Genomic DNA, 55,944 nt, shown 5'->3' with positions numbered 1-55,944 from the left:
CGGCGCGGTCGATATCGTCGATGTCGACGGCGTCGAGCGGATCGAAGGCTACTCCGCCCTCCAGGACGACTCCGGCGGGCTTGTCGTCAGCTTCGGCCTCGACAAGGCGCAGGCGTTCGCCGAGATTCAACGTGAAACGCTGCGCGACACATTCCTGATCCTCTTGAGTACCGCGCTGGTGTTAGCACTGGTGTCGTTGGGGGCCCGGCAGTTCATCCATCGCCCGCTTGGGCAGCTGGTCGATGCCGCGAACCAATGGCGGCTCGGTGAATTTTCCCGCCGCGTAGACATCAGCGGAAATGCAGAAATCGCGCGGGTGGCCGACGCGTTCAACACCATGGCGGACGCGTTGGAGCACCGTGAGCAGGAATTGTCCAAGGCAAAGGAGATAGCCGAGGAGGCGGCCGCCCGGATCACTACGATCTTTGAAAGCACAAACGACAGCGTAGTCATCATCGATCGGGACTGGCGCGTCAGCTATATCAACGGGCCGGCCTGGGCACAGGTCGCCGAGGGCCGCGATATCATCGGCATGACTCTGTTCGAGGCGTTTCGAGCCGACCGTGACAGGGAAATCTTGCACCAAATTCGGGAGACAGTGCCGGAGGATCATCCGGCATTCGCCGAAGTGTACTGCCCGCGCCGGAATATCTGGTACGCAATCAATGCGTTTCCTTCCAGCCAGGGCATCGCAATTTTTCTCCGCGATATCACCGAACACAAGCATGCCCTGGAGGCGCGCCGCCTGGCCGAGGAGCAGTTGCACCAGAGCCACAAGATGGAGTCCGTAGGTCAGCTTACTGGCGGAGTTGCGCACGACTTCAACAACCTGCTCACGGTGGTCTCCGGGAATCTCGAACTCGTCGAGACGGCCACGGATGTCGGCAAAGTTCGCAAGTTCGCCGCGGCCGCGCGGCGTGCCATTGACCGGGGGACAGAACTGACAGCGCAGCTTCTGGCGTTTTCACGGCGGCAAACATTGAACCCAAAGGTGGTCAACGCCAACCAGCTCATTTCCGCGTTTCAGGGGCTCGTTCGGCAGGCCGTCGGGGCGGCATGCGAGGTCAAGCTGCGGACCGATGATCAATTATGGATGTGCCAGGTTGATCCGTCGCTGCTGGAAACCGCTCTCCTCAACCTGGTACTGAACGCACGCGATGCCATGCCGGATGGCGGTGTGCTCCAGATCGAAACGCGGAACATTGTGGCGGAAGAGGGCGCCACTGCGGGGTGTTTGGCGGGGGCCTACGTCAGGCTGTCCGTCACAGACACCGGGTGCGGGATGTCTCCTGAAGTGCTGGATCGGGTGTTTGAGCCCTTCTTCACGACCAAGGAGGTCGGCAAGGGGACCGGGCTTGGCCTCAGCATGGTCTATGGCTTTGTCCGACAGTCCGGAGGGCACATTACCATTGAAAGTGCACTTGGAGCGGGAACCACGATTGCTCTGTATCTGCCTAAGGCCACGCAGAAACTTGAACCGGAGGAAGAAACCCGACAGGCTCAGCCTATGGCAACCGGCTCGGAGCGAATCCTGTTGGTCGATGACAACGACGATATTCTGGAAGTCACGTCGGAAATGCTGACCGTACATGGCTATCAGGTTTCTTGTGCCCGGAGCGGCGCGGAGGCGCTTCGGATCCTTCAGAGTGACCAGGAATTTGAACTTTTGTTCAGCGATATCGTGATGCAAAAAGGTATGAGCGGAGTTGAGCTTGCTCGCGAAGCGAGGCGACTGCGGAAAGGCATCAAGATACTGCTCACGTCGGGTTACGCGAGAGATGTGTTGCAACGACATGATGCGGTGGATGAGTTTTCGATCATACGCAAACCTTTCCGCTCTGTAGACCTGGCGCGGAGCCTCCAGGAAGTCCTGCGCTGTGCAGGGTCCTCGTCAGCCGACCGATGAAGCTGGGGCAACTGTACTTGCTGCATTTTCGTTCGACCTTGAAAGCAAATTGCCGGAGTTTCATCGTATCAATTTCAGCCCGTCATCAGGCAATGGGCTGGAAAGCCTGAGCCTCGGTATCATGAAGTCGCCACAGGAAGCGTGAAAACGTAGCCTACGCCGCGTTCGGCACGGATGATCGAGGGGCTACCCCCGCTGTCCTCGAGCTTGCGGCGCAAGCGCATGACTTGCATGTCGATGCTGCGGTCGAATACGTCTTCGTGGACGCGCGTCGCTTGCAGCAGGTATTCGCGGGACAGCGGCCGTTGTGGTGCATCGAGGAATGCTGTCAATAGCGCATATTGCCCCTTGGTAAGGGCGACCGGTTCGCCTCGCGGATTGGTGAGGCGGCGCGTCCGCCGCTCGAGGCGCCATCCCCCAAAGCGAAGGCTGCCTCTCTCGCTCTCGCGCCGCCGTTTGGTCGGTTCCGCGTCTCGGCGTCGCAAGATGGTGCGGATGCGGGCCAACAATTCCCTCAAGCTAAATGGCTTGGTGATGTAGTCGTCAGCTCCGAGCTCCAACCCGACGATACGGTCGATCTCGTCGGGCCGGTGCCCGGTCGTGATGATGACGGGTATATCGGATCGCGCGCGGAGTTCACGAAGCAGATCGAGGCCATCTTCTCGCCCGAGCCGCAAATCGAGCACGATCAGGTCGGGTTGGTTGCGCGCAAGCAGCGGTGCCACGTCGCACAGCCGGGATGCGCAGATCACGCGGACGTCATTTTCCTCCAGATAATTCGCTACCAGGAGGCGGAGGGCGTCATCGTCCTCGACGAGGAGGCATGTGAACGTCGGGTGCTCTTTGCGGGGTGTGTCTGTTAGTCCAGGCGGTCCATCTGCCGCGCCGGCGAAAAGAGCGGTTGTTCTATCGATACATTCGTCCATTCTATTTCTCCGACGCTCCCGGATCGCTTTGGGATGCGCCATATCGAATACGCGTTTTGCGACGCTAGTTCGCGGATCAAGTAAGTGGCCGCGCCACCACAAAAGTTGGTTGCAGCGCTGATGCGAAAAGGCCGGTCCGTGAAATCAATTCGTATTGATTTGCCAAATGGGCGCTTTAAGGGGGCCGACTACGACCTTTCCGTTGGCAGTGCATACGATTACATCGGTGCGCTGGTTGATTTCCGACTGCATGAACGCTTCGCCGGAAATGGAGGCGGGGCCTGGAAGTGACCTCCTTTCGTTGGGGCGCGGCAGCACCGCGCCCCAACGACTCTCACTCAGCGAGGATCGGCGTCGGTGCTGGTCGAAGCGCAAGGTGCCGTTCAATTTCGGCGCGGCGCGGTTCAAGTGACTCTGGCAAACAGAGAGATTGACCGAGATCTTCCCTATCCTCGTCTACGGTAAAGTCGCTGGGCGTCGAGACGGCACAGATATGGCCGTCGGGATCACGAAAATGGAAGAGCTTCGAATAGATTGCGTCCTGAATGCCGGAAACCTCGACGCCGGCGCGCTTCAGGCGTATGCGTTGATCGGCAAGCGCCGGTTCGTTTTCGACCTCCAACGTGAAATGATGGGAAAGACCGGTTCCGAGCCGTCCCGGAGCATAGTTGGGCAGGCCGAAGAATGTGATCACCGAGCCGGGAGAAAGGTCTTGATCGCAGGCATAGTAGTAATGCGTTCCACCCTTCTCGTCGAGGTAGTCGGTCCTCTTGATCAGATGCAGTCCAACTGTTTCGACGAAAAACTTCTCCGTGCGCTCTGCGTTGCTGGAAATTGACGTGATATGGTGGAAGCCACGCAACGCGTAATCATCGCCGATAACGGGCATCGGCGCCGGCCAGGTTTCTGACGCGATGGACAATTCGCTCCGGCCGCCGACCAGATTTTCCGCAGGCTGATGCTTGAATTCCGATCCCAGAACAACTTCGTCATGACCGAAGCCGGGTTCCGACGTTGCGATTTCGATGATCGCGCCGTCCGGGTCGGGAAAATAGATCGCATGGAAGTAGTGTCGGTTATATGGGCCAGTGACATGAATGCCAAAGTCCGTAAGCCGCCGTTTCCACTTCAAAAGTCCGTTTCGATTAGGGACGTGAAGGGCAAGATGATGGTTGGTGCCGGCGCCCCAGCGCCCCTTGGGATCACCTGCGCGCGGGTTTGAAACAGCATCTGCCACGAGGGAGGGATCGGTAAATCCTTCCTTCGGCATCATGTAGAAGATCGGATTCCATTCGAGATAGGCTATGGTTTGCGATCGTGGCTCCTCCGCGAGGCTGTTGAAGCCGAAGGTGATCACTGGCAATCGTCCATCGAGATGGCTGACAGTGCGCTTGACAACGCGAAGACCGAGTATGAGCGTATAAAAATGCTCGACTCTTTGGAGATCCGAGCAGACGAAGGTCTGGCTGTTGACGCCGTTGATGATCATCTGATTCATGATTTTAGCTTCTCCTGTTGTTCTGCGCTAAGCCGGCTCTCCCAGCGAGGCGGACTTCCGATGTGGGCGATGATGGCAGCGGACAGCGCTCTTACTTTCCGTGCCAGAAAACGGTTCTGCGGATAAACGATGCAAAGGTCGTCTGGCACCAACTGCCAATCGAGATCGACGATCTGGACCTCTCGCGCCTCGATCGCCTTGTGAACGATGAAGAGGGGCAGCGCTGCAATCGCAACGCCGTCCTTCACAGCCGCGAGCTGGATATCACCGCTATTGACCCTCATGCGGCTCTTTGGCGTCACGCTCTTGATCTCGTCGCCCCGGCGGAAGATCCATTCCGACTGAGCTGTGAGATTGGCATAGCTGACGGCGTAGTGGTTCTCGAGACTCTCGATCGAGTGGGGTTTTCCGTTCTCGGCAATGTAGCGCGGCGAGCAGACCACGACCCGATTGCTCAGCCCGAACCGGCGCACAATCAGCGCGGAATTCTTCAGCCTTCCAATTCGGACCGCCATGTCGAAGGAGTCGCCGACCAGATCATGCATGCGGTCGTCGAATTCGATCTGGAGATCGATCAAGGGATGGGTCTGTAAGAACGTCGAAAACACGTCCGTCAGATGTAGTACAGCAAAACTCATCGGGGCGGCGATGCGGATCGTGCCGGAGAACTCGTCCTGCCGATCGCTCACCTCTTCGGCTGCGAGCTGGAAATCCTCGGCGATTTTCTGGCAACGCTCAAAAAAATATTTACCGCTCTCGGTGAGGGCCTGCTGCCGCGTCGACCGGCTCAGCAGCCGGACATTCAGGGCTGCCTCCAGCGCGCTGAGGCGTTGACTGACGACAGACTTGGAGATGCCAAGACGCCGACCGGCTTCTCTCATGCTTCCCGCTTCGACGATTGCGATAAACGTCGTGATGACATCGATACGAAGGTTGGCGGGTTTCATGCCGTTCCGTGTGAGTTCTTGAGCAACTACACCTCCCTTTGATTCATCCCAACACGAGCCCCTTTTAGTCGAGCTGTTACTTCCGCGTGACCTCTTCGCCGACCGTCCACTTCGAGAAGTAGACATTGATGCGGAAGGCGGTGTGCTCCTTGAGGATGTCCATCATGCCTTCGGTGATGACCAGCCGCTTTCCGTCGGGTTGCCTCCACGGCGGAGACGAAGCCGGAATCGAGCCAGGCATTGATCGACGTGCGACCCTGGATCGGATCATTGGAGAAGACATCCTTGGCGACCTCGGGCACGAAGGGGCCGGCAGAGGCGTTCGCGGTTGCGGTCGTCAGCAAGGTCGGAAACTTGAAGAGCTTCGCAGCCCTGGCGATGATCTGCAGATTGCTTCTGAGTTTCAGGCGGCTCTCAACGCCCATGAACATCTGCGGCTGGAAATCAATAACGAGCGCTGCGTCCTCGGGTGAGACATGCTGGAGTAAACTAGTCGGCATTGTCTTTCCTTTGAGTCGTGAGCACTTCGCTGCGGAAGAGTCATAAGCCTAAGGAAGGGCGGACAGTCCAAGTAGTGCCCTGCAGACATACGCTGTATCCGACAAAACCGGACAATTGTCGCTGTATCGCCGGTGCAGCCGGCCTTCTCCGCGGCGAGATCGGGGACCGACCGGGCGCGCGAATTGTGAGCATATGGCGGCAAGACACTACAAGGCTGGCGCTGACGCTACAATCCGTAACATCTGTAACGAATTGGACCGCACTTGAAATGGCTTTGGTACGGCTTGGCAGCCAAGCTTCACGCCTGTTGTTGGGGAAGTCTTCACGAACAACCGTCAGGACGGCCGGTATGCTGGAAAAGACTCGGGATATTGATGGTGCCCTCCGTAGGCTCAGTGGCCAGATCGAAGGTCGGATCTCAACACAAGGCGATGAAGACTATAAGGCCGCCTGCGCCATCTGGGCGAAGCCGGTCGGACGCCAGCCTCGTGCCATCGTCCATTGTCGGGCGCCGCAGGACATCCAGTTTGCCGTTGCGGCCGCGCGTTCTGCAGACCTTCCGCTGTCCGTGCGAGGCGGCGGCCATGATTGGGCCGGTCGCGCGTTGTGCGATGGACTCGTGCTTGACCTTGGTGGTATGCGGGATGTGGTCGTTGAGGCCGACATTGCCTGGGTCTCCGGCGGGAGCCGTGCCTCCGATCTGCTCGCGGCGACCGATCCACTCGGGCTCGCCGCAGTGACAGGCTCGTGCAGTACGGTCGGCATGGCTGGGCTTACACTGGGGGGCGGCTACGGTCCGCTGAACGGACGTTTTGGGCTCGCGCTCGACAATCTGATAGCGGCCGACGTCGTCCTGTCGGACGGCCGGCTGGTGATCGCGGAGCGCGGGCGCAACGAAGATCTGTTCTGGGCATTGCGCGGCGGCGGCGGCAATTTTGGCGTGGTCACGGCTATGCGGATTCGACTGCACGAACTGCCCTATGTCGTGTCCGGTGCGCTGGTCTATCCGTTCGCGGAAGCCCGGGACGTACTTCGACGCTGCGCCGACACGGCGCGGTTCGCGCCGGACGAACTGACGGTGCAGGTCGTCGCGGGGGCGGGGCCTGATGGCACGCCGGTCATCATGATTGTGCCGACCTGGAGTGGTTCGTCCGACGAGGCCGACACCCATCTAGCGCCATTCCTTGAGCTTGGGACGGCGCTCTCCAATACTGTGGGAACGGTTCGCTACGGCGCTTCCGTGTCGCTGTTTGATCCGGCCATCGCGAATGGGCAGCGTGTGTTTATGGAAACGTGCCTGCTCCCCGTGCTCGACGAGGCTGGCATCGACATGCTTTTGAAAGCAATGGCGAATGCGCCATCGGCCGGCTGTTCCATGATCACCCATGAGTTCAAGGGAGCAGCCTCGCAGGTCCCATTGGAAACGACTGCGTTTGGCTTGCGTCGGGACCATGTGTCCATCGAAATCCTTGCGTCATTTGACGACGGATCGCGGACGGAAGAACGGCGGCATCGACAATGGGTACGTGAGGCCCGCGAGGCGTTTACGAATATCGCGCTTCCTGGCGGATACCCAAACATGCTGGGCGAGGGTGAGGTCGAGCGCGCTGCAGCGAGCTTTGGCCAGAACGCTGATCGACTGCTCAGGGCCAAGCGTCTTTATGACCCGGACAATGTGTTCCGGTCCGCGATCCCGCTGCCGATCGTTGCCGAAGCTCGGGCGCGCGAAGCATGACCACGCTCGCGACCGCATTGCTCGAGGGCCTGAAGAAGCACGGCGCGCGAGATTTTCGGCATCCCGGGCGATTTCTCCGCGTTCAACGATCTCGACGACGGGCATTTCGCCAAGATCGCGCCGGTGCTCGGCGGCACCGGCGAGCGGGTGACGACGCGGCGCGAGCTCGCGGCCGCGTTGGAGCGGGCGGGTACAGAACCACGGCCGCTTCGCGCTGATCGAGGTGATGCTGCCCCGCGGGAGGACGTCGGACACGCTGGCGCGGTTCGTCGCCGGCTTCAAGGCGGCGCGGGCGCCGGCGGACGCACACGGTGAATCCTGATCTGCCTGTCATTGTTGCAGGGCGGGTAGGGTAGGCAAAGGCGGCCCATGCCTCGCGCGCGGCACGGTGCGGGCAAGATCGCCGGGGGCAGACCGGGGCTAATTCAAGTTTCAGCCGGATCAAGCAGCATTTCCTGTCCCAACGCAGCAACCGGGATTGCTGCTACGGCAAGTTTGAGAGATCAAATATGTTGGCAGACGTCAGCCATATCATTGTCGTCGATGATGATGCCGCTTTGCGGCAGATGGTGATCGGATATCTGGAAGAACACAGTGTGCCGAGCAGGGCCGCATCCAGCCGGGCCGAGCTGCACCTTCATCTTGAGCGAACGCAGCCTGGTCTGATCATTCTCGACCTTCGTCTAGGTCAGGACGATGGATTGGATATGCTGCGGGAAATTCGCGCACATTCCGATGTGCCTGTCATCATCACGACCGGGCACCGGCTCGACGAGAGCGACCGCATCGTTGGGCTCGAGCTCGGCGCCGACGACTACATCATCAAGCCATTCAGCTTGAGAGAGCTCCTGGCGCGAGTCCGCGCCGTGTTGCGACGTCAGGAGATGGGGCGGGCCGCGCGTGCCCGTGAACCAGAACGCGGCGGCTATCGCTTCAACGGCTGGAAACTCGAACGTCGCGGCCGCAGTCTGATAGACGTCAACAACTCGCAGGTCCCCCTGAGCAAGGGCGAATACGCCTTGTTGCTGGCTTTTCTTGAAGCGCCGCTACGCCCGCTGACGCGCGAGCACCTGCTTCAGGCGACCCGCGTCCACGAAGATATCTTTGACCGGAGCGTCGACGTTCAAGTGCTGCGATTGCGGCGGAAGCTGGAGACCGACCCGAGTGCGCCGCGCATCATCCAGGCCGAGCGCGGCGTTGGTTACGTCTTCACCATTCCCGTCGAGCCGTTCTAGGATACGACATTGCAAGTGGATGCTACGCGCGAACGCGGACGGGCTCCCGAAGGATCCTGCGCGTGACGGAGGGAGACAGCAGTGATGGTGAAGACGTAGCGCCAGCAGCTGCAGTTGTAAGCGTTCCTTGCAGTGGGCGTAACGGCCGCGTGACAGGGAAGCTTCCGCATATCTCCGGCAATATTGCGCAGGAGAAAATCCGAGGGGGGCGTCCATAAAAAGCGGACGATGTGTTGCTATTTATCCGCCTTTTGGACGAGTCGTCCACTCACTAGCTTTCGCTGCGCGCGAGCAGCTTGTTTGAGGCTTGGGCGCTCCGCCGCTACGAAAATGTCCACTCTAAGGGTTTTGACATGCACAAGAACGCCTTTACCCCCGAGAATGCCGCGATGGTGCTGATCGACCACCAGGTTGGTACGATGTCGTGGACGCACTCTCTCGATATCAATATCGTCAGGAAAAACGCGCTCAGGCTCGCACAAATCGCGAAGGCCCTGGAAATGCCAGTGGTGTTGACCTCGAGCATGGAGGATCAGGTCAATTTCACCGGCCCGCTCATCTCGGAGCTCGAACAAATCCTGCCTCAGGCGTTTGCTGCAAGGATCAGGCGGCCGGGCATCGTCAACGCGATGCACCACGAAGGCTTCAACAAGGCTGTCAAGGCAACCGGTCGCAAGAAGCTTTTCGTGGCCGGTATCACCACCGAAATTTGTATCACTTTTCCAGTGCTGCAAATGCTGGAGGAGGGCTATGAGGTTCAGGTAGCGGCTGACGCCTCGGCTTCGTTTTCACAGCTCGGTCATGATCTGGCACTGCAGCGCATGCACAAGGCGGGCGCGGCTATCGTAACCGTTCCACAGATCGTCTCCGAGCTGGCGCTCGATTGGACCAGCCCGAACGGCAAGAAGCTGGTTTCGATCATCGAATATTCGTGAGGCAGCGCGAACGCGCTCGCTCGAGATCGTCTTATGCCTCGAACATCCGTCGATTTACGCCGTTGGTCGTACGCTAATTCGAGCACGGCGTCGAAATCATCCTCCCGAGCTCGTCAGCTCTCGTGGTGTATCGCTGATTTGAAAAGACATTCTGCAAAATCTCGCGCGCTGTAGAACGGGACCAATGCTGGCAATCGAAAAATGAATTTTGCCACCATCGAATTGCATGCTGGAATCTGCGGAAGGTGGCTCCGTCTCAGGTGAGACGGAGCAAGCCAGTAACATAGCCTTCGATGCGATTGCTCGTCCCGACGAGAACGTTGACGAGCATACCGAGAAGGATGAAGGCTGCATCGGGCGAGTTGGCGGGCCTGTACACGGTTTGCTCTCGTTTCCGTGGCGTGTGCACCGATAATCCGAAGATGTGATTTTCACTTCCAATTTATGCATATATGGCCCTAGAAGAGGCTGGCAGCGGAAGCCTCGTCAAACCGGATTTCTCAATCGGTCCAATTGCACATAGGACCGACACGATGCGAAATATCTCAGTAAAATGAATGGCTTAGATCGAAAATTTTCTACGGCGCCCATGATGGACTGGACTGACCGGCATTGCCGGGTGTTCCACCGTCACCTCACGCGGCGGGCGCTGCTCTATACCGAGATGCTGACCACCGGCGCTATCATTCATGGCGATTGGGAACGGCTGCTTGGGTTCGACGCGGTCGAGCATCCGGTGGCGCTTCAGCTTGGCGGGTCGGATCCACGCGAGCTCGCGCAGGCGGCGCGGATCGGCGAGGAATTCGGCTATGACGAGATCAATCTCAATGTCGGTTGTCCGTCGGACCGCGTGAAGGATGGCCGCTTCGGTGCGTGCCTGATGGCGGAGCCGGAGCTCGTGGCGCGCTGCGTCGCGGCGATGAAGGGCGCGGTTGCCGTGCCCGTCACCGTGAAGTGCCGCATCGGCATCGACGAGCAGGATCCGGAAGTCGCGCTCGATACGCTCGCGCGCGCCGTGGTCGCCGCGGGCTGCGATGCGCTGATCGTGCACGCGCGAAAGGCCTGGCTCAACGGCCTGTCGCCGAAAGAGAACCGCGACATCCCGCCGCTCGACTACGATCGCGTCTATCGCCTCAAGCGCGCGATGCCCGATGTGCCCGTCATCATCAATGGCGGCGTCGTGAGCATCGACGAAGCCAAAGCGCATCTCGAACACGTCGACGGCGTGATGCTCGGCCGTGCCGCCTATCAGGAGCCGTGGCGGCTACTCTCGGTCGATCAGGACATCTTCGGCCAGGCGCCGCCGCACGCGACCATGCAAGAGGCGTTCGAGGCGATGATGCCCTATATCGAGGCGCAGCTTGCGCGCGGCACGCGGCTGCATTCGATGACACGGCATTTCGTCGGCGCATTCCACGCCGTGCCCGGCGCACGTGCCTTCCGCCGCCATCTTGCCGAGCAGGGCGTCAAACCGGGCGCCGGGGTCGGGGTGTTGGGTGATGCGATCGCGCGCGTCGGTGCGCGTGCGCTGCCGGAAGTGGCCGCCTAGCCGCAGTCAGATGAAGAGCCGGATCGCGAAATCCGGCTCTTGGTCGATCCGCCTCAGCGGAACAGGTCGAAATGATAGTTCACGCGGACGCGGAAGGTGTGGAATTTCGGCGCGTTCCAGTCCGGCGGATCGTCGTGCGTCACAGCCGATCTAGTCGACCGCCGTGCGCGGGCGACGATGGCTGCTCTGCATCTCCGGATAGCCGGTGAGCATCAGCTTGTCGGCGCGCACGCCCCAGCTCTCCAGGCGGTCGAGAAAACTCATGCCGAGCAGGTTGGTCTTCATCTGCCCGCGCTGCACGACGAGGGCCGGCACCGATTTCTCGACGAGGTGGCCGACGGAGAGACGGTCGAGGGTGAGGCGCGCGGCTTTGGTGTGGCCGCCGGCGGTTTCGAGGTCGACGTTGTATTCGAGCATTTCGAGCGGCAGTCCGATCGCCTTCGCGGTTTCCCAGGTCAGCACCACCGAGGTCGCGCCGGTATCGATCACCATGGGCGCGGCGACGCCGTTGATCTTCGCGCGCAAAGCGAATTCGCCGCCCTGGCCGCGCTGGATCTGGACGGCGGGGGCGGGCGTTGCAGGCGGACCGCGGAAGATGTGCGAGACCTTGTTGCTGGCGCGCACGAGCTGGTCGGGATCGCCATAGGCGACGACGGCGCCGGCCGTGCCGGCGAGCATGATGAGGACGAGCAGGAAACGGATCATTGCGCGCCTCCGCAGAAATCCGTCAGGCGCGCTTCGGCGTTCCCGCGATCGGCTGCAAGCCAGCGTCCGCCATGCGCGCCGGCAGCAGTGCCATGACCGACAGCCGTTCCGCGCTCTCCATGGCGTGCCAGCGCGCGATCTCGGGCAAGGTGCGGCCGCAGCCGAAGCACAGCCTGGTCTTGGGATCGATCATGCAGACGGCGACGCACGGCGTTTCTTTGCTCATGTGGACATAGTGAGGGATCGTCGGGCATCTCTGCAAGCATCTCGTTAAGAACCGGTACCTGCGCTCATGATCGGCTTGTGGCGCGGCCGGCGCTTCTCGTCGGGCATCACGGAACCCTCGGGCTGCAGCGGCGGGGAATCGTCCGACATCGGCGCCAGCGCGCTCATCACGCGCTCCGGCGGGAAGGTGACGATCACCTCTGTGCCGATGCGCAGCTTCGATTTCAGCGTGAACGTGCCGCCATGCAGGTCGATCAGGTTCTTCGCGATCGGCAGGCCGAGGCCCGCGCCCTGTTCGGCCGATTTGATCGAGTTGGAGCCCTGGCCGAACGAGGCGAGCACGACCGGAATCTCGTCCTCAGGGATTCCGGAACCTGAATCCCTCACCGAGAGATATTGTCCGCCCGAGGCGGTCCATCCGGCCTTCAGCCAGATCTCGCCGCCTTGGGGGGTGAACTTGATCGAGTTGGAGAGCAGATTGAGCACGACCTGACGGATCGCGCGCTCGTCGGCCCAGAGCCGCGGCATCGCCTGCTCGAACACTTCGTGGATGGTGATGCCGCGGCTGGAGGCGCGCAGCTTCATCAGATGATGGCAGTCGGCGACGATGCCGACCAGCGACACCGCTTCCTCGTTGAGCTCGTAGCGGCCGGCCTCGATCCGCGACAGGTCGAGGATCTCGTTGATGAGGTTGAGCAGGTGCACGCCGGAATTATGGATGTCCGCCGAGTACTCCTTGTAGACCGGCACCGCATGCGCGCCAAAAATCTCGCTCTTCATCACCTCGGAGAAGCCGAGGATCGCGTTCAGCGGCGTGCGCAGCTCGTGGCTCATCTGCGCGAGAAAGCGCGATTTGGCGACGTTGGCGGATTCGGCGCGGTGGCGTGCTTCGTCCGAGATGGCCTTGGCCTGTTCGAGCTCGCCGATCAGCGCATCCTTCTCGGCGCGGGCCTCGAGCGTGGCGAAGGTCGAGGAGTGCAGGCGATGCGCGAGCAGCACGAAATAGCCTTCGGCGGCGATCGCGAGCGCGGCCAGGATGTAATTGTCGAGCGAGCCGGTTATCGCAAAGCTCAGCGCCATCGCGACCGCGACCGGCGCGGTGGCGGCAAGGGCTGCGATCGGCAGATTGGCGGCGAGCATGCTCGATACCGCGATCACCAGCAGCATCAGGAACATCATCAACGTTTCCGTGACCATGTCGAGCACGGGATGGATCAGGATCGCCATCCAGCACAGGCCATAGAGCAGATCGAGCACGACGAAGCGCGTCCGCCAGGCCCGCGTTGCCGCGGGCGAGGAGGGCTCGGTCAGGAAGCGCTTGCAGCTGCGGATCATCGCGGCGTGAATGCAGATCATGCCGGCGGTCCAGGCCGCAGCCGGGATCGGCTGCATCCACAGGCCGAACAGCACGCCGGTCGCGACCACCAGCAGCATCACGACATAGGAGGCGGACAGCCGTGTCTGCGCATATTGGCGCAGCATCTCGGCGTCGAAGGCCGGGCGGGTTCCGCTGGTCGACGTTAACTTGTCGCGCGCCTCGCGCACCCGCTGCGCCGCAGCCCGTCGGCTGCTCGCCGATGGAGCGCTTGCCGGCTCGGCCGGAAGCTGAACGACTTCTGGCTTTTCAGCGGGGTTACTCATCGAACAACAACAATTCCTGCCCGCACGAGGCGGGCCTTCTGCATTCTCTATCTCTGGCAAGAAATCCTTAAGAGGTGACTTAAGGAGCTAAAGAATTACGTTAACCGCGCGTTAATTTTCGGCTGGGCAGGGCTGCTCAGTGCAGTGCCGCATATTGTGCGACGTAGACCAGTGCGCCCGCCAGATAGCCCGCGAGCGCGGGGACGCCGATGCGGCGGGCGTACCAGAGGAACTCGATCCGCTCGAGCCCCATGGCGGCGACGCCCGCGGCCGAGCCGATGATCAGGATCGAGCCGCCGGTGCCGGCGCAATAGGCGATGAACTCCCAGAGGAAGCTGTCGGTCGGGTAGTGGCCGAGGTCGTACATGCCCATGGTCGCGGCGACCAGCGGCACGTTGTCGATGACGGCGCTGAGCAGGCCCAGCACGACGACGATGATGTCCTGGCGGCCGATCACGGCGTCGAGCCATTTGGCCACCACCGACAGGAGGCCGGCATGATCGAGACTGGCAACCGCAAGCAAGATGCCGACGAAGAAGACGATCGAACCCATGTCGATCTGCGTCAGCGCATGCGCCAGCGAGAGGGGCTGGCGGACGTGCTCGTCCTTGTCGCGATGGACGATCTCGCCGACCAGCCAGACGATGCCGAGCCCGAGGAGCACGCCCATGAACGGTGGCAGATGGGTGATCGTCTTGAAGGCGGGCACCGCGATCAGCACGCCGAGCCCGAGCCAGAACATCAAATTGCGCTCAAATCGCCGAACGGCCAACAGCTCGTTGTCCTTCGGCGGCGGCGCGATGGTCTTGCCCCTCAGCGCAAGACTGATGAAGGCCAGTGGCACGAGCAAGTTGACCAGCGAAGGCAGGAACACCGCACCCATGATCTTGAGCGGTGAGATCTGTCCGCCGATCCACAACATGGTGGTGGTGACGTCACCGATCACGGTCCACGCGCCGCCGGCATTGGCGGCGATGACGATGACGGAGGCGAACAGCAGGCGATCCTCGCGCCGCGCGATCAGCCGCTGGATCAGCGAGATCATGACGATGGTGGTCGTCAGATTGTCCAGGATCGCGCTGAGGAAGAACGCGACGAAGCCGACCAGCCATATCAGGCGGATCTGGCTGGTCGTGCTGATGCGGGAAGTGATGACCTCGAAACCGTCATGGGCGTCGACGACCTCGACGATGGTCATCGCGCCAATCAGGAAGAACACGATCTGTGCGGTGGAGGCGACGGATTCGTCGAGCTCGCGGCCGACCATGGCGTGGTCGGCCGTTGCGATCGCGTAGACGGTCCAGAGCAAGCCCGCGGCTAGCAGCGCGGACGCGCTCTTGTTGACCCCGATCGGATGCTCGAGCGCGATCGCCGCGTAAGCAGCGACGAAAATGACGGCGATCGCGATCAGCAAGGTGAGTTCAGTCCGTCAGGTATCAGCGTGTGAGGCGCGCGAGCAGGCTCGACGTATCCCAGCGCTTGCCGCCCATCTTCTCGACCTCGGAGTAGAACTGGTCGACCAGCGCGGTGACAGGCAGGTTGGCGCCGTTACGGCGGGCTTCGGCCAGCGAGATCGAGAGGTCCTTGCGCATCCACTCGACGGCGAAGCCGAAATCGTACTTGCCGTCGTTCATGGTCTTGTAGCGGTTCTCCATCTGCCAGGACTGCGCCGCGCCCTTGGAGATGGTTTCGATCACGGCGGCGACGTCGAGGCCCGACTTCTGGGCGAAGTGGATGCCCTCGGAGAGGCCCTGCACGAGGCCTGCGATGCAGATCTGGTTGACCATCTTGGTGAGCTGGCCGCTTCCGGCGGGCCCGAGCAGCTTGCACATGCGGGCATAGGAGGCTGTGATGATCGGCTCGGCGCTGGCATAGGCGCCCTCGGCGCCGCCGCACATCACCGTCAGCACGCCGTTCTCGGCGCCGGCCTGGCCGCCGGAGACGGGGGCGTCGATGAACTTGAAGCCGGCCTTGGTCGCGGCCGCATCGAGCTCGCGCGCGACTTCGGCGGAGGCGGTGGTGTGGTCGACGAAGGTTGCGCCCTTCTTCATGCCGGCGAACGCGCCGTCAGCGCCGATCGTGACCGCGCGCAAATCGTTGTCGTTGCCGACGCAGCACATCACGAAATCCTGGCCCTCGGCCGCGGCCTTCGGGGTCGCCGCGGTCTTGCCGCCGAACTTGTCCGCCCACTCCTTCGCCTTGGCGGCGGTGCGGTTGTAGACGGTGACCTCATGGCCCCCTTTTTTCACGAGGTGTCCGGCCATGGGGAAGCCCATCACGCCGAGACCGAGGAAAGCGACTTTAGCCATGTGTGTGTCCGTAGCTTGAGTTTTACGGTTGCAGCCGGGCGAGGGGCGCCAGCCGGGGTCCTGAGGTTCCGCCCGGGGGCGGCCGGGCGCACCATAAACCCTTGCGGCGAGAGGGCAACGGCTTCGTTTGGCGGCCCCCTGTGCTAGGATGGCGGACCTCAAGGACTTCAAAACAAGGGAGCGAAGGCATGGCATCTGGTTTGGGTGGTGTGAGCGTCGGCGTCCTCGATCATTTCAATATCCGGACCCGGAATCTGGCCGAGACGGTCCGCTTCTACGAGGACGTGCTGGGCCTGGAAAAAGGCGCCCGGCCGAACTTCGCCTTCCCGGGGGCCTGGATGTACAGCGAGGGCAAGCCGGTGGTGCACCTCGTCGATATTTCGCCGACCAGCGAGCCACAAAAGCCGGATTCCGGCGTTGTCCACCATGTCGCCTTCGTCAGCCGCGGCTTCGAAGGCATGAAGCAGCGGCTGGCGTCCAAGGGCATGAAATTCGACTCCCGCCAGGTGCCCGGCGGCAACCTCTGGCAGATCTTCGTCCACGACCCCAACGGGGTCATGATCGAGCTGAATTACGAGGCGGCGAAGGAGCAGGGGGCCGCGCCCGTCGAGATGGCTGACGATATCGGCAAGCAGTAGCCTTTTGGCCGTTTCCGCTCTAATGGGGCATCTTGAACTTCTGGGAGATGCGCTTTGAGCGTGACGCAGCAACAGGTCCTCGACAGCCTCGCCAAGATCAAGTCGCCCCGCGGGGTCGCGCTCACCAATGCCAATGTGCTGAGCGCGATCAGCGCCTCCGACGGCAAGGTGTTCTTCTCGATCAACGTCGATGCCGCCGAGGCGCGGGCCTGGGAATCGATCCGGGCCGAGGCCGAAGCCGCGGTGCGTACCATTCCCGGCGTCACCACCGCGATGGTGGCGCTGACCGCCGAGCGTAAGCCGGGCTCCGCGCCGCCGCCGCCCCCGCAGCCGAGCCGCGGCACGCCGGGCGTGCAGCCGGTCCACGCCCACAAGCCGCCGTCGCAGGGCGGCGCGCAATCGCCGATGTCGCGGCAGTCCGAGATCCCGGGCGTCGCGGCGGTGATCGCGGTCGCCTCGGGCAAGGGCGGCGTCGGCAAGTCGACCACCGCGCTCAATCTGGCGCTGGGCCTGCGCGATCTCGGCCTCAAGGTCGGGCTGCTCGATGCCGACATCTACGGCCCGTCGGTGCCGCGCCTGACCGGGCTGCACGAGAAGCCGCAGCTGGACGGCGAGCGAAAAATGATTCCGCTCCGCCGCTTCGGCCTCGCCATCATGTCGATCGGCTTTCTGGTGGAGGAAGAGACCGCGATGATCTGGCGCGGTCCGATGGTGATGTCGGCAGTGACGCAGATGCTGCGCGACGTCGCATGGGGCACGCTCGACGTGCTCGTCGTCGACATGCCGCCGGGCACCGGCGATGCCCAGCTCACGCTGGCGCAGAACGTGCCGCTGAAGGGCGCCGTGATCGTCTCGACCCCGCAGGACCTGTCGCTGATCGACGCCCGCCGGGGGCTTGCGATGTTCAAGAAGGTCAACGTGCCCGTGCTCGGCATCGTCGAGAACATGAGCTATTTCCAGTGCCCGCATTGCGGCACGAAATCCGACATCTTCGGCCATGGCGGGGCGCGGCACGAGGCCGAGAAGCTCGGAGTACCGTTCCTGGGCGAGATCCCCCTGCACATGGCGATTCGCGCCACCTCGGATGCCGGCAACCCCGTCGTTGACAGCGAGCCGGACGGACCCCATGCGGCGATCTATCGCGCCATTGCGGGACGGGTCCGGGACCAGCTCAAGGGCGTCATCGCAGCCGCCTGAGGCCCTCGGGCCAAGCGACCGGGGACATGCGACTTTCGTAGAGCCCCGTCATGCCAATGTCGCGTTCCGAAACCGGGCCGTCCGTGTTAAAGGCCCACGGCAGTCAAGCCCCTTCGGTTAGACGCGGCCCAGAACGCGTCGCCGGAATGAACGGCGGCAAAGAGGAAGTTAGGGGAAACGCCCCAGCAAGGAGAGACCTGAAGATGAAGCGTCGTGATTTCCTGAAAGTGTCGGCAGCAGGCGCGGCGGCGACCGCCGCGGTAGCCTCGCCGGCGATCGCGCAGTCCTCACCCGAGGTCAAGTGGCGCATGACGTCGAGCTTCCCGAAGTCGCTCGACACCATCTACGGCGGCGGCGAGCAGGTGGCGAAGTACGTTGCCGAGATGACCGACAACAAGTTCCAGATCCAGGTATTCGCCGCCGGCGAAATCGTCCCGGGTCTGCAGGCGCTCGACGCGACCTCGAACGGTACCGTCGAGATGTGCCACACCGTTTCCTACTACTACGTCGGCAAGGACCCGACCTGGGCGATCTACGCCTCGGTACCGTTCGGCCTCAACGCGCGCATGCAGAACTCCTGGTGGTATCAGGGCGGCGGTGAGCAGCTCGGCAACGAGTTCTTCAAGAAGTCGAACGTGATCGGCTTCGCCTGCGGCAACACCGGCACCCAGATGGGCGGCTGGTTCCGCAAGGAGATCAAGACCGTTGCGGACCTCTCGGGCCTGAAATTCCGAATCGGCGGCATTGCCGGCCAGGTGCTGCAGAAGGTCGGCGTGGTGCCGCAACAGCTCGCCGGCGGCGACATCTATCCGGCGCTGGAAAAGGGCACCATCGACGCTGCCGAATGGGTCGGCCCGTACGATGACGAGAAGCTCGGCTTCGCCAAGGTTGCGAAGTACTACTACTATCCAGGCTTCTGGGAAGGCGGTCCGATGGTCCACGCCTTTGCCAACCTCGACAAGTGGAATTCGCTGCCGAAGAACTACCAGGCGATCCTCACCAACGCGACGGCCAACGCCAACAGCTGGATGGCCGCGCGTTACGACATGCAGAACCCGGCGGCGCTGAAGCGCTTGGTCGCCGGTGGTACGCAGCTGCGTCCCTTCACTAACGAAGTGCTCGAGGCCTGCCTCAAGGCGACCAACGAGCTGTGGGCCGAGACCTCGGCCAAGAACGCCGACTTCAAGAAGTCGATTGACGCCATGCAGGCCTACCGCTCCGACGGATATCTGTGGTGGCAGGTCGCCGAATACACCTACGACAGCTTCATGATCCGCTCGCGCACCCGCGGCTGATCTTCGAGCACGTCGCAAGACGACAGAGCCCGGCCTCGTTCGCGAGGCCGGGTTTTTCGTTGCCGGCCTGGGTACTCAAACAAAAAATGTGAAAACAACCCCATGCACAGTAGAAGCGAGGCGAGGGCAAGGTGCGCGCTGGATGCCGCCAACAGCTTGATGCATCAGGGCAAATCTGCGGAACGACGCAATCATCGCGCAACCGGTGCTGTTGCTGCGATTTGCCCGACGCGGGCGCCCTCCGGAAATGACATCGGCGTTTGGCGCGCATCTGCTTCCGCACCGTCATTGCGAGCGCAGCGAAGCAATCCAGAGTCCCTCCGCGGAAAGAACCTGGATTGCTTCGCTGCGCTCGCAATGACGAGGATGGAATTGGGCTCACGCGGCGCTTCACGTTGCGCTGGCCCAACCGATCAGCAGAGCCGTTTGACTCGTCGGGCAAAACAGTGGCATAAAGGCAATGTCGAAAAATCCGAAATCGCGCGAGCGGCCTGTGTGAGGACGTCGATGAGCTTCGATCCAGATGGGGTTCAAAGCGCGCTGCGCAAGGCATGGTCATTATCCACGTCCAGCCAGTGGACGGTGGACAATCCGGCCGCGGGACAATGCAACGTCACCTCGCTGCTGATCCACGAGCTCTTCGGCGGCGATTTGCTGAAGACGCCATTGCCGGCCGGCGATCATTTCTACAACCGGATTGAAGGCCGGCGCTACGATTTCACGGCGAGCCAGTTCGACCAGCCGATCGCTTACGTGGACGTGCCGACGGATCGCGCCGATGCGGAGCAGGGGGCAACGAGCGAGCAACAGGCTGCACTGAGAGACGTGTTTGCGAGGCGCCGCATTAGTAGACCGTAGGATGGGTAGAGCGCAGCGAAACCCATCATCTCGCACCAGGATGACCAAGCGCGCAATTCCGATTGAGCAGATCGCGATGGGTTTCGCTGCGCTCTACCCATCCTACATGCTCCACCGCGCGCCGGTCAGTGCTGCCCCGCTTTCCAGTCGCGCTTGATTTTCTTGGCCAGCGACCATTTGTGAACTTCGGTCGGGCCGTCGTAGATCCGGAATGCGCGGATCTCGCGGAAGGCCTGCTCGACGATCGTCTCCGTCGAGACCCCGGTGCCGCCCATCACCTGGACGCAGCGATCGGCGACGCGCATCAGCGCTTCCGACACGGCAACCTTTGCCATGGAGCTTTCGGTCGTGCCGAGGGAGCCGGAGTCGAGCACGCTCGCGCACCAGTCGATCATCAATTCCGATTGCTGGAGATCGATCAGGTTCTCCGCGAGCATGAAGCCGACGCCTTCGTGATCGACCAGCGGCTTTCCGAACGCCTGGCGGCGGCAGGCGTAATCGGTGGCAATTTCGTTGGCGCGGATCGCGAGGCCCAGCCAGCGCATGCAGTGCGACAGGCGCGCGGGGCTCAGGCGAATCTGGGCATATTTGAAACCCTCGCCGGACGCGCCGAGCATCTGGTCGGCAGGCACGCGGAGATTTTCGATCTCGATCTCGGCATGTCCGCCGGGCATCGAACTGTCGATCGTATCAAGCACGCGCAGCGTGCGAATTGCGGGATTGGGCAGGTCGACGAGGAACATGCACGCGCCGTCGTCCGACTTCGCCATGACGATCCCGACTTTTGCGCCTTCGGCCCCGGTGATGAACTTCTTTCGCCCGTTGATGATCCAGTGATTGCCGTCCAGGCGGCACGTCGTCTGCATCATCGACGGATCGGACCCGGCTCCACCCGCATCCGCAGGTTCGGTCATGAAGAATGCCGAGCGGGCTTTGCCCGACACGAGCGGCTCGAGGAAGCGCGCCTTCTGCTCGATGCTTCCGACCTTGCCCAGCAGATACATGTTGCCTTCATCCGGCGCCATGGTGTTGCACGCCAGCGGCCCGAGCGGCGAGAGGCCGGACTTGATCAGAGCCTTTGCGGTCTCGCGTTGCGTGAGATGAGATCCGTCGGGGAGAATATGCGGCGTCAGGACGCCGGCTTTGCGCGCCTTGGCGCGCAGCTCCTGCACGAGCTCGTCGCTCGGGCCGTGCGGACCTGTCCGCGGATCTTTCTCGTAGGGAATGACCTCTGCGCGTATAAACGCCTCGATCTTCGCGGCAAGGCTGTCGTCTGGATGGGACATACTTACGAAAACTCCGGTCGACCCCGCCGCGGCGGAATGCTGGCTTTCGATCACCTATAGACGGGCGGGCCGGATTTGAGCAACACCCGCTCTGGCGCATCTGCCTCGGCCAACAGCGGCCCACATGCGTGTACCGTGACGTGGAAATCAAAAATCAAGCCGGCCGTAGAGTTCGTCGAATGGTAGGCACACATGCTCACGATAGGCGGACTTCGACTGCAGCCGCTCATACCAGCGCTCAACGTTCGGCAGGTTCGAGCGCGGAAGGTCAAGATTGAAGTAGCGGTAAAGATGGGTCCCTATAGGAATATCGGCGAGTGACAGGTGGTCTCCCAGCAGGAAAGACCTGCCTTTCAACTGATGGTCGACGTGCTTCAGATAACGGCTGGTTTGTTCCCGAGCTTTGTCCACCGCAGCCAGATTGCGCTGCGCTTCGGGCGTCCTGTACCAGCCCCAAAATACGCCAACCAGGAATGCCGGCTGCAACGCAGTTTGCGACCAGTCCATCCATTGATCCGCCTTCGCACGCTCAGCCGGACTCGTCGGCCAGAACAACGTTCCGGAAGCGTATTGGGCCGCAAGATACCTCAAGATGGCGTGCGACTCCCAGACGATGATGCCGGAGTCATCAATCACGGGAATGCGGCCATGTGGATTCATGGCCAGGAATTCAGGCGCGTCGAGGCCCCCGAACGAGCCTCCCAGTTCGACATGCTTGTGCGTGATGCCCAGCTCGCCGACCAGCCACATGACTTTCTGCAAGTTGAATGACGATTTACGACCGTAAACGGTGAGCATGGGGTAGACCTCAATGGAGATTTTCACTTTCCGCCGAGAGAGCGGACGTAAGAAGAAACTCGCGTCAATCAGGCAATGGCTGCGCCTTGATGAGTCCGCGTCTTGGTCGAAAATATCCCTGATCTGCCATCAGCCGTTTCGCGTAATGAAAACTGCAGAGGGCTCCACCTCGATGAGGAACTCGTCCTTGGCGAGGTTTGCCACGCCAATCCAGGTTGTACACGGCGGATTATCACCGAACACCGCTTTGAGAGCGGCGCTGATGGCTTTGCCCTCGTGCATGTGACTCTGCTTGATGTAGAGCCGCAGCGCACCGACCTGATCGAGTTTCGCACCGACCGACGCCAGTGCAATGCTGAGGTTTTCGAGGCTCTTGCTGAGTTGACGACCGATGTCGCCGGTGCCAATGACGTTCTGATCCGCGTCCCAAGCAACCTGGCCGGACACATGCACGACGTCGCCGAACGGTGTGGGGACGGTAGCAACTTGCGCGAAACCGTAGCGCGAGCTGTCGAAGATTCCGACAGGAACATGCACCGATCGGCTCATGAAGGCTCCCTTGGCCAGAGCGCCAGTTTGCGGCGCCACCACCATTAGAGCAGAAGGCCAGCGAGGGGAAAATCGGCTTGTGGCTCTTCGCCACATATTGAGACGCCGCGCGAACTTGGTCGCAGTGGGGCAAGCGGATGTGGCATTTATAGCGTCACGCCGCCGGGTTTATGGGGATACGTCCTAGACTTGCGCTTCCGTTTTCGCATCAGGGCTGCTCTGGCCCAGCCGCGGCTCCGTGCCCGCCAACAGCCGCCCAATGTTGGCGCGATGGCGCACGATCACGTAGAGGGCGCCGGCGATCACCAGCAGCCGATAGGGCAGCGGGTGATCGAAAGCGCAGACCAGAACGATCGCCGTCAGCGACGCGAGGATCGAGCTCATGGAGACAATCCGGGTGCTCGCCAGCACGATGCCGAAGGTCGCCGCAGCCCCCAATCCCACCGGCCACGACATCGCGAGCAGCACACCCAGCCCGGTCGCGGCGGACTTTCCGCCGGTGAAATTCAGCCAGATCGAGCGGCCGTGCCCGAGCAGCACGGCGATGCCGGCGACGCCAACAGTCCACGGCACCCACGTCTGCAGATCAAGTGCCGTCGACGGCATCGCGGAAAACTTTGCAGCGAGCCAGGGGCAGAACGAGCGGGCCACGATGATGGCCGCGACGCCCTTGAGGACGTCGATGATGAGCACCGCCAACGCAGGCCATTTTCCGAGAGTCCGCAGGACATTCGTTGCCCCCGTCGATTTGGAGCCATGCTCCCTGATATCGATGCCACGGAGGAGTTTCCCCGCCAGATAGCCCGTGGGCACGGACCCCAGGAGATAGGCGATCACCATTCCGACCGCGCTCGTTGCCCAGAATGCCATGTGCCCTGTGTCCGGTTTGCTCCATCCGCGTTTTATCGCCGCCTCGGCTTGACCGCCATAGGGACGCTTGAACCCGTTCCCGGCTCGGCGCGTCAAACGCTGGTTGCTTCAGGGTGCCTGCCGTGTCCTCCAGTTTCGCCGACCTCTTCGACATGCCGTTGCTGACCCTCATATGGGTCTTCATGCTCGCATTTGCGGGCGGGCCGCTGCTTTGGAAATTCCTGAACTATCGACCGGTGACGCGGTGCGCGGTCGTGCAGGCCGCGGCGAACTTTGTCGGTTCGGGCTGCTGGCTGACCTTTGGCACGGCTGCGATGACTGCCCACCAGCGCGGACTGATCTCGCTGCCCACGAGTATCCTCCTCGTGGCGTCCGTGCTTGCCTGCGCAGCGGGCAGCTCGTTCCTGATCGAGCGCTGGTGTCCGGACGAACAGCCTTAAGGACGCTCGTGGTGGTCGCTTGGCCAACGCAGCGAGGCGCGCCTGGCATCATCCGCCGATGAGCCTGTTGAACGCGACCAGCAAGACGAACGTAATGCCGGTGACGGCAAGGAACGCGGCGAAATAGAGCAGGCGGTACATGATCGAACGATCCAGGGGCTGTGCCGTCCAGACAACTGGCGTGCCGCTCGGTGGTTCTGCCCGGAATGTTCAGGAGTATTTGGCGGGCCGCTTAAGCTGACGAGCGTCACTCAAATTGCACCGAGGACAATATTGCCATTGTACTGAGTGGGTTGTCGGATCATATTCGGGGCAATCAGTGAATTGTACCGGGATCGCCCGGAAACGACAGAGTTAGGACAATGACCTTCAGCTACCTCGACCTGTTTCTCGGATTCATCGGCCTGGTGTTTGGCGTGCCCTCGGCGCTGCCCGGCCTCTTTTTCCGGAGCGAAACCCCGTCGCGCCGACGGGGTTCGTAGGGAAACCGAGGGACGGCGTAAGTCAGGTCGTGCCGGAGAGGCCGATATGGAATTGACGGTCACCAGCATCCTCATTGCCTTCACCGGCGTGTTCCTGATCTGCTTCATGAAGGGCGCGTTCGGTGGCGGCTTCTCCATCGTCGGCATCCCGCTGCTGTCCTGCGTGATGGATCCGGTGACGGCCGGCGGCCTGCTCGCGCCGCTGTTCATCGCGATGGATTTGTTCGCTCTGCGCTACTGGAAGCCCTCGACCTGGTCGAAGCCGGATCTCGTCTTGCTGTTGCCCGGACTCGTGATCGGCATCGCTCTCGGCTATCTCTTGTTTCGCGTGCTTGACCATCGCGCCGTCGCGATCGTGATGGCGGTCGTCACCTTGATCTTCGTCGGCCTGTGGTTCTTCCGCGATCCGAAGGTGATCATTGCGCCGCGCTCGACGCCGAAGGCGGTCGCCGCCGGTCTCGCCTCTGGCGTCACGACCATGGTCGCGCATTCCGGTGGTCCGCCGCTTGCGATGTATCTGTTGCCACTCGGCCTCAGCAAGGAAGTCTACGCGGGAACGACGAGCCTGTTCTTCACCGTCGGCAATGCGACCAAGGCGGTGCCGTGGCTGCTGCTGACGCGGCCGAGTGGCAACGAATGGATCGTGATGGCGATTTGCCTCCTCGCCATTCCCAGCGGCGTCTGGCTCGGCTGGCGCCTGCACGGGCAGCTCGACCAGCAGCAGATCTTTCGCGCTTGCTACGGCCTGTTGGTGGTGACCGCGCTCAAACTGCTGTGGGATGGCGTGTCCGGCTATCTCGCATGAGCGGGCGCCGCGACGCGAGCGGCGTGAACTAGTTCTCGCTTTGAAAGCGGGGCGCACCAGGCACGCTGCCAACGTGATCAGGTCGAACTGCGCAGTGACCGGAAAGCGTCGCGAACCTCGCGGCTGAAGATCGCGGGCTGCTCCCACGCCGCGAAATGACCGCCGGCTTCGGCTTGATGGAAATAGATCAGTCTGTGATAGGCCCGCTCGGCCCAGCTCCGCGGCGCCACGAAACTCTCGCCGGGGAACGCCGTTACGGCGGCCGGGATCGTGACGTTGGCCGGGAGGTAGAGATTGATCTTGTTTTCCCAGTACAGTCGCGCCGACGAGACCGCGGTGTTGGTGAGCCAGTACAGCGAGATGTTGTCGAGCACGTCGTCGCGCGTCAGCGCGCCCGCGGAATGCCCGTTGACCGTATGGCCGGCGACCGCCGAGGCCATTGCCGCGGCCGGCTGGGCGTAACCGTCGCCGTGATCGAGCAGCCAGGCGGCAAGGCCTGCGGGCGAATCCGCCAGCGCCGACAGCGTCTGCGGGCGCGTCCCCATGATCTGCGCATAGGCGCGCCGCTTCGTGAACTGGAGCTTGAGCTGGGCGAAGACGCGCTTCTCCTCGTCCGACAGATCGGCTGGCGCGGGCTCGCCTGAAGCGACCGCCTTGAAGATATCGGGTGGAACGACGCCGGGCAGGTTGACGTGGATGCCGATCAGCTCCGGCGCGCCGAGCTTGGCCATCTCGTTCGAGACCGGCGAGCCCCAATCGCCGCCCTGTGCGACGAATTTGGTGTAACCGAGGCGCTTCATCAGCACGACCCAGGACCGCGCGATGCGCTGCGGATCCCAGCCCGTTGTGGTCGGCTTGCCCGAAAATCCGTAGCCGGGCATCGACGGGATCACGAGATGGAACGCGTCATCGGCGCTGCCGCCCTGCGCGGTCGGATTGGTCAGGGGATCGATGATCTTGAGCTGCTCGATGACGGAGCCCGGCCAGCCATGCGTCACGATCATCGGCAGTGCATTTGGATGCTTCGAGCGCACGTGCAGGAAATGGATGTCGAGGCCGTCGATCTCGGTCAGATGTTGCGGCAATGCGTTGAGCCGGGACTCGATCTTTCGCCAGTCGTAATCGGTTCGCCAGTAACGGACGAGCTCCTGCTGCGTCGCCTGCGGTACGCCCTGGGAGTCGTCGTCGACCGTCTCCTTGTCGGGCCAGCGAGTCGCGGCGAGGCGATGGCGGAGATCGGCGAGCGCCTTGTCCGGGATGTTGATCTTGAACGGGCGGATCGCCTCGCTCGTTGCGGCAGGCGCCGGACGGACCGGAAGCAGCGTCGCGGCGCCGGTGGCGACGATGCCTGCAGCAGCTGTGGTGAGAAAGTTCCGCCTGTCGCGATCGATGGCGTCGCTGGTCGAGATGGCCACCGCAGCAGCGGCCGGCGGTTTGATGAGCGTTGTCATGGAACCTCTCCTTTGCCTGGGATGACTTCGCCTAGATGTTTCGTCCCGGATCATCCCGCGGAAGCGCGGGGAACGCCTGTTATGGCTTGTGAGACATCGTTAGCCGTTGTTGCCTCGGCTTCACTCGGGCAGCGCGAGCGCCGCTGCAAGATAGGGCGACGACGCGAATGCAGTCTGGTCCAGGCGATGAGGAATATGAAAGACAATCGAGCTGACCAAACGCTGTGCCCGGTGGCGCGCGTCGAGACGGTCGTCGGAGACCGCTGGACGTAGCTGATCCTGTGCGAGCTATTCTTGCGCTTGGCTTACACGAACCTGACAGCAGGTCGATCGGTGGGCGGTGCTTTTTCGCTGGCCGAGGCGCCCGGAATGGTGGAAGAGAGCAGGATATGCGGCGCGAGCCGTGCGGTGATGCCGGGAATGCGATGCGCCTTCTGATCGTCGAGGACAATGCCGAACTGTCGCGGCTCGTGGCCGCCGGGCTGTCGGCGGCGGGCTACGAGAGCGACATCGTGGGCAGTGCGGCCGAGGCGCGCGAGGCGGTGAGCAGCGTCAGCTATGCCGCGATGATCCTCGACCTCGGGCTTCCCGACGGCGACGGCCTGTCGGTGCTGCGCGAGCTGCGGCGGCAGATGGAGCCGCTGCCGGTGCTGGTGCTGACCGCGCGCGGCGGCCTGCAGGACCGCGTCAGCGGCCTGCGCAGCGGCGCCGACGACTATCTGGCAAAGCCCTTCGCGATGGAGGAGCTGGTGGCGCGGCTGGAGGCGATCCTGCGCCGGCCGGGCCAGCTGCTCGGCCGTTCGCTGCGGCTCGCCAACCTCGTCTACGACACCGAGAGCCGCCAGATCTTCGTCGACGACCAGCCGCGGATCATCTCCGCGCGCGAGACCTCGGTGCTCGAGATCCTGCTGCGGAGGCAGGGGCGGGTGGTGCCGAAGAAGAACGTCGAGGACCACATCTTCGGCCTCGAGGGCGAGGTCGCCTCCAACGCCGTCGAGGTCTACGTCTCGCGGTTGCGCAAGCAGCTCGCCGAGCACGGCGCCAAGGTTGTGATCCACACCATCCGCGGCGTCGGCTATCTCATGGCCGAGGAGAAATAGCGTGGCCGAGGTCGGACTTCGCGCCGGGATCGCGGCGAGATCGCCGACGTTCAAATCGCTGATCTGGCGCATCGTGTTCCTGCACATCCTGGCAGTCGCGGTGGTCGCGATCTTCCTGCCGCTGGTGCTGTTCTGGCTGCTCAACTCCGAGATCGACCAGCTGCATCGCGACGCCATGCGGGCCCAGGCCGAGGTGCTCGCCGAGCGCATCGTCCCGCAGGCCGACGGCACGTTGACGTTCAATCTGCCTGACAGTCTCAGGGGGCTCTATTCGGAAGCCTATGGCCGCTATCTCTACGACATCCGCGACGCCGACGGCCGCCTGCTGTTCTCGTCGCGGCGGAGGGCCGGCGACAACACACCGGTGCCGCGATTGTCCGAGACGATTTCCGGCGCCGGCGTCAGCCGCGTGATCGAAGGCAGGACGGTGCGCATCCGCGTCGCCGAGGACCTGTCGCACCGCGATGTCATCATCGACGACATCGTCTCGAACTTCTTCCGCCGGGTGGGGTGGATCACCATCCCGATCCTGCTGGTGCTGCTCGGCATCGACATCGTCATCTTCCGCCGCGCGGTCGCACCGCTCTGGAAGGCCTCCGAGGAGGCCAGCAATATCGGCCCGGCGCGCACCGACATCCGCCTGCCGACCGAGCAGATCCCGCGCGAGATCATGCCGCTGGTCACGGCCGTGAACCAGGCGCTCGACCGACTCGAGGACGGCTTTCGGGTGCAGCGGCAGTTCACGGCGGATGCCGCGCATCAATTGCGCACGCCGCTGACGATCCTGCGCACGCGGATCGAGACGCTCAACGACCGCGCGGCACGACAGGCGCTGCATGCCGACATCGAAGCCATGAGCCGCATCGTCGCCCAGCTCCTGGAGATCGCCGAGCTCGACACGCTGGTACTCGATCCCGGCGAGACCGCGGATCTGCGCGCCGTCTGCGCCGAGGTGGTCGGTTCGATCGCGCCGTTCGCGATCGCCCAGCACAAGGACATCGCGCTGAAGGGCGCGGACGCGCCGGTGCTGATCCACGGCAATGCCGAGATGCTCCAGCGCGCGATCTTCAACCTTGCCGAAAACGCCATCAAGTTCACCGCGAAGGACACAGCGGTCGACGTCGAGGTGAGCGAGGACGGCGCGGTGCGCGTGCGCGATTGCGGCCCCGGCATCGCGGAGGCCGAGCGCGACTTGATCTTCCAGCGCTTCTGGCGCCGTGACCGCCAGCGCAGCGACGGCGCGGGCCTCGGCCTGTCGATCGTGCGCGGCGTGGCGGACGATCACGCGGCGACGGTGGCGGTGGAGAATCTGCCCGGTGGCGGCGCCGAGTTCACGCTGCGGTTTCGGCTGGCGGAGGCGGGGGCTTCCGCCGTTGGCCGAAGCTGACCGCTACTTCAGCTTGCCAGTCGACAGATCCATGATCATGCGCGTGGTCAGGTAGAGACGTGGCACGATGGTGTCGAGCTTCACATATTCGGCGTCGTTGGAATGCGCGCCGAAACCCGACAGACCCATGCCTTCGACCACGGCGCCCTTGGTCTTGAGCGCGGCAAACGCGGCGTCGGTGCCGCCGCCAGTTGCCTTCTCGTCGACCTTGAGCGGCAATCCGAGCTCCTGATAGATCGTCTTGCCATAGGCAGCCACGCGACGCGAGGCGTCGTTGGCCTCAAGCGGCGGACGGCGCACCTCGAACTTCAGCTCGACCTTGGAATCCGGCAGCAGGCGGTTCTTGATCTTGTCCTGCAGCGCCTTCTCCAGCTCGTCGAAATCCGACACCTTGAGCGCACGCGCATCGGCCTGGGCCGTGGCCTCGGCAGGGATCACGTTGCGGTTGGTGCCGGCCTTGGACACCGTCCAGTTCAGCTTCAGGCCCTGGTCGGGCTTTGACAGGTCCTTCATCTGCAGCACCTGGTGCGAGAGCTCGTAGAGCGCGTTGATGCCGCCCTCGGGCCGCGCGCCGGCATGCGAGGACTTCCCGGTCACCGTGAGATAGGCCGAGCCGATGCCGCTGGTGGCGAGCCGCAGCGTGCCGTCGGTGCCGCCGCCCTCGAACGAGAACACGACGTCCTGATCGGCGGCGAATTTGGTGATGGTGCTGCGCCAGCCGGGCGAGGAGATCTCCTCGTCGCCATTGGTGAGCACGGTGAGCGTGCCGTAGTCCTTGAAGTTCAGCTTCTGCAGCATCGCCACGGTGTGGAGAATGAGTGCGACGCCCTGCTTGTCGTCGGCAATGCCGAGGCCGTAGGCCTTGTCGCCGTCGATGCGAAACGGCTGATCCTTCAGCATGCCCTTCAGGTACACCGTGTCCATATGGGCGATCAGCATGATCTTCTTGGTGCCGGTGCCCTTGAAGGTCGCGTGCACGGCCGGGCCGATCTTGTCCGGCGTGTCGTCGAGGCGATAGATGTCGGTGGGTTGCAGGATCTCGACCGTGCCGCCGATCTGCTTGAGCTGGTCGGCCACGCGGCCGGCGATCACGTTCAGGCCCTCGACATCCCTGCTGCCGGTTTCGATGTTGACGAGATCGCGCAGCGTGTCGAGCAACGGCTGCTGCTCCTTCTGCGCCAGCGCATGAACGTCGGCGACCGGCTCGGCATGCGCGACGGTGGCGGCACAGGCGAGCCACAGCGAGGCGATCAAGGAACTGGCGAGCGAGGAGGCGGGCGGCGATCGGAGCATAGGCGGGATCCATCGGTTGGATGATGGCCCGGTATGCCCGTGTTTGCGGCGCGTGTCACGCCATCATGCTCCGCCGAAGCGGAGCATGATGGCGAAAGCCTCCGCTACTTCTGCGGCGGGCCGAGATCCAGCGGGGGCAGGTCGATCTGCGGGACCTCGATCTTGACCTTGTCGAGGTCGACATTGACCGGCTTGTCGAGCAGGCCCGTCACCGTGATCGGGAAGGCGATCACGATCAGCACCATGATCATCTGCAGGCCGATCCAGGGCATCGCGCCCCAATAGATGTCGGAGCTCTTCACTTCCTTCGGCGCGACGCCGCGCAGGTAGAACAGCGCGAAGCCGAACGGCGGATGCAGGAACGAGGTCTGCATGTTGACGCAGAGCATGACGCCGAACCAGATCAGCGCGGCTCCGTCGCCGACCACGGGGCCCAGGATCTTCTGCGCGATCGGAGCGATCATCGGCAGGATGATGAAAGCGATCTCGAAGAAGTCGAGGAAGAACGCCAGGAAGAAGATGAAGAGATTGATGAAGATCAGGAAGCCCCAGACGCCGCCGGGCAGCGAGGTCAGGAGATGCTCGAGCCAGACGCCGCCGGAGACGCCGAGAAACACCACCGAGAAGCAGGTCGAGCCGATCAGGATGAAGGTGACCATGCAGGTGAGGCGCATGGTGGATTCGTTGCCCTGCTTGATGAGGTCGCGCAGGTCCGGGATGCGCGCGGCCTGGATGCAGATCCAGGCCACCGCGAGATAGGTCACGGCGAAGGCGAGCTTGAAGATCAGGTTCTCGGTGAACAGCATCGCGATGATGGTGCCGATGCCGGCGGCGATGATGCCGATGACCAGCACCTTGCGGTCGGTCGCGGAGAAGTCCTTGTGGTGGATCGCGGCGAGCACGATGGCGCCGACCGCGCCCATGGCGCCGGCTTCGGTCGGGGTCGCAAGGCCCATCATCATGGTGCCGAGCACGACGAAGATCAGCACGGCGGAGGGGATGATGCCCATCAGGCACTTCTTCCACAGCGCCCAGCCGGTCAGCGTGCGCGCTTCCAGCGGCACCGGCGGCACGTGGCCCGGCTTGATCAGGCCGAGGATGAAGGTGTAGCCGGCGAACAGCATGATCTGGAACACCGAGGGGCCCCAGGCGCCGAGATACATGTCGCCGACCGACTTGCCGAGCTGGTCGGCGAGCACGATCAGCACCAGCGAGGGCGGCACCAGCTGCGTGATGGTGCCGGAGGCCGCCAGCACGCCGGTGATGTAGCGCATGTTGTAGCCGTAGCGGATCATCACGGGCATCGAGATCAGCGCCATGGCGATGACCTGCGCCGCCACCGTGCCGGTGATGGCGCCGAGGATGAAGCCGACGATGATGACGGAATAGCCAAGGCCGCCGCGGACCGGGCCGAACAGCTGGCCCATCGAATCCAGCATGTCTTCGGCGAGTCCACATCTCTCCAATATCGAGCCCATGAAGGTGAAGAACGGGATCGCGAGCAGGAGCTCGTTGGAGAGCACGCTGCCGAATACGCGGCCGGGAATCGCCTGCAGGAAGTTGAGGTCGAAGAAACCGAGATGGATGGCGAGGAAGCCGAAGGAGAGGCCGACGGCCGCCAGCGTGAACGCGACGGGGAAGCCGATCAGCATCGCCAGAACCAGGCCGCCGAACATCAGCGGCGGCATCATCTCCAGCGTGATCATTGGGTCGGCCTCTCATACTTGGCGTCGATCGTCACATAGCCCTGGAGAGCCGCGATACGCTTGATGACTTCGGAAACCCCCTGGAGCGCCAGCATGACGAAGCCGGCGGGGATGACGAACTTGATAGGCCAGCGGATCAGGCCGCCGGCATTGCCCGACATCTCGCGTACGTCATAGGCCTGCATGAAGAACGGCCACGACAGATAGGCGAGCAGCAGGCAGGAGGGGATCAGGAAGAACAGCGTGCCGATCATGTCGAGCCAGAGTTGGCCGCGCTCGGACAGCGTCAGATAGAAGATTTCGACCCGGACATGCTCGTTGCGCTTGAAGGTGTAGGACGCGCCGAACATCACGAGGATGGCGAACATGTACCATTGCAGCTCGAGCCACCCGTTCGACGAGTAGCTGAAGGCGTAGCGGATCATGGCGTTGGCCGCGCTCACCAGACAGGCCAGGAGCACGAGCAGGTTACAGACGTACCCAATCTTCTCATTGAGGGCGTCGATGGCGTTGCTCACCGCCAGCAATGGACGCATCTTAATTTTTCTCCGTCGCGGCCTAGACTTTCACGGGAGCAGCATCAGCACGCATCGCTCGGCCCGCGCGCAAAAAGCACGCGACCGCCCGGCTCGTTGTCCGAAAGCTTTGCGGCGTCAGTCCTCCCCTCGTGCCTTGCCGTCTTGACCGCGACCGCCAAAGGGGCGGGCCGGCTTATGGCTGCCGGGCAAGCAAAGGCGGTCGCACCAAACCAGCGGCTTCACCTGCCGTCAATCGGAAAATGGACAAATTGACGCCCGCTCAAAAGCTTAAGATCGCAGAAGCTTAAGGTCGCGGCGGCCGGCCTGGAACGCCTTCATCCGGCCGATCAAGAACCTGAGCAACTGGCTGGCCGCATTCGGCAGTTCGCGGCCCAACCGGGTGATGATGTGGGCTTCTGCCGCCGAGAGCAGCGGGTTGTCGACGGGAATGGCAACCAGCGATTCGTCCTCCAGATCGGCCGCCACCGAGAAGGCCGGCAGCAAGGTCACGCCAAGGCCGGAGCGGACGAAATGCCGGAGGATGCTGATCGAGGTCGTGGTCAGCTTGGGCGACAGACCGATCTTCTCGGATGTCTCGGCCATCGTCAGCAACTGGCGCGTGCCGTAACCCGCATGCATGATCCCGAGCTCGTGCCTGGCGATCTCGCGCAGCTTGACCGGGCGGCGCAGCTTCGCCAGCGGATGGTCAGGGCGCGCGATCAGGCAGATCGGCTGCCGGATGGCGGCACAGGAGCGGATTCGCGGATCCTGGGGCGGATGATAGACCAGCCCGATGTGGCAGCGGTCGTCGGCAATGGCGCGAATGACCTCGCTCGTGCCCGCAAGTTCCAGCGAAATGGTCAGGCGCGGATGCCGCCGCCAGAACTCGTCGAGCGCCCCGCCCATGAGATCGGCGACGAAGCCTTCGCCGAGCACGAGGTCGATGTGACCGCGATGCAGCCCCTGAAGCTCCCGCAAGCGGGCGAGGGTGTCGTCGCGATCCACCGTGTGGCGGCGATAATGAGCGATGAGGAGCTCGCCCGCTTCGGTCGGCCGCACGCCGCGGCTGTGCCGGTCGAGCAGGGCGGTGTCGAGCTCCCGCTCCAGCAAGGCGATCTGCCGGCTGACCACCGACGGATTCACCCCGAGCGCGTCGGCCGCGGCGCGCACCGCGCCGTAGCGCGCGGCCTCGAACAGATAGCGAAGGCGGTTCTCGTCGAGAGCATTGGTCATCCCCAAGTGTTGCCCATGAGGCAACATTAGGCAATCGCGCCGCTGATGTCCGTGCCCGGTCCTGATCCCTATGGTTCCCGGGCGAAATCAGGACGGGGGACAGGGACATGGCGGTGGTCGGTGTCGTTGGGCTCGGCAATATGGGGCGCGGCATGGCGCTCTCGCTGGTGCGGGCCGGGCATGAGGTGCTGGGGACCGACGCCTCGGAAGAGGCGCGCAGCGCGCTCGCATCGGAGGGCGTTGCGGTTTTCGAAGGCGTCGGACCGCTCTGCGCCCGGGCCGATCTGCTCATCCTGTCGCTGCCGACCGCCGAGATCGTCGACGCCGTGGTGGCCGGAAATGACGGCATCATCGCCCATGCGAGACCCGGCCTGCGCGTGGTCGACACCTCCACATCCGATCCCGAGACGACCCGCCGGCTTGCCGCGGCACTGGCCGCGCACGGCATGGCGATGATCGACGCGCCGGTCAGCGGCGGTCCGAAGGGCGCCATCACGGCCACCATGACCATGGTGATCGGCGGCGCGGATGATGATGTTGCCGCGGTCGAGCCCGTTCTCAGCGACATGAGCGCCAAGCGCGTCCATGTCGGATCGGTCGGCGCCGGGCATGTCTGCAAGCTCATCAACAATCTACTGTGCGCAGCGCACCTGCTCACCGCCGCCGAGGCGATGCGGATCGCGCGTGAGGCCGCAGTCGATCCGGCCCGCCTGCTCGAAGGCCTCAATGCCGGCTCCGGCCGGTCCGGCGTCACGCAGGTCAATCTGCCGACCTGGGTGCTGAATGGTGCGTTCGATTCCGGCTTCACCATGGCCCTCATGCGCAAGGACGTGCGCCTCGCCACGCAACTCATCGGCACGCTCGTCCTCGATCTGCCGATCGCGCGCGAAGCTTCGCGGATCTGGTCGGACAGCGCCGCGACGATCGGCGATGCCGAAGACTTCAACAGGATCGTCGAGCTTCAGCTCGGCAGGATATGAGCGACACCATGACCCCTTTCATCGACACGCGGCTGCGCGAGGCGCTCGCGCCGTTCTGGCCGGATTGCGCGGCGATCGGCTCTCACATCGCGGGCCGGATCGTTCCTGGCACGGGCGCGCTCATCACGATCGATGATCCCGCAACCGGCGCGCCGCTTTACGCCTATCATGATGCGGGCGAGGCCGTCGTCGCCGAGGCGGCTGCGGCGGCTGTCGCGGCGCAGACGAATTGGGCACGGCTCACAGGTGCAGCGCGCGGGCGCATCATGCAGGCGATCGCGCGTGCCGTTCACGGCAAGGCGGAGGAGCTGGCGCGCCTGGAATCGCTCTCGGCTGGCAAGCCGATCCGCGATACGCGCGTCGAGGTCGCCAAGGTCGCCGAGATGTTCGAGTACTATGCCGGCTGGGCCGACAAATTCCACGGCGACGTGATCCCGGTGCCGTCGAGCCATCTCAACTACACGCGGCGCGAAGCGGTCGGCGTCGTGCTCCAGATCACGCCCTGGAATGCGCCGATCTTCACCGGCGGCTGGCAGGTCGCGCCCGCGATCTCGATGGGCAACGGCGTGCTGCTGAAACCGTCGGAGCTGACGCCGCTGACCTCGCTGGCGCTGGCGCTTCTCGCCGAGCAGGCCGGCCTTCCGGTCGGTCTCGTCAACGTGCTCGCGGGCTACGGCCACACGACGGGGCAGGCCGCGCTCGGTCGGCCGGCGGTGAAGAAAGTCGTGTTCGTGGGTTCAGTGCCGACGGGCAGGTTGATCGCGGAGGCAGCCGCCAAGCGCCTGCTGCCTTGCGTGCTCGAGCTCGGCGGAAAGTCCGCCAACATCGTGTTCGCCGACGCCGACCTTGCACGCGCGGCGATCGGTGCGCAGTCGGCGATCTTCGCCGGCGCCGGACAGAGCTGCGTCGCAGGCTCGCGGCTGCTGGTCGAGCGTTCCGTCTACGATCGCTTCGTCAAGATGGTCGCTGATGGCGCCGCCAAGCTGAAGGTCGGCGCGCCCGATGCGGCGGAGACCGAGGTCGGGCCGATCAACAATGCCCGGCAGTACACCCGCGTGCTTGCGATGGTGAAGCAGGGCCTCGCGGAGGGCGCGACGCTCGCGGCCGGCAGCGACGGCGGCGTGGAGCAGGGCGGCTTCTTCGTCAGACCGACGGTGCTGCGCGACGTCAGCAACAGCATGGCGGTCGCGCGCGAGGAGATTTTTGGGCCTGTCGTCGCCGCGATCCCGTTCGATACCGAGGAGGAAGCGATCGCGCTCGCCAACGACAGCGATTTTGGTCTGGCCGGCGCGGTGTGGACGGGCAACGTCGCGCGCGCGCATCGGGTCGCCGCGCAAGTCAGGGCCGGGACGTTCTGGATCAATTCCTACAAGACGATCAGCGTCGCTTCGCCGTTCGGCGGTTTCGGCATGAGCGGCTATGGCCGTTCGAGCGGGGTCGAAACGCTGTTCGAATACACCCAGGTCAAGAGCGTCTGGGTCGAGACCGCGGCCGAGCCAGCCGTGGGCTTCGGCTACGTGCCGGGTGTGCGGGAGTGAGGTCTAAAGCGCCATGAGATTTGGATAAATCGTCATCGCGCTTTAGGTCGTTGTTTGAGCATGATCTTTTCGGAAAACCGCTGCGCACTTTTCCGGATCATGCTTTAGCCGCCGGTGACGCTCATGTGCCTGCTGACGCTGGGCCGGTCGTGGCGGCGGTCGATGATGAAATCATGGCCCTTGGGCTTGAGCCCGATGGCGCGGTCGATCGCATCCGCAAGCAGCATGTCGTCATCGGATGCACGCAGCGGCTTGCGCAGATCCGAGGCGTCCTCGTGGCCGAGGCAGGTGTGCAGCGTGCCCGTGCAGGTGATGCGCACCCGGTTGCAGGATTCGCAGAAATTGTGGGTCATCGGCGTGATGAAGCCGAGCTTGCCACCGGTTTCGGCGACGCTGACATAGCGCGCCGGCCCGCCGGTGCTCTCGGCGAGATCCGTCATGGTGAACTGCTGGGCGAGGCGCGCGCGCACCAGCGACAGCGGCAGATACTGGTCTATGCGGCCCGCGCCGATCTCGCCCATCGGCATCACCTCGATCAGCGTCAGGCCCATGCCCTTGCCGTGGGCCCAGCGCATCAGCTCGGGAAGCTCGTCCTCGTTGAGGTTCTTCAGGGCGACCGCGTTGATCTTGACGGCGAGGCCAGCGGCGCGCGCGGCCTCGATGCCTTCCAGCACCTTGTCGATCTCGCCCCAGCGGGTGATCTCGCGAAACTTCTTGGGATCGAGCGTGTCGAGCGAGACGTTGATGCGGCGGACACCGCAATCGGCGAGCTCGTTGGCATGCTTTGCCAGTTGCGTGCCGTTGGTGGTCAGCGTCAGCTCGTTCAGGGCACCGCTCTTGAGGTGCCGCGACAGCGAGCGCACCAGCGTCATCACGTTGCGGCGGACCAGAGGCTCGCCGCCGGTGAGCCGCAGCTTCTTCACGCCCTTGGCGATGAAGGCGGTGCAGAGCCGGTCGAGTTCCTCGAGCGTCAGCAGGTCCGCCTTGGGCAGGAACGTCATGTCTTCCGACATGCAGTAGAAGCAGCGCAAATCGCAGCGGTCGGTGACGGAGACGCGCAAATAGGAGATGGTCCGCCCGAACGGATCGGTCATGGCGCTCGACAGCGCCGCGCGTGGGTTCGCGGAAGGTCCGTTCATATCAGATGCCTTGCCAAATGCCTTGTCACTTACGGCGACGGGCGCACCTTTGCTTCAGCGGTGCTTGGAAGCAATCTAAGCATCGGACGCGGCTAGGACAATCGGGTGGTATACATAAGTCGGCGCTTGCTCAGCGCTTTCCGGCGTTCGGGTCGGGGAACGGCGAGGCCGCAGCAGGTGCAGCATCGGCCGGGGCCTCGGCGGGCGCGGCAGCGGCGGCGGCCGGTTTCGGCTTCTTCGGTCGGTGCGGCTTCTTCACCGGCTTCGGCGGCGTCGCCGGCTGGAGTTCCGCAAAAACCGGATTCGGGTCGGTGGTGACCGAGGCGGGCGTGGTGAAATCCCCGGAATTCTTGATCACGTTTACCGGGACGCTGGCCGGCTGGTACTTTGGCAGCGCGAAAGCGACCGTGAACGGCACATCGGGCGCGGGAACCGAGACCGAGCAGGGTGTCTTGCAGCTCTGACCGAGCGACGTCGTGGCGTCAGCACCCGGAGGATTCGATTCGAGCCGGACCTGAACGGTCGGCGGCGCCGATTTGAATATGTCCCAAGACATAGAGGAGCAGCCACCCAGGCTTGTTGCTCCCAAAAGACCTGCCCCCATTAGAGCAATCGCGTTGACACGACGCATAACCATCCACTTCTACTGCGACGAACCGCCACATCCCCGGCCGGACCATAGGGGTGTCGCCTGGGGCAGGCAACCGGCGCGGGGCGCATAGATAATAGATGGTTAACGCAGGGTTCCCTAAAATAACCCTGTCTGGTCAGTGCCTTGCCGGCACTATGCGGTCATCAGGCTGTGCACGGCATCCGGCAGGTCACGCATGTGATGGATCAGCCGGTCCGGCTTCAGCTCGGCGATCGGCACATCCGTATAGCCGAAGCTGACCCCGATCACGGGCACCCCAGCCCGCCGGGCGACGCCGACATCGGTTCCGGCATCGCCGACCATGATGCTGGCCTTCACCTCGCCGCCGGCGCGGGCCACGGTCTCGCGGAAAATGGTCGGATCGGGCTTCTGGACCCCGAAAGTGTCGGCGCCGCAGATCGCGGCGAACCGCCGGGTCAGGTCGAGCCGGTCCAGCAGGCGCTTGGACAGCCATTCCAGCTTGTTGGTGCAGACCGCGAGGCGATAGCCCTGCGTCGCAAACAGGTCGAGAGCTTCCAGGAGCCCCTCGAAGGGGCGGGATTCGACCGCGATATGGTCGGCGTAATAGGCGATGAAATCCGCCGTCATCCGGTCCATGTCATCAGGCGTGACGCTGCGGCCCTCGGCTTCCAGCCCCCGTTCGATCAGCTTGCGGGCGCCGGCGCCGATCATGTTGCGCGCCGAGGCCATCGGGACCGGCGGCAGGCCTTCGCGGTCCAGCACATAATTCAGGGCGGTGATCAGGTCGGGCGCCGTATCCACCAGCGTGCCGTCGAGATCGAAGACGAGGGTGTAGGGGGAGGTCATGGTCCAGCGCTATCGGTCCGGCCGCGCCGGCGCAAGGGGCGGGTCATAAGTTCACCTTATAGGCCTGTTCCGGCGCGGAAAACGAGGCTACATAGGCCGCCGCAAGCGGCACACGCGGCGGCATTCTCGATTCAAGGGCGGACGTACATTGAACATGGACCAGTTGAAGCGGCAGGCTGCGGCGCGCGCCCTCGAGGAGGTGCGTGACGGCATGCAGCTCGGGCTCGGCACCGGCTCGACCGCAAAGCATTTCGTCGAGCTGCTCGGCGAGCGCGTCGCCGCCGGGCTCAAGGTGATCGGCGTGCCGACCTCGGAGCAGACCCGCGCGGACGCGGAGCGCTGCGGCGTGCCGCTGACGACTCTGGATGAGATCGATCATCTCGACTTGACGGTCGACGGCGCCGACGAGATCGATCCCGACTTCAATCTGATCAAGGGCGGCGGCGGCGCGCTGCTGCGCGAGAAGATCGTGGCGGCTGCTTCGGATCGCATGATCGTGATTGCCGACGACAGCAAATGGGTGCCGACGCTGGGCAAGTTTCCGCTGCCGGTCGAGGTCATCCCGTTCGGGCTCGGCGCGACACGCCGTGCGATCGAGAAGGCATTTGCGGCGTGCGGCGTTTCCGGGCCGATGGCGGTCCGCAAGGCCAAAGGCGGGGACAAGGACGGCCACGTTTTCGTCACCGATGGCGGCCACTGGATCCTCGATGCCCAGCTCGGGCGGATTGTGGATCCGCCCGGCCTCGCCAAGGCGTTGAGCGCCATCCCCGGCGTGGTCGAGCATGGGTTGTTCATCGGCTTGGCCAGCTCGGCCGTTTTGGCGGGTGGCGAGGGAATTCGCGTGTTTGAACGGCGCAAGCCGAAAGGAGACTAGGAATGAAGAGCGTATTGAAGTTCTTGCCGGCTGCGACCCTCGCTGTGGGACTGGCCCTTTCGGCCGCCCCGGCCATCGCGCAGCAGCCGGCTCCTGCGCAGCCGCCCAAGGCGCCTGCGGCGGCCCCGCCGAAGGCCTCGCCTGCGGCGATCGCGGCGGCCAAGGAGATCCTGCAGATCAAGAACGCCACCGCGATGTATCAGGGCGCCGTGCCCGGCCTCGTCGAGAAGACCAAGATCGCGCTGGTCCAGCAGAACCTCAACTACCAGAAGGACCTCAACGAGGTCGCACAGGTCGTGGCCCAGCAGCTCCAGGGCCGCCAGAACGAGATCGGCGAGGGCATGGCGCAGATCTATGCCAGCGAGTTCACCGAGCAGGAGCTGAAGGATCTCGTCACCTTCTACAAGTCGCCGCTGGGCAAGAAGCTGATCGAATCCGAGCCGCGCGCCATCGGGCTGAGCATGGCCTTCATGAACTCCTGGGCCCAGAACTTCTCCGAGACCGTGATGGGCGCCTTCCGCGCCGAGATGCGCAAGCGTGGCAAGGAAATCTGACAGTACCTATCTGAGAGGATAGCTGGTCAGAAAATCCCTCGAGCGCATCGCCGCGCTTTGGGTTGAAGAGGTCGGAGTGGACAATGGCTGAATTCGACGTCGACCTCTTTGTCATCGGTGGCGGTTCGGGCGGCGTGCGTGCCGCCCGCATCGCGGCGGGCCACGGCGCCCGCGTGATGATCGCGGAAGAGTACCGCATGGGCGGCACCTGCGTGATCCGCGGCTGCGTGCCGAAGAAGCTGTTCGTGATCGGCTCGCATGTCCGTCACGAGATCGAGGACGCCGCCGGCTTCGGCTGGACCATTCCGTCCATGAGCTTCGACTGGGCGACGCTGATCGCCAACAAGGACAAGGAGATCGCGCGGCTGGAGGCGGCCTACACCGCCAATGTCGAGAAGTCGGGCGCGCAGATCGTCAAGAGCCGGGCGGTGATCGAGGACGCCCACACCGTCCGCCTGCTCGCGGACGACAAGAAGATCAGGGCGAAGTACATCCTGATCGCCACCGGTGGCGCGCCCAACCACGGCGCCGCGATCCCGGGCATCGAGCACGTGATCTCCTCCAACGAGGCGTTCCATCTGAAGAAGCTGCCGAAGCGGATCGTGATCCAGGGCGGCGGCTATATCGCGCTGGAATTCGCGGGCATCTTCGCCGGCTACGGCTCCGACGTCACCGTGATCTATCGCGGCGACAATATTTTGCGCGGCTTTGACGAGGATGTGCGCACGCATGTCCGCGCCGAGATGGAAAAGCAGGGCATCACCATCCTCACCGGCTGTACGGTGAACAAGGTCGAGCGCCATGGCGACGTATTCACGACCCATCTGTCGAACGGATCGAGCCTCGCGTCGGACCAGGTGATGTTCGCGATCGGCCGCCATCCGTCCGTCGCCAATCTCGGCCTCGAGAAGGCCGGCGTCGCCATCAATCCCCGGAATGGCGGCATCGCGGTCGATCATTTCTCCAAGAGCTCGGTCGACAGCATCTACGCGATCGGCGACGTCACCCACCGCTTCAACCTGACGCCGGTCGCGATCCGCGAGGGGCATGCCTTCGCCGACACCGTGTTCGGCAATCGTACGGTGCAGGTCGATCATTCCAGCATTCCGACCGCGGTGTTCTCGCAGCCGGAGGTCGGCACGGTCGGTCTGACGGAAACCGAGGCGCGCGCGCAGTTCAGCCACGTCGACATCTACAAGACGACGTTCCGCCCGATCAAGGCGACGATGTCCGGCCGCGACACCCGCGTGCTGATGAAGCTCGTCGTCGACGGCGCCACCGATCGCGTGGTCGGCTGCCACATCGTCGGCGATTGCGCCGCCGAGGTCACGCAGGTCGTGGCGATCGCGGTGAAGATGAAGGCGACCAAGGCCGATTTCGACGCGACCATCGCGCTGCATCCGACCGCAGCCGAAGAGCTGGTGACGATGCGCACCCCGACCGCGCGCCACGTGCGGCAGGCGGCGGAGTAGGGCGTCTCCTACGCGTAAAGATACCCGACCGGCCTGCCTTCGGTCCGCAAGGGACGCACGTCCTTTTGCGTGATGATCTGGCCGGCGAGGCCGTCGATCTCGTCGCGCTGCGTCGGCGTCCAGCTCCGAAGCTCATTCATGCCCTTGAGCAGGCCGAGCCGCAGGACCTGGGTGTTTTCGCCGACGCCGATAAGGCTGATTGAATCCTTGCCCGCCGTCACCACGTCGCCGGCGGAGAGCTCGAAGCTCTCGCCGGCCTTCTTCCTGAACTCGGCGGTGCCGCGGATGACGCGATAGATCACGACCTCGCCCTTGGCAAAACAGCTCGGGTCGGCGGCGTTCGAGGTGCTCTTCGGCAGCAGCGACTGGCCGGGTGGATCGGTTGCGATGATGTGGCCGGTGACGAGATGGCCGCTCGGCACTTCGATGCCGATGTCGCGCAGGTAGACCGGCATAGCCGATTTGACCGCACCATTGGTGAGCGGCTTGAACAGCGCATCCAGCGCCAGCGCATCCTGCAGCCAGAAGCCTGCATCGGCGGGGCGGTTGTGCAGCGGATGGCTCCAGGCCACGCGCGGCGTCTCGGCCTCGTCGATCTGGTCCGGACCGACGATGGTGGGATTCGGAAAGGTGGTGGGATCGGTGATGAAGGCTTCGAGGAATTTGCCGGAATAGCCCATCGAGATCGGATCGGGCACCACCGTCTGCGGCGTCTTCAGATTCTCTTCGGTCGACAGGCCCGACCAGGTGTAGAAGAGCTGGCGATGCACGATCGCGCTTTGCAGCATCACCGCGCCCGGGCCGACATTGTAGAAGCGCCCGTCATAGTCGAAGGTGAACGCGCCCGACGTCACCAGCACGAGCTGGAAGCCGCCCGGCGGCAGGTGCAGATGGAAATCGGTGGGGCCGGTGTCCGGGCGATAGATCGGCAGGTTGGTCGCGACCTCGTGCAGCAGGAAGGTTTCGTTGTTGGCGTGAAAGCCTTCGTTGGCGCGGTTGTAGAGCGCCTGCGGCCGGTAGGTCGCCTCGAACTTCGCATTCTTGTCGCGATCGATCGCGACAAAATCCTGGGCGTTGAGGCGAAGGGGTGAGCCGTCCGGGCGGGTGAGGCCGGTGAATTTGAGATCGCCGGCAGCATGCACGTTCATGGCATTCTCCGATTCTCTGCCGTCGTCCCGGAGCTAGGGCGCACACAACTGGCTGCTCCACGCGTTGGTGGGCAGGGACGCAAGGGCTGACGCTGTCTTGCGAATTCCGGGCCAGTTGGAACCAATCGCAGCACACGGGCTCGCGGGCTCGTGGCAACGAGAGAAAAATCGAGATTGCACCTGAGGTTAGGCAAGCATGGTCGCCGGCTTGCCTTGCCCGTTGGAGAACCGTGCTGTTCGATGGAAGCGCCGTCTCTTGTCTAATTTAGCGGCATGCATTGCCGGCGATGTGCAGCCGCGAGAGATGGCGACGCAACGGCCTCCGCGGGATCATGGCCCCAAGGCTACCCAGTGAACCGGGTCCCCGCAGTTCCAACCAGGGAGTTTCCATGCCGACCGGCTACGGAAAGCCGCAGGAGGCCGCCCGCTATATCGCCGAAATGTGCACCGAGCTGCGCGAGATCGCGCACGGCGCCGGGCTATCGCTCCTGTCGCATCTGCTCAGCCTGGTGATCTTGCAGGCCGGGAAACACCGTCATGCGGACGGACACGAGTTCGGCCACGTGCCTGAAGCGGCTCAGTCGAACGACTGAACCGCGGCACGTTGGGGCTTGCCCATCGGGCTGTCCGCCCACTTCGCCATGTCCACCGTTCGTGCGTCGATGGTTTCGCACCAGAGGCAATTGAACTCTGTCGAACCTTTGCGGGTCAGGATGGGGACCAGGCCACGGCCACATCCGTTGCAATTGGTGATATGGGCCATGTGTTTCTCCAAGCCACAGCAATTCCGGAGCGCCCTTATCGTTCCCAAAGCTTGCGTGGGCGCTATGTCGGTGCCCGCGCACCGTGGCCGGTGGGCGCGCTCGTCCCTGAAACCGTAGATGTAGCGATCCATCGTGACACGGCTGCGATGTCGTCGCCGTTGTCGCGATAGGTGCGGAGCTGGAACTCGGCGGAGCTGCCGCGCTCAACGATGGTGCGGCAATGCTCGACCTCGGCGGCGCAATTCAGCGCGGCCGCGTCTCCGGCGGTGTGGTCGATGATCCTGGAGAGAAGCTCCGAGATCGTGACCGGCCCGTCCCTGGAGGCGAAGATGCAGTCGGTGCCGTAGCGCTGGGCGCGCCATTTGTTCTCGACCGCGATCGCGCGCTCGACCGCGGTGACCTCGCTGGACCGATGCGGCCGCAGATAGAGATGGCGTGTCAGGCAGCGATAGAGCGAGGCAATGGCGACCGCGTCTTCGACGAAGGTGCAGGTATCGGGTGCGCGCAACTCGAGCGTTGGATGTTTCATCGACGGGCGCATCGCCCACCAGATGTGGCTCTCGTCGGGGATCACGCCGGAGCGCTGCAACGCGCCGATATAGTCGTCGTAATCGTGCTTCGTTTCGAACAGCTCGGGCAAGCCGGTGCGGGGCAGCTCGGAATAGGCGGCGAGCCGGTAGCCCTTCAGTCCCGTCTTGTGCGAATTCCAGAACGGCGAGGAGGCCGACAGCGCGATGAACAGCGGCAGATGCGGCAGCATCGCCCGCATCACCGCCATCCGCTTCTCGGGATCGGGCAATTGCACGTGCACATGCATGCCGCACATCATGTTGCGGTGACCGATGCTGCGCAGATCTTCGATCATCTCCTCGTAGCGAGGCTTCGGGCTCGGCTGGGACATGCGCCAGATCGCGGTCGGATGGGTGCCGCAGGCCATGATGACGAAGCCGTATTGCGCGGCGACGTTGGCGACCTCGCGGCGCAGGAACCTCAGCTCTTCCCGCGCGTCATTGACATCGACATGGACGTTGGTCGCGACCTCGAGCTGGGATTGCAGCATCTCGCGCATGGCCTGGCCGCCGGTCGACCAGTTGGCCGATTCGAACAGCGCGTTCGGCGTCTCGATCGCGACCTCGAAAGTGCGACGATCGGCGAGGAAATACTCCTCCTCGATGCCGAACGAATATTCCGCCGCCTTGCCGCGCCCGCCGGCGGAGCGAATGACGAGGTGTTGCGTGCCGCCGGACGAATCCAGCCGCAGCAGTTTCATAACGTCTGATGCAAATGTCATCGTGCCGCCCGGCGATGGTATTACCTGCGGGCTATAATCCGTCTGACCCGTGCCGGTTCCGCCTCGGACCCACTGGAAAGTGCAAGGTCGAACGGAACAATTTTCGCGCTTTCGGATGCGCGCGCGATCAGGGCGTGATTGGGCGGCACTTCGGTCCAGTCCGTTTCCTTATCGAACGGCTCGGAGACGACGATGACCTGGCCGCCGTCCTCACGAAAATAAAGCGTGTTGGCGGCATCATTGACCGAGACGCGAAACGCATAGAGATCCCGGCCGTTGGCGATCGCGCTGGTGAAGCGCAGCCGCTCGCGCAGCCCGCCTTCGTTGACGAGGCCGACGAGCGACTGCAGCACGGCGCGTGTTGCGCCAAGCGGATCGTTCTCGAGTCCGGCCCCCATCATGGCGAGGAACACGGCTTCGGAATCGGTCGTGCCGAGCCGCGACGGATAATAGGCGTCGGGGATCAGCGCCTCGACCTTTCGCCGCAGCCGGTTCCAGCTTCCGACGAATCCGTTGTGCATGAACATCCACTGACCGCAGGCGAAGGGATGGCAGTTCTGCCGCGTCACCGCGGTGCCGGTCGCAGCGCGCACATGGGCGAAGAACAGATGCGAGCGTAGATGGCGGCAGAGATAGCGCAGGTTTTCATCCGACCAGGCCGGCCGCGTCTCGCGATAGAGGCCGGGCTCGGGATGCTCGCCATACCAGCCAAGACCAAAACCGTCGCCATTCGAGCCCGCCGTCGACTGCAGCGAGCGGATGCTCTGCGCGATCAACGAATGCTCGGGCTCGGTGACGTAAGGCTCGAACGAGGTGGTCTCGCCCCGGTATGCGATCCAGCGGCACATGCGGGTTCCTGTCGGTGGTGGATCCGTGCTGAGACGCACCAACACGGCTGACGGGATGGTGGTTCCCGCCGAAGCAGGCGGGGTTGCCTTATTGCCCCCGCTGTGTAGAACAGCCTCCGGGTGCTCGCTGCATTGGTGCGGCGACAGGTCAAGCGATGGTCGGGCCGCCACGCAGAATGCGTGTGCCCATGAACGACCAGCTGCCCGGCAGACACCTGCCCAAATCCGCCCCCTTCGTCGAGCGAGCGCTCAACAGTCTCCAGCATTTCCTGCATGTGGAGGCTGTCGGTGGCATCGTGCTGCTGGTGGCTGCCGCTGCCGCACTGCTGTGGGCCAACTCACCCTTCGCCCATTCGTATCACAGCCTCTGGAACCTGCCGATCACGCTTCGCCTTGGCGAGTTCGTGTTCGCCCGCTCGGTGCATTTCTGGATCAACGACGCATTGATGACGATCTTCTTCCTCGTTGTCGGCATGGAGATCCGCCGTGAAATCCACGAAGGCGCACTCAGCAGGTTCGATCAGGCGATACTGCCGGTGCTGGCTGCCGCCGGTGGTGTCGTCGTCCCCGCGCTGGTCTATCTCGGCTTCAACAATGCCGCCGGGCGCAGCCATGGCTGGGCGATTCCGACTGCGACGGATATTGCCTTTGCGGTAGGCGTGCTCGCGCTGCTCGGACGATCGATCCCCGCCAATGTCAGGGTCTTCCTGCTTGCACTGGCCATCATCGACGACATCATCGCGGTTCTCATCATCGCACTGTTCTACAGCGGCGGGCTCGATCTCAACGGCTTCATCGTGGCATCGCTCGGCGTGCTGTTAGCGCTCGGGCTTCAGCGGCTCGGCTTCGACTCCGCGTTCGCTTACGTTCTGCCGGCCTTCGTCGTCTGGGCAGGCTTCCTTGTGGCCGGCGTTCATCCCACTCTCGCAGGTGTCGTGCTCGGCTTGATCACGCCGGTGCGCGCGGCGCATCCGGAACGATTGCCGCCCGTCGTCCGCGTCGAGACGGCACTGCATCCCTGGGTCGCCTACGCAATCATGCCGCTGTTCGCGCTGGCGAACGCCGGTGTCGAACTCAGGGGTGCTGAATTGGCCGGCGGCGCCCAATTCGTAACGCTCGGCATTGGCCTTGCGCTGTGCGCGGGAAAACCGATCGGCGTCATCGGCGCGACGTGGCTTGCGGTGCGCGTTGGCGGATGCCGGCTGGCACCCGGCGTCCGCTGGGGCGGCGTCTGGCTCATCGGGCTTCTGGCCGGGATCGGCTTCACCATGTCGATCTTCATCGCCATGCTCGCCTTCACCGACGACAAACTGCTGGATGCGGCGAAGCTCGGCGTGCTGCTCGGCTCGCTCATCTCCGTGACGTCAGGCCTTGGATGGGGCGCCGAGTACGCCCAGCGACGTCGCAAGGCGATCGGAGACTGAGGCGATGTCCGCTTGCGCGGACACTGACACCTCAGGCCGGAAGCGAGATCAGGGCCGCGGCTTCCTGATCGTGCGGGTTGTCGCTCGCCGCAAGACCTTGCGCGACGCCGATGCGGTCGGCCTCGGGTCGATTCTGGCTCATCTTGCGCTTGCCCTCGAACCGCACGACGGGAATGCGCACGCCGACGATCCCGCGCAATTGCGCGGCAACGAAGTCAGCGGGTGCGTCACTGACCGCCCAGGGTTTTGCGCGCGGGCCTTCGTGCTTGCTGGTCAGCCGCGTGACCGCATCGAGCAGGCGCTCGGGCTCCTGGAAGAATTCGACCGGGCCGTAGGCGTGCACGGCAACGTAATTCCAGGTCGGCACGACCTTTCCGGTCTCCTGCTTGGTCGCATACCAGGACGGCGTCACATAGGCGTCGGGCCCGGAGAAGATCGCGAGCGCATCGCCGATCGGCGGTAGCTTCCATTGCGGATTGGCCCGCGCCACATGCCCGTACAGCACGCCGTGCTCGCCTTCGCTTTCGTCGAGGAACAGCGGCAGGGGCGTGGCGACCGGGCCTTCGCTGGTGGCCGTCACGAGACTGGCGAGGCGGGCACCGCGTATGGTCGCGCGGATGCTCTCGATGTCGTCGTCCCTGAAGGCCGGGGGAATGTACATGGCGTGTCTCCGTTTCGGTCCGGAGATACCGGCAATCTGGCCTATATGAAACGGCCAGTTTTGATAGATTTAATCAGTCCAGTTCGGCGACGGCCTGGGCGAGAAGCTTGCAGCCGCGCTCGATCTGCGCGACTTCCAGCGCCGAATAGCCCATGACGAGGCCGACCGCCTTCCGCGCCGGGCGGGGGCCTGCGAACAGGGCGGAGACGGGATAGATGCCGACGCCCTTGGCGCGGGCCGCCTGGACCAGCGCATCCTCGCGCTTCTGCGGCAGGTCATCGAACCACGCCACCACATGCAGGCCCGCGGCGGTGCCCTCGATCCTGACGCGATCGCCGAACCGGCGGCGCAGCGCGTCGACCAGCGCCTGCTGGCGCTCGGCGTTGCGACGGCGCGCGCGCCTGATGTGGCTCTCATAGGTGCCGCTTTCGAGCATCGCGGCGAGCGCTTCCTGCTCGATGAGCGGCGTGTGCCGGTCCATGATCTGCTTGGCGGCGGCAAACAGCGACCGCAGCCCCGTGGGCACCACGAGATAGCCGATCCGCAGCGTAGGAGAGAGCGTCTTGGAGACGGTGCCGAGATAGATCACGTTGTCGCTGCCTTCGAGCGCATGCAGCGGCGGGATCGGCTTGGTGTCGTAGCGATACTCGCTGTCGTAATCGTCCTCGACCACGTAAGCGTCGTTCTTGCGTGCCCAGGCGAGCAATTGATGCCGGCGCCCGATCGGCATGACGCCGCCGAGCGGGTACTGGTGCGACGGCGTCACATAAGCGAGGCGGGCGGCGATGCCGTCGAGCAGCGCGGTCTGAAGGCCGTCGGCATCGACCGTAACAGGCACCGTCTCGGCGCCCGTCGCGGCAAAGGTGTGCCGCGCCATCTGGTAGCCGGGGTCCTCCATCACGAAGCGGTCGCCGGCATCGAGCAGCAGCCGCGCGCAGATGTCGAGGCCCTGCTGCGAGCCATTGACGACGACGATCTGATCGACCTCGCAGCGGATGCTGCGCGAGCGCCACAGATAGCCCTGAAGCGCAGTGCGCAGCCGCAACGACCCGCAAGGGTCGTCATAGGCGAGCCGTTCGGGCCTGTGCGCCATAGCCGCCGTCACCGCGCGCTTCCAGGCGAGCACCGGAAAGTCCGATGGTGCGAGCTCGCCATAGCGGAAGTTTGCGACGAGCCCGCGCGGCGGCTCGGTCCAGCGCGGCGGGTCCTGCCGCAGCCGCTCGCCGAACGCTGACAGCCGCAGCTTGCGCGCCGGCGGGGACGAGATGCGCGTGCGTCCGCGTGCGACGACGGCACGGGCCACGCGCGGCCGCGCGCCATGGCGGGTCTCGATGAAGCCTTCGGCGGCGAGCTGCTCGTAGGCGATTGTGACGGTGGAGCGCGCCACGCCCATCTCGCTCGCAAGCGCGCGCGACGACGGCAACAGGCCGTCGGTCCCGTACACGAGCGCCATGATTTGGTCGCGCAGTGCTTCGTAAATATGGCGCGCGCCGATGTGGCCCGGATTGGTTCTCTTCTGCATCATTCACATTCCAGGCCGGCATCGCTCCGGACCGACGAGGTTGGAATGTGTTTCTAATCCCGTTCGCCGAGCGTTTCGACGTAAGCCTTGCCGTAAGGGTAAAAATACTCTTTGCGGCCCTGGTCCCATTGCGCCCTGAACCCGGGCGCCGTGATGTCCCAGTCCGGACGGCAGATCATGCTGACGGCTCTGAGGTCCTGGCGAAGCTCTTCAAGCGTCGGGCGACCGAAGAACCAGTAGCCGTTGTAGATCTTGTGAATGCGTAAGTTGGGCTCCAGCACGATGACATGGGGAATCATCGGATTGTGGATCGGGTCGGTGTATTCGGCGATGTCGAGATCCTTCTGAACGGTCCGCCTGGGATCGGACAGGAAGGGCCAGTGCGCTCCCGCACCGGTGCGGTATTCGTTGGTCTGGGTGATGGTGTCGGTGGTGATCGTGACCAGCCGGCAATAGCCGACCTCCATCTCGCGATGGAGCTGCACCAGCCCTTCGGTCTGGCGGCGGTCCTTCGGACAGAAGCCGCCGCGGCCGAGCACGAGCACCATGGGATCGCCTGCCTGCAGCTCCGAGAGCTTGCGGTGCTTGCCGGTGTGGTCGCTGAGCTCGTAATCCGGGAAGGTCGCTCCGGTGACCATGTCTGCTCGCATGAAACTCTCCATCTGCCGCAATGATGCGGACGCTTTCATAGATCGATCACGATGTCGCCCTGCGGCCGTGAGCAGCAGATCAGGACATTTCCGTCTGCCGGTGCGTCGAGCGGGTCGGGCTGATAGCTGACGTCGCCCGCAACGAGCCCACTCTCGCAATTGTGGCACACCCCCGTCCGGCATGACCAGCGCACCGGGACGTCGCAGGCTTCGGCCAGCTCGAGCAGGCTGGCGTAGGACGGTCCCCAGCAGGCATTGAGGCCGCTGCGCGCAAACGACACCATGGGCCCCGGACCCTGTGCGCCAGCCGGCACATGCGGGGGCGTCTTCAGTGAAGCGGCGATGCCGGGCGTCAGCGACGGCCCGGCGCCGAATAGCTCGGTGTGGATGCGATCGCGCGCGACGCCCCATCCACTCAGGCCGGCTGTGAGGTCGCTCATGAAGCCGGCCGGTCCGCACAAATAGAAGTCGCTGTCTTGCGGCAGATCGAGCCGCTGGAGCAGGGGCAGATCCAGATGTCCGGTGCTGTCGAAATCGACCGCGGGACGATCGCCGGGATCGGGCGTGCTGTAGCGGATGTGGCTGTGATGGTGAGAGAGCCCTGCCAGCAGCGCGCGCACCTCGGTGGCGAAGGCATGTTCGCGGCCGTTGCGGGTGCCGTGCAGCCACCAGACATCTCGCGGCGATCCTTCGGCTGCGAGCGCGTGAAGCATGGCGAGCACCGGGGTCACGCCAATGCCGGCACTCAGCAGGACAACCGGCCGCGTGCTCGGCTGCAGCGTGAAACTCCCACGTGGCGCGCCGAGTTGTACGACGTCGCCAGGTTGGAGCGCGTCGGCGATGTAGGTGCTGGCGATGCCATGCGCCTCGCGTTTGATGCTGAGGCGATAGGACGCCGCATCGGCGTGGCGCGACAGTGAATAGCTGCGCGTCATCGCAGGCGTGCCGGCAGGCCCGAGCCTGACGATGACGAACTGACCGGGAAGAGCGACGGCTCCGGGATGTCCGTCCGCGGGTTCAAGGACCAGCGATGTCACGTCATTGGTTTCGGCGATCTTGCGCGCGACGCGAAACGGCCGAAAGCCGCGCCAGGCCGGTGATGGGCTCGCCGCCGGGCCGAGCCCCGCATTTCCTGTCGCCGGATCGTCCTTCTGCCTGAGCAGCGCCTCAAAGGAATGGCGCCAGCCGCGGCTCAGCGCGGGAATCCGCAGCGCGCGCTCGAGGCGGTCGCGCGGGTGAGGGGGCAGGTAGAGCAAGGCGTTGATCTCGAACACGCTCATGCGTTCAGGGCCGGTCGCGATCTGCTCGATCTCGTCGCCGGCCGCGACGTCGCCCTCCTCGATCACACGAAAATAAAAGCCGGGCCGGCCGTGCTTGACCAGCAGCGCGGCCATGTCCGGCTCCTCCATGCGAATGCCGAGCCGGTAGCAGGTGACGCGCGGTTGCGTCACCTCGAACAGCGCCGAGCCAATTCTGTAACGATCTCCGATGCAGACCTCGGCGTCGGCGAGGCCTTCGACGGTGAAATTCTCGCCGAATTGACCATGGACGAGGTGCGAGCGACCGAGATGCTGTTGCCAGTAGCGATAGGAATCGTCCTGATAGACGAACACCGCACGATGCTCGCCGCCGTGACCGGCGGTATCGCCCTGGCCGTCACCATCGATGTTGAGCCGCCGCACCCGGCGGGAGCCTTCGACAGGGGCCTTCCAGATGCCGGTATGGACCGTCCTGCCTTGCCAGGCGATGTCGCGCGGCAGGCCGACATTAACGGACAGCAAACGTGCCATGCCTTGTTCTCCGGGTTGACCAGCGAGGCGTCGCGAGCCGGCGGATTCCGGATCGCTCCGTCGTCAATCTGCATCCACCCCGGCTCTTTGGCGCGTTAGTCGTTGTTAGACGTTGCGAGGCAGTCTTGCCGCCGGCTCTCCGTGCTCCGATCTAGAGAATAGGAACCGCAAGGCGGGAGATTGCGATGGATGACCAGGCCACATTGGCGGCGCTCCAGCGCCACTGGGACGCGTCGGACGCGAACGATTTTGACGCCGAGCATGTGATTTATCACGACGACGCCGTGCTCGACTATCCACAGTCCGGCGAGCGCATTCGTGGCCGCCGGAACATTCAGCAGAGCCGCTTCGTGCAGCCGAACAAGAAGCGCTTCACGGTACGGCGGATCGTCGGCGGCGGCGATCTCTGGGTCAGCGAATTCGTCCTGACCTACGACGGGGTGCCGTCCTACGTCGTCAGCATCATGGAATTCCAGGGCGGGTTGGTCGTGCACGAGACGCAATATTTCGGCGACAGGTTCGACCCGGCGCCGTCGCGCGCGCATCTGGTGGAGCGGGTGGGATAGGCGGGCACGCTGTCATTGCGAGCGGAGCGAAGCAATCCAGAATCTGTCCGCGGAGGCAGTCTGGATTGCCTCGCTCCGCTCGCAATGACGTGGGAAGAGCTGCGCACCATTGCTTAACCAAATCCGTCAACACGGAACCCGATGCGGCGGCTGGTCGCAGCCGGTGCGCCTTGATTCCGACAGACCCGGCTTTAAGTCTGAGGAGAACAAGAATCCGGGCCCCTCTGGCGAGGACGCCGACGAATGTCGGCAAAACCTCGCGATGTCGGATGACCTGTCCCGCGCGAATGCGATGGATCGGCCGATCGTCGGGCCTACTTTAGTTCCTTCCGACCCAATCGTCCCCATCACAGCTCCGCGCGGCCATTTCGCAACGTTGAGGAGCAAAGATGTCTGACGCCAAATATTCCAATCCCGTCGAGATCGAGATCACCGAACCGACCAGCCTGAACGAGCGGGCCGCGGTGGCGCTGGTCATTGCCGGCGCGCTCGTCGCGGTGGCCGATCGTCGCGTCTCGCCGGTCGAGCGCGACGAGGTGATCCGCTTCATCAGGGATCGCGGACTGGCGCCGCACATCAGCGACGAACGGCTGTTTGCGATGTTCGACGAGCTGGCGGAACGATTGGAAGAGCCGGACTTTGCCAATGTGGTGATCGACACGCTGCGGCCGGTCTCGAACATGCCGCTCTCGTCGCATCTGATGGAGCTGTCGGAGCGCGTTGCGGCTGCGGATGACGACGTGCATCCCCATGAAGTGCAGGCGATCAAGCTGCTGCGGCTTCTGACATTGGTGCTGCCGCAGGCCAAGCAGGTCGGGCCGGGTGCGGCGAGCACCACCCCAAAGGAGTGAGCATGAGCACGGTATCGGACGAGCGGACGACGGGAGCCGAGGGCGGCACCGGCCAGATGGCCGGCGGTGACCCGCGCCTCGACAAGCTCGTCCATCGGCTGCCGCCACGCCTCGGCGGCACCGTCTCCTATCTGCTCAAGCCGTCCAGCCGCTGGGTGAGGATTCCCTCGGGCGCGCTGCTCGTCGTCGGCGGCGTGTTCTCGTTCCTGCCGGTGCTCGGCATCTGGATGCTGCCGCTCGGCCTTGCGCTGCTCGCCGAGGACGTGCCCGCGTTGCGCTCCTCCCGTTCAAAGGTCTTCGACTGGATCGAACGGCGCAAGCCGCAATGGCTCGATCCGTCCGCACCGAAACCTGATCAATCATGACCGAATTCATCACCGCTGAGGCGCTGACCGCGCTGCTTCAAGTCGTCCTGATCGACCTCGTGCTCGCCGGCGACAACGCCGTCGTCATCGGCCTTGCCGCCGCCGGCCTGCCGGCCGATCAGCGCCGCCGCGCCATCGTCGTCGGCATCGTCGCCGCGACCGCGCTGCGTATCGTCTTTGCCGGCATCGCGACCCAGCTCTTGCAGGTGATCGGCCTGCTGTTCGCCGGCGGCATATTGCTGCTCTGGGTGTGCTGGAAGATGTGGCGCGAGCTGCGCGAGCAGGCGGCGCATTCCAGCCAGCTTGCCTTCGGCCATGGTGGTGGCACCAGTGCTGCGCCTGCACCGCGGAAAACCTTCGGGCAGGCGGCGCTGCAGATTGTCGCAGCCGACGTCTCGATGTCGCTGGACAACGTGCTCGCGGTCGCGGGCGCCGCGCGCGAGCACCCTTACATCCTCGCCTTCGGCCTGCTGCTGTCGGTCGCGCTGATGGGCGTTGCCGCCGACCTGCTCGGCCGCGTGCTTCAGAGGCAGCGCTGGATCGCCTATGTCGGTCTCGCCATCATCGTTTACGTCGCCTTCGAGATGATCTATCGGGGCTCGCTCGAGCTTGCGCCCGTCATCGCGAGTCTCTGAGGCTCAATTCTTAGGCGACGCATCCTGCCTGCAATCCGGAGTGACCATGACGTCTGAAGCCAAAGCACATGCGGCCGCGCCTGCGCCGCGGCCGCAAATCGGTCCGTTCGCCCAGCTGATCTTCGGCTCGCGCTGGCTGCAGGTGCCGCTCTATGTCGGCCTCATCATCGCCCAGGGCGTTTACGTGCTGCTGTTCCTCAAGGAGCTCTGGCACCTGGTCGTGCACTCCTTCGACGCCAGCGAGCAACAGATCATGCTGGTCGTGCTCGGACTGATCGACGTCGTCATGATCTCGAACCTGCTGGTCATGGTGATCGTCGGCGGTTACGAGACCTTCGTCTCGCGCCTGAACCTGAACGGCCATCCGGACGAGCCGGAATGGCTGAGCCACGTCAATGCCAGCGTGCTGAAGATCAAGCTCGCGATGGCGATCATCGGCATCTCCTCGATCTCACTGTTGCGGACCTTCATCGAGGCCGGCAATCTCGGCACCACGCGCAGCAACTTCACCGAGAGCGGCGTGATGTGGCAGGTCCTGATCCACCTGACCTTCATCATCTCGGCGATCGGCATCGCCTGGGTCGACCGCCTCAGCGAGACCGGCCACCGCAAGGGGAACGGTCACCACTGACGCAAAAGATCAGAGACACCGGCCCCGCGCCAGCGTCTCCGAAGGCGTCTCGCCGAATGCCTGCCTGTAGCCGCGCGAGAAGTCACCCAAGTGCCAGAAGCCGTTGCCAAGGGCTGCAGCCTTGACGCTGACACCGGCACCTCTGGTCATGAGCTGGACGCGGGTGGCCCATAGCCTCTTGAGGCGCAGATAGTGATGCAGGCTCAAGCCATGCACGGCGCGCGTGGCGGTCTGGAGCGTGCGAACGGAGACACCGAGAACGGCGGCGAGATCCTCGCTGTAGAGCGGGCGGCTGCCGAACGTGGCCACCGCATCGTCGAGCCATGCGATCAGCTTGCGGTGTCGATCGAACGATCCGTGTCGCGCGGCGAGCCCGTCGGCCGGCACCAGCGTGTCGTCGAGACACGCGAGCAGCGTCTCCTGGATCGGTCGGTTGAGGGCTTCGAACTCCCTGGGGTCGTCGAGATTGGAGGCCAGCCAGAACATGTTCATGATCGTGGCCCGCATGCGCGCCATCGCCGCGTCGTGCGAGCGGAAGTAGGCGAGACCGCTGTCATAGTCTGCCCAGCCGCGATGACGCATGTCCGAGTTGAAGCGCAGCATCAGGTAGGTGTTCGTGCCATACGCGATGGAATCGATCGGAGCCTTCCCGCGGACGACGTTCACCATGGAATTGTCGATCTCGCGGCCGTTGGTGATCGAGTGAAACGAGAACGGCACCGTGAGGCCGATGCCACGGTCGGTGCCGACATCGGCCTCGAGAC

55 protein-coding genes and 2 pseudogenes (2 of these 57 running past the window's edge) are annotated in these 55,944 nt (G+C 63.9%); 28 read left to right on the top strand and 29 right to left on the bottom strand.

Annotated elements, in window-relative coordinates:
- Positions 1-1,906, top strand: partial view of an ATP-binding protein gene (locus tag RAD16_RS26920; RefSeq protein WP_458160856.1) — the 3' portion only. 650 nt of this gene lie to the left of the window's left edge; 1,906 of the gene's 2,556 nt are visible here — the last part of the coding sequence; the start codon falls outside the window, past its left edge; its stop codon occupies positions 1,904-1,906.
- Positions 1,907-2,025: 119 nt separating this feature from the next.
- On the opposite strand, the gene RAD16_RS26915 is transcribed toward RAD16_RS26920, so the two are convergent.
- Complete coding sequence (locus tag RAD16_RS26915) at positions 2,026-2,832, bottom strand: response regulator (RefSeq protein WP_458160855.1); 807 nt, start codon at positions 2,830-2,832, stop codon at positions 2,026-2,028.
- Between the two features lie 84 nt (positions 2,833-2,916).
- On the opposite strand from RAD16_RS26915, the gene RAD16_RS26910 reads away from it, so the two are divergent.
- A complete protein-coding gene (locus RAD16_RS26910) occupies positions 2,917-3,123 on the top strand; it encodes a hypothetical protein (RefSeq protein ID WP_458160854.1) in 207 nt (68 codons plus the stop codon).
- Positions 3,124-3,166: 43 nt separating this feature from the next.
- On the opposite strand, the gene RAD16_RS26905 is transcribed toward RAD16_RS26910, so the two are convergent.
- Entirely contained in the window at positions 3,167-4,330 is a 1,164-nt protein-coding gene (locus RAD16_RS26905) for a VOC family protein (RefSeq protein WP_458160853.1), read from the bottom strand.
- A complete protein-coding gene (locus RAD16_RS26900; protein ID WP_458160852.1) occupies positions 4,327-5,277 on the bottom strand; it encodes a LysR family transcriptional regulator in 951 nt (316 codons plus the stop codon). Before RAD16_RS26900 ends, RAD16_RS26905 begins: the two co-directional genes overlap by 4 nt.
- A gap of 164 nt (positions 5,278-5,441) precedes the next feature.
- Here RAD16_RS26900 and RAD16_RS26895 point away from each other — a divergent pair, with 164 nt between their 5' ends.
- The 6 genes and pseudogenes from RAD16_RS26895 to dusA all read left to right on the top strand — a co-directional run bounded on the left by RAD16_RS26895 (position 5,442) and on the right by dusA (position 11,232).
- Positions 5,442-5,750, top strand: a complete 309-nt coding sequence (locus RAD16_RS26895; RefSeq protein ID WP_458160851.1) for a hypothetical protein — start codon at positions 5,442-5,444, stop codon at positions 5,748-5,750.
- Between the two features lie 377 nt (positions 5,751-6,127).
- Positions 6,128-7,513 carry an FAD-binding oxidoreductase gene (locus RAD16_RS26890; RefSeq protein WP_458160850.1) on the top strand — a complete coding sequence of 462 codons (1,386 nt, stop codon included), beginning with the start codon at positions 6,128-6,130 and terminating at the stop codon, positions 7,511-7,513.
- A 75-nt stretch (positions 7,514-7,588) separates the two neighbouring features.
- Positions 7,589-7,835, top strand: a pseudogene (locus RAD16_RS26885) (thiamine pyrophosphate-dependent enzyme); the annotation flags it as partial.
- Between the two features lie 187 nt (positions 7,836-8,022).
- Complete coding sequence (locus RAD16_RS26880) at positions 8,023-8,748, top strand: response regulator (protein WP_458160849.1); 726 nt, start codon at positions 8,023-8,025, stop codon at positions 8,746-8,748.
- Positions 8,749-9,101: 353 nt separating this feature from the next.
- Positions 9,102-9,683, top strand: a complete 582-nt coding sequence (locus tag RAD16_RS26875; RefSeq protein ID WP_458160848.1) for an isochorismatase family protein — start codon at positions 9,102-9,104, stop codon at positions 9,681-9,683.
- Positions 9,684-10,236: 553 nt separating this feature from the next.
- On the top strand, positions 10,237-11,232 hold the full coding sequence (dusA, locus tag RAD16_RS26870; RefSeq protein ID WP_458160847.1) for a tRNA dihydrouridine(20/20a) synthase DusA: 996 nt from the start codon (positions 10,237-10,239) through the stop codon (positions 11,230-11,232).
- A gap of 150 nt (positions 11,233-11,382) precedes the next feature.
- Here dusA and RAD16_RS26865 read toward each other — a convergent pair whose 3' ends face one another.
- From RAD16_RS26865 to RAD16_RS26845, 5 genes and pseudogenes are all read right to left on the bottom strand, one after another.
- Positions 11,383-11,937, bottom strand: a complete 555-nt coding sequence (locus RAD16_RS26865) for a TIGR02281 family clan AA aspartic protease (RefSeq protein WP_458160846.1) — start codon at positions 11,935-11,937, stop codon at positions 11,383-11,385.
- Between the two features lie 22 nt (positions 11,938-11,959).
- Complete coding sequence (locus RAD16_RS26860; RefSeq protein WP_458160845.1) at positions 11,960-12,163, bottom strand: DUF1289 domain-containing protein; 204 nt, start codon at positions 12,161-12,163, stop codon at positions 11,960-11,962.
- A gap of 44 nt (positions 12,164-12,207) precedes the next feature.
- Entirely contained in the window at positions 12,208-13,803 is a 1,596-nt protein-coding gene (locus RAD16_RS26855; RefSeq protein ID WP_458160844.1) for a sensor histidine kinase, read from the bottom strand.
- A 136-nt stretch (positions 13,804-13,939) separates the two neighbouring features.
- Complete coding sequence (nhaD, locus tag RAD16_RS26850) at positions 13,940-15,217, bottom strand: sodium:proton antiporter NhaD (RefSeq protein WP_458160843.1); 1,278 nt, start codon at positions 15,215-15,217, stop codon at positions 13,940-13,942.
- A 22-nt stretch (positions 15,218-15,239) separates the two neighbouring features.
- Positions 15,240-16,136: pseudogene (locus RAD16_RS26845) on the bottom strand (NAD(P)-dependent oxidoreductase); the annotation flags it as partial.
- A 164-nt stretch (positions 16,137-16,300) separates the two neighbouring features.
- Between RAD16_RS26845 and RAD16_RS26840 the strand changes: the two are divergent.
- From RAD16_RS26840 to RAD16_RS26825, 4 genes are all read left to right on the top strand, one after another.
- The gene (locus RAD16_RS26840) at positions 16,301-16,750 is read left to right on the top strand and encodes a VOC family protein (RefSeq protein WP_458160842.1); all 450 of its coding nucleotides are present in this window, start codon (positions 16,301-16,303) and stop codon (positions 16,748-16,750) included.
- A gap of 54 nt (positions 16,751-16,804) precedes the next feature.
- Positions 16,805-17,947: an Mrp/NBP35 family ATP-binding protein gene (locus RAD16_RS26835; protein ID WP_458160841.1), complete on the top strand. Its 1,143-nt coding sequence runs from the start codon at positions 16,805-16,807 to the stop codon at positions 17,945-17,947.
- Between the two features lie 203 nt (positions 17,948-18,150).
- On the top strand, positions 18,151-19,242 hold the full coding sequence (locus RAD16_RS26830) for a TRAP transporter substrate-binding protein (RefSeq protein ID WP_458160840.1): 1,092 nt from the start codon (positions 18,151-18,153) through the stop codon (positions 19,240-19,242).
- 507 nt (positions 19,243-19,749) lie between these two features.
- Entirely contained in the window at positions 19,750-20,100 is a 351-nt protein-coding gene (locus RAD16_RS26825) for a YunG family protein (RefSeq protein WP_458160839.1), read from the top strand.
- A gap of 125 nt (positions 20,101-20,225) precedes the next feature.
- Here the strand turns inward: RAD16_RS26825 and RAD16_RS26820 are convergent, their stop codons facing one another.
- The 4 genes from RAD16_RS26820 to plsY all read right to left on the bottom strand — a co-directional run bounded on the left by RAD16_RS26820 (position 20,226) and on the right by plsY (position 23,603).
- Positions 20,226-21,386, bottom strand: coding sequence for an acyl-CoA dehydrogenase family protein (locus RAD16_RS26820; RefSeq protein ID WP_458160838.1), 1,161 nt, complete (start codon positions 21,384-21,386; stop codon positions 20,226-20,228).
- A 147-nt stretch (positions 21,387-21,533) separates the two neighbouring features.
- Positions 21,534-22,184, bottom strand: coding sequence for a glutathione S-transferase family protein (locus tag RAD16_RS26815; protein ID WP_458160837.1), 651 nt, complete (start codon positions 22,182-22,184; stop codon positions 21,534-21,536).
- A 129-nt stretch (positions 22,185-22,313) separates the two neighbouring features.
- Positions 22,314-22,733 carry a RidA family protein gene (locus tag RAD16_RS26810; RefSeq protein WP_458160836.1) on the bottom strand — a complete coding sequence of 140 codons (420 nt, stop codon included), beginning with the start codon at positions 22,731-22,733 and terminating at the stop codon, positions 22,314-22,316.
- A gap of 183 nt (positions 22,734-22,916) precedes the next feature.
- Positions 22,917-23,603 (bottom strand): glycerol-3-phosphate 1-O-acyltransferase PlsY, encoded by a 687-nt coding sequence (gene plsY / locus RAD16_RS26805; RefSeq protein ID WP_458160944.1) that lies wholly within the window; start codon positions 23,601-23,603, stop codon positions 22,917-22,919.
- Positions 23,604-23,725: 122 nt separating this feature from the next.
- On the opposite strand from plsY, the gene RAD16_RS26800 reads away from it, so the two are divergent.
- The gene (locus RAD16_RS26800; RefSeq protein WP_458160835.1) at positions 23,726-24,043 is read left to right on the top strand and encodes a hypothetical protein; all 318 of its coding nucleotides are present in this window, start codon (positions 23,726-23,728) and stop codon (positions 24,041-24,043) included.
- Between the two features lie 528 nt (positions 24,044-24,571).
- A complete protein-coding gene (locus RAD16_RS26795) occupies positions 24,572-25,330 on the top strand; it encodes a sulfite exporter TauE/SafE family protein (RefSeq protein ID WP_458160834.1) in 759 nt (252 codons plus the stop codon).
- Between the two features lie 77 nt (positions 25,331-25,407).
- On the opposite strand, the gene RAD16_RS26790 is transcribed toward RAD16_RS26795, so the two are convergent.
- Complete coding sequence (locus RAD16_RS26790) at positions 25,408-26,781, bottom strand: epoxide hydrolase family protein (protein WP_458160833.1); 1,374 nt, start codon at positions 26,779-26,781, stop codon at positions 25,408-25,410.
- 425 nt (positions 26,782-27,206) lie between these two features.
- On the opposite strand from RAD16_RS26790, the gene RAD16_RS26785 reads away from it, so the two are divergent.
- On the top strand, positions 27,207-27,881 hold the full coding sequence (locus tag RAD16_RS26785; protein ID WP_458160832.1) for a response regulator transcription factor: 675 nt from the start codon (positions 27,207-27,209) through the stop codon (positions 27,879-27,881).
- Position 27,882: 1 nt separating this feature from the next.
- Entirely contained in the window at positions 27,883-29,268 is a 1,386-nt protein-coding gene (locus RAD16_RS26780) for a sensor histidine kinase (protein WP_458160831.1), read from the top strand.
- 3 nt (positions 29,269-29,271) lie between these two features.
- On the opposite strand, the gene RAD16_RS26775 is transcribed toward RAD16_RS26780, so the two are convergent.
- From RAD16_RS26775 to RAD16_RS26760, 4 genes are all read right to left on the bottom strand, one after another.
- The gene (locus tag RAD16_RS26775; protein WP_458160830.1) at positions 29,272-30,561 is read right to left on the bottom strand and encodes a M20/M25/M40 family metallo-hydrolase; all 1,290 of its coding nucleotides are present in this window, start codon (positions 30,559-30,561) and stop codon (positions 29,272-29,274) included.
- Positions 30,562-30,665: 104 nt separating this feature from the next.
- The gene (locus RAD16_RS26770) at positions 30,666-32,267 is read right to left on the bottom strand and encodes a TRAP transporter large permease (RefSeq protein ID WP_458160829.1); all 1,602 of its coding nucleotides are present in this window, start codon (positions 32,265-32,267) and stop codon (positions 30,666-30,668) included.
- Complete coding sequence (locus RAD16_RS26765; RefSeq protein ID WP_458160828.1) at positions 32,264-32,803, bottom strand: TRAP transporter small permease subunit; 540 nt, start codon at positions 32,801-32,803, stop codon at positions 32,264-32,266. The genes RAD16_RS26770 and RAD16_RS26765 overlap by 4 nt, the downstream gene beginning before the upstream one ends.
- Before the next feature lie 270 nt (positions 32,804-33,073).
- The gene (locus RAD16_RS26760) at positions 33,074-34,018 is read right to left on the bottom strand and encodes a LysR family transcriptional regulator (RefSeq protein ID WP_458160827.1); all 945 of its coding nucleotides are present in this window, start codon (positions 34,016-34,018) and stop codon (positions 33,074-33,076) included.
- 107 nt (positions 34,019-34,125) lie between these two features.
- On the opposite strand from RAD16_RS26760, the gene RAD16_RS26755 reads away from it, so the two are divergent.
- Positions 34,126-34,998 carry an NAD(P)-dependent oxidoreductase gene (locus RAD16_RS26755; protein WP_458160826.1) on the top strand — a complete coding sequence of 291 codons (873 nt, stop codon included), beginning with the start codon at positions 34,126-34,128 and terminating at the stop codon, positions 34,996-34,998.
- A gap of 8 nt (positions 34,999-35,006) precedes the next feature.
- Positions 35,007-36,536, top strand: a complete 1,530-nt coding sequence (locus RAD16_RS26750; RefSeq protein ID WP_458160825.1) for an aldehyde dehydrogenase family protein — start codon at positions 35,007-35,009, stop codon at positions 36,534-36,536.
- A gap of 104 nt (positions 36,537-36,640) precedes the next feature.
- Here RAD16_RS26750 and moaA read toward each other — a convergent pair whose 3' ends face one another.
- The 3 genes from moaA to RAD16_RS26735 all read right to left on the bottom strand — a co-directional run bounded on the left by moaA (position 36,641) and on the right by RAD16_RS26735 (position 39,134).
- Complete coding sequence (moaA, locus tag RAD16_RS26745) at positions 36,641-37,675, bottom strand: GTP 3',8-cyclase MoaA (protein ID WP_458160824.1); 1,035 nt, start codon at positions 37,673-37,675, stop codon at positions 36,641-36,643.
- A 130-nt stretch (positions 37,676-37,805) separates the two neighbouring features.
- The gene (locus RAD16_RS26740) at positions 37,806-38,306 is read right to left on the bottom strand and encodes a hypothetical protein (protein ID WP_458160823.1); all 501 of its coding nucleotides are present in this window, start codon (positions 38,304-38,306) and stop codon (positions 37,806-37,808) included.
- 153 nt (positions 38,307-38,459) lie between these two features.
- A complete protein-coding gene (locus RAD16_RS26735; protein WP_458160822.1) occupies positions 38,460-39,134 on the bottom strand; it encodes an HAD-IA family hydrolase in 675 nt (224 codons plus the stop codon).
- 148 nt (positions 39,135-39,282) lie between these two features.
- Between RAD16_RS26735 and rpiA the strand changes: the two genes are divergently transcribed.
- The 3 genes from rpiA to gor all read left to right on the top strand — a co-directional run bounded on the left by rpiA (position 39,283) and on the right by gor (position 42,034).
- Positions 39,283-40,008 carry a ribose-5-phosphate isomerase RpiA gene (rpiA, locus tag RAD16_RS26730; RefSeq protein ID WP_458160821.1) on the top strand — a complete coding sequence of 242 codons (726 nt, stop codon included), beginning with the start codon at positions 39,283-39,285 and terminating at the stop codon, positions 40,006-40,008.
- A 2-nt stretch (positions 40,009-40,010) separates the two neighbouring features.
- The gene (locus RAD16_RS26725; protein ID WP_458160820.1) at positions 40,011-40,562 is read left to right on the top strand and encodes a DUF2059 domain-containing protein; all 552 of its coding nucleotides are present in this window, start codon (positions 40,011-40,013) and stop codon (positions 40,560-40,562) included.
- Between the two features lie 83 nt (positions 40,563-40,645).
- Positions 40,646-42,034, top strand: coding sequence for a glutathione-disulfide reductase (gene gor, locus RAD16_RS26720; protein ID WP_458160819.1), 1,389 nt, complete (start codon positions 40,646-40,648; stop codon positions 42,032-42,034).
- A gap of 8 nt (positions 42,035-42,042) precedes the next feature.
- Here gor and RAD16_RS26715 read toward each other — a convergent pair whose 3' ends face one another.
- Positions 42,043-43,182 (bottom strand): hypothetical protein, encoded by a 1,140-nt coding sequence (locus RAD16_RS26715; protein WP_458160818.1) that lies wholly within the window; start codon positions 43,180-43,182, stop codon positions 42,043-42,045.
- A 389-nt stretch (positions 43,183-43,571) separates the two neighbouring features.
- On the opposite strand from RAD16_RS26715, the gene RAD16_RS26710 reads away from it, so the two are divergent.
- Positions 43,572-43,775: a hypothetical protein gene (locus RAD16_RS26710; RefSeq protein WP_458160817.1), complete on the top strand. Its 204-nt coding sequence runs from the start codon at positions 43,572-43,574 to the stop codon at positions 43,773-43,775.
- Here RAD16_RS26710 and RAD16_RS26705 read toward each other — a convergent pair.
- The 3 genes from RAD16_RS26705 to RAD16_RS26695 all read right to left on the bottom strand — a co-directional run bounded on the left by RAD16_RS26705 (position 43,760) and on the right by RAD16_RS26695 (position 46,085).
- The gene (locus RAD16_RS26705; protein ID WP_458160816.1) at positions 43,760-43,945 is read right to left on the bottom strand and encodes a hypothetical protein; all 186 of its coding nucleotides are present in this window, start codon (positions 43,943-43,945) and stop codon (positions 43,760-43,762) included. The two genes, RAD16_RS26710 and RAD16_RS26705, sit on opposite strands and share 16 nt — an antisense overlap.
- A gap of 62 nt (positions 43,946-44,007) precedes the next feature.
- The gene (locus RAD16_RS26700; RefSeq protein WP_458160815.1) at positions 44,008-45,237 is read right to left on the bottom strand and encodes a carboxylate-amine ligase; all 1,230 of its coding nucleotides are present in this window, start codon (positions 45,235-45,237) and stop codon (positions 44,008-44,010) included.
- Between the two features lie 20 nt (positions 45,238-45,257).
- Complete coding sequence (locus RAD16_RS26695) at positions 45,258-46,085, bottom strand: class II glutamine amidotransferase (RefSeq protein ID WP_458160814.1); 828 nt, start codon at positions 46,083-46,085, stop codon at positions 45,258-45,260.
- 188 nt (positions 46,086-46,273) lie between these two features.
- On the opposite strand from RAD16_RS26695, the gene nhaA reads away from it, so the two are divergent.
- A complete protein-coding gene (nhaA, locus tag RAD16_RS26690; RefSeq protein WP_458160813.1) occupies positions 46,274-47,509 on the top strand; it encodes a Na+/H+ antiporter NhaA in 1,236 nt (411 codons plus the stop codon).
- 31 nt (positions 47,510-47,540) lie between these two features.
- Here the strand turns inward: nhaA and RAD16_RS26685 are convergent, their stop codons facing one another.
- The 4 genes from RAD16_RS26685 to RAD16_RS26670 form a co-directional block, all read right to left on the bottom strand.
- Complete coding sequence (locus RAD16_RS26685; RefSeq protein WP_458160812.1) at positions 47,541-48,170, bottom strand: FMN-binding negative transcriptional regulator; 630 nt, start codon at positions 48,168-48,170, stop codon at positions 47,541-47,543.
- A gap of 73 nt (positions 48,171-48,243) precedes the next feature.
- Positions 48,244-49,695 (bottom strand): MocR-like pyridoxine biosynthesis transcription factor PdxR, encoded by a 1,452-nt coding sequence (gene pdxR / locus RAD16_RS26680; protein WP_458160811.1) that lies wholly within the window; start codon positions 49,693-49,695, stop codon positions 48,244-48,246.
- 50 nt (positions 49,696-49,745) lie between these two features.
- Complete coding sequence (locus tag RAD16_RS26675; RefSeq protein WP_458160810.1) at positions 49,746-50,342, bottom strand: redoxin domain-containing protein; 597 nt, start codon at positions 50,340-50,342, stop codon at positions 49,746-49,748.
- A gap of 35 nt (positions 50,343-50,377) precedes the next feature.
- Positions 50,378-52,132 carry an MOSC domain-containing protein gene (locus RAD16_RS26670; protein WP_458160809.1) on the bottom strand — a complete coding sequence of 585 codons (1,755 nt, stop codon included), beginning with the start codon at positions 52,130-52,132 and terminating at the stop codon, positions 50,378-50,380.
- A gap of 185 nt (positions 52,133-52,317) precedes the next feature.
- On the opposite strand from RAD16_RS26670, the gene RAD16_RS26665 reads away from it, so the two are divergent.
- The 5 genes from RAD16_RS26665 to RAD16_RS26645 all read left to right on the top strand — a co-directional run bounded on the left by RAD16_RS26665 (position 52,318) and on the right by RAD16_RS26645 (position 55,180).
- Complete coding sequence (locus RAD16_RS26665; RefSeq protein ID WP_458160808.1) at positions 52,318-52,698, top strand: nuclear transport factor 2 family protein; 381 nt, start codon at positions 52,318-52,320, stop codon at positions 52,696-52,698.
- A gap of 389 nt (positions 52,699-53,087) precedes the next feature.
- Positions 53,088-53,549 carry a TerB family tellurite resistance protein gene (locus RAD16_RS26660; RefSeq protein WP_458160807.1) on the top strand — a complete coding sequence of 154 codons (462 nt, stop codon included), beginning with the start codon at positions 53,088-53,090 and terminating at the stop codon, positions 53,547-53,549.
- A 2-nt stretch (positions 53,550-53,551) separates the two neighbouring features.
- The gene (locus tag RAD16_RS26655; protein WP_458160806.1) at positions 53,552-53,914 is read left to right on the top strand and encodes a hypothetical protein; all 363 of its coding nucleotides are present in this window, start codon (positions 53,552-53,554) and stop codon (positions 53,912-53,914) included.
- Positions 53,911-54,549, top strand: coding sequence for a TerC family protein (locus tag RAD16_RS26650; protein WP_458160805.1), 639 nt, complete (start codon positions 53,911-53,913; stop codon positions 54,547-54,549). Before RAD16_RS26655 ends, RAD16_RS26650 begins: the two co-directional genes overlap by 4 nt.
- A gap of 46 nt (positions 54,550-54,595) precedes the next feature.
- The gene (locus RAD16_RS26645; protein ID WP_458160804.1) at positions 54,596-55,180 is read left to right on the top strand and encodes a TIGR00645 family protein; all 585 of its coding nucleotides are present in this window, start codon (positions 54,596-54,598) and stop codon (positions 55,178-55,180) included.
- Positions 55,181-55,189: 9 nt separating this feature from the next.
- Here RAD16_RS26645 and RAD16_RS26640 read toward each other — a convergent pair whose 3' ends face one another.
- A protein-coding gene (locus RAD16_RS26640) for a helix-turn-helix domain-containing protein (protein ID WP_458160803.1) crosses the window boundary here: on the bottom strand, positions 55,190-55,944 show its 3' portion. The gene runs 193 nt beyond the window's last position; only the last 755 of its 948 coding nucleotides appear in the window; its start codon lies beyond the right edge, outside the window; the stop codon is at positions 55,190-55,192.

The organism is Bradyrhizobium sp. 18BD, from assembly GCF_054185225.1.
This window is presented reverse-complemented; position numbering and strand designations above follow the sequence as displayed.

Bases quoted from the DNA above. Each gene is read 5' to 3' on its own strand.
- RAD16_RS26915 (WP_458160855.1), bottom strand. From the start codon at position 2,832: ATGGACGAATGTATCGATAGAACAACCGCTCTTTTCGCCGGCGCGGCA.
- RAD16_RS26905 (WP_458160853.1), bottom strand. From the start codon at position 4,330: ATGAATCAGATGATCATCAACGGCGTCAACAGCCAGACCTTCGTCTGC.
- RAD16_RS26900 (WP_458160852.1), bottom strand. From the start codon at position 5,277: ATGAAACCCGCCAACCTTCGTATCGATGTCATCACGACGTTTATCGCA.
- RAD16_RS26895 (WP_458160851.1), top strand. From the start codon at position 5,442: ATGCCTTCGGTGATGACCAGCCGCTTTCCGTCGGGTTGCCTCCACGGC.
- RAD16_RS26890 (WP_458160850.1), top strand. From the start codon at position 6,128: ATGCTGGAAAAGACTCGGGATATTGATGGTGCCCTCCGTAGGCTCAGT.
- RAD16_RS26880 (WP_458160849.1), top strand. From the start codon at position 8,023: ATGTTGGCAGACGTCAGCCATATCATTGTCGTCGATGATGATGCCGCT.
- RAD16_RS26875 (WP_458160848.1), top strand. From the start codon at position 9,102: ATGCACAAGAACGCCTTTACCCCCGAGAATGCCGCGATGGTGCTGATC.
- dusA (WP_458160847.1), top strand. From the start codon at position 10,237: ATGAATGGCTTAGATCGAAAATTTTCTACGGCGCCCATGATGGACTGG.
- RAD16_RS26865 (WP_458160846.1), bottom strand. From the start codon at position 11,937: ATGATCCGTTTCCTGCTCGTCCTCATCATGCTCGCCGGCACGGCCGGC.
- RAD16_RS26860 (WP_458160845.1), bottom strand. From the start codon at position 12,163: ATGAGCAAAGAAACGCCGTGCGTCGCCGTCTGCATGATCGATCCCAAG.
- RAD16_RS26855 (WP_458160844.1), bottom strand. From the start codon at position 13,803: ATGAGTAACCCCGCTGAAAAGCCAGAAGTCGTTCAGCTTCCGGCCGAG.
- RAD16_RS26840 (WP_458160842.1), top strand. From the start codon at position 16,301: ATGGCATCTGGTTTGGGTGGTGTGAGCGTCGGCGTCCTCGATCATTTC.
- RAD16_RS26830 (WP_458160840.1), top strand. From the start codon at position 18,151: ATGAAGCGTCGTGATTTCCTGAAAGTGTCGGCAGCAGGCGCGGCGGCG.
- RAD16_RS26825 (WP_458160839.1), top strand. From the start codon at position 19,750: ATGAGCTTCGATCCAGATGGGGTTCAAAGCGCGCTGCGCAAGGCATGG.
- RAD16_RS26820 (WP_458160838.1), bottom strand. From the start codon at position 21,386: ATGTCCCATCCAGACGACAGCCTTGCCGCGAAGATCGAGGCGTTTATA.
- RAD16_RS26815 (WP_458160837.1), bottom strand. From the start codon at position 22,184: ATGCTCACCGTTTACGGTCGTAAATCGTCATTCAACTTGCAGAAAGTC.
- RAD16_RS26810 (WP_458160836.1), bottom strand. From the start codon at position 22,733: ATGAGCCGATCGGTGCATGTTCCTGTCGGAATCTTCGACAGCTCGCGC.
- plsY (WP_458160944.1), bottom strand. From the start codon at position 23,603: ATGGCATTCTGGGCAACGAGCGCGGTCGGAATGGTGATCGCCTATCTC.
- RAD16_RS26795 (WP_458160834.1), top strand. From the start codon at position 24,572: ATGGAATTGACGGTCACCAGCATCCTCATTGCCTTCACCGGCGTGTTC.
- RAD16_RS26790 (WP_458160833.1), bottom strand. From the start codon at position 26,781: ATGACAACGCTCATCAAACCGCCGGCCGCTGCTGCGGTGGCCATCTCG.
- RAD16_RS26785 (WP_458160832.1), top strand. From the start codon at position 27,207: ATGCGCCTTCTGATCGTCGAGGACAATGCCGAACTGTCGCGGCTCGTG.
- RAD16_RS26775 (WP_458160830.1), bottom strand. From the start codon at position 30,561: ATGCTCCGATCGCCGCCCGCCTCCTCGCTCGCCAGTTCCTTGATCGCC.
- RAD16_RS26770 (WP_458160829.1), bottom strand. From the start codon at position 32,267: ATGATCACGCTGGAGATGATGCCGCCGCTGATGTTCGGCGGCCTGGTT.
- RAD16_RS26765 (WP_458160828.1), bottom strand. From the start codon at position 32,803: ATGCGTCCATTGCTGGCGGTGAGCAACGCCATCGACGCCCTCAATGAG.
- RAD16_RS26760 (WP_458160827.1), bottom strand. From the start codon at position 34,018: ATGACCAATGCTCTCGACGAGAACCGCCTTCGCTATCTGTTCGAGGCC.
- RAD16_RS26755 (WP_458160826.1), top strand. From the start codon at position 34,126: ATGGCGGTGGTCGGTGTCGTTGGGCTCGGCAATATGGGGCGCGGCATG.
- RAD16_RS26750 (WP_458160825.1), top strand. From the start codon at position 35,007: ATGACCCCTTTCATCGACACGCGGCTGCGCGAGGCGCTCGCGCCGTTC.
- moaA (WP_458160824.1), bottom strand. From the start codon at position 37,675: ATGAACGGACCTTCCGCGAACCCACGCGCGGCGCTGTCGAGCGCCATG.
- RAD16_RS26740 (WP_458160823.1), bottom strand. From the start codon at position 38,306: ATGCGTCGTGTCAACGCGATTGCTCTAATGGGGGCAGGTCTTTTGGGA.
- RAD16_RS26735 (WP_458160822.1), bottom strand. From the start codon at position 39,134: ATGACCTCCCCCTACACCCTCGTCTTCGATCTCGACGGCACGCTGGTG.
- RAD16_RS26725 (WP_458160820.1), top strand. From the start codon at position 40,011: ATGAAGAGCGTATTGAAGTTCTTGCCGGCTGCGACCCTCGCTGTGGGA.
- gor (WP_458160819.1), top strand. From the start codon at position 40,646: ATGGCTGAATTCGACGTCGACCTCTTTGTCATCGGTGGCGGTTCGGGC.
- RAD16_RS26715 (WP_458160818.1), bottom strand. From the start codon at position 43,182: ATGAACGTGCATGCTGCCGGCGATCTCAAATTCACCGGCCTCACCCGC.
- RAD16_RS26710 (WP_458160817.1), top strand. From the start codon at position 43,572: ATGCCGACCGGCTACGGAAAGCCGCAGGAGGCCGCCCGCTATATCGCC.
- RAD16_RS26705 (WP_458160816.1), bottom strand. From the start codon at position 43,945: ATGGCCCATATCACCAATTGCAACGGATGTGGCCGTGGCCTGGTCCCC.
- RAD16_RS26700 (WP_458160815.1), bottom strand. From the start codon at position 45,237: ATGACATTTGCATCAGACGTTATGAAACTGCTGCGGCTGGATTCGTCC.
- RAD16_RS26695 (WP_458160814.1), bottom strand. From the start codon at position 46,085: ATGTGCCGCTGGATCGCATACCGGGGCGAGACCACCTCGTTCGAGCCT.
- nhaA (WP_458160813.1), top strand. From the start codon at position 46,274: ATGAACGACCAGCTGCCCGGCAGACACCTGCCCAAATCCGCCCCCTTC.
- RAD16_RS26685 (WP_458160812.1), bottom strand. From the start codon at position 48,170: ATGTACATTCCCCCGGCCTTCAGGGACGACGACATCGAGAGCATCCGC.
- pdxR (WP_458160811.1), bottom strand. From the start codon at position 49,695: ATGATGCAGAAGAGAACCAATCCGGGCCACATCGGCGCGCGCCATATT.
- RAD16_RS26675 (WP_458160810.1), bottom strand. From the start codon at position 50,342: ATGCGAGCAGACATGGTCACCGGAGCGACCTTCCCGGATTACGAGCTC.
- RAD16_RS26670 (WP_458160809.1), bottom strand. From the start codon at position 52,132: ATGGCACGTTTGCTGTCCGTTAATGTCGGCCTGCCGCGCGACATCGCC.
- RAD16_RS26665 (WP_458160808.1), top strand. From the start codon at position 52,318: ATGGATGACCAGGCCACATTGGCGGCGCTCCAGCGCCACTGGGACGCG.
- RAD16_RS26660 (WP_458160807.1), top strand. From the start codon at position 53,088: ATGTCTGACGCCAAATATTCCAATCCCGTCGAGATCGAGATCACCGAA.
- RAD16_RS26655 (WP_458160806.1), top strand. From the start codon at position 53,552: ATGAGCACGGTATCGGACGAGCGGACGACGGGAGCCGAGGGCGGCACC.
- RAD16_RS26650 (WP_458160805.1), top strand. From the start codon at position 53,911: ATGACCGAATTCATCACCGCTGAGGCGCTGACCGCGCTGCTTCAAGTC.
- RAD16_RS26645 (WP_458160804.1), top strand. From the start codon at position 54,596: ATGACGTCTGAAGCCAAAGCACATGCGGCCGCGCCTGCGCCGCGGCCG.